This window comes from Williamsia herbipolensis, from assembly GCF_000964005.1.
Taxonomy (GTDB): Bacteria; Actinomycetota; Actinomycetes; order Mycobacteriales; family Mycobacteriaceae; genus Williamsia_A; species Williamsia_A herbipolensis.
Window position 1 is genome coordinate 1 of sequence record NZ_JXYP01000021.1, and the last position, 57,671, is coordinate 57,671.

Annotated in this window: 50 protein-coding genes, 1 tRNA gene, 1 rRNA gene and 1 pseudogene (1 of these 53 running past the window's edge); 18 read left to right on the forward strand and 35 right to left on the reverse strand. The window is 68.2% G+C overall.

What is annotated here, in order from left to right; translation table 11 throughout:
* Positions 1–109, reverse strand: a 16S ribosomal RNA gene (locus TU34_RS11285); the annotation flags it as partial.
* Between TU34_RS11285 and TU34_RS23570 the strand changes: the two genes are divergently transcribed.
* Complete coding sequence (locus TU34_RS23570) at positions 105–335, forward strand: hypothetical protein (protein ID WP_150116497.1); 231 nt, start codon at positions 105–107, stop codon at positions 333–335. The two genes, TU34_RS11285 and TU34_RS23570, sit on opposite strands and share 5 nt — an antisense overlap.
* Before the next feature lie 198 nt (positions 336–533).
* Here TU34_RS23570 and tyrS read toward each other — a convergent pair whose 3' ends face one another.
* The 18 genes from tyrS to infC form a co-directional block, all read right to left on the reverse strand.
* Complete coding sequence (gene tyrS / locus TU34_RS11290; RefSeq protein WP_420835178.1) at positions 534–1,805, reverse strand: tyrosine--tRNA ligase; 1,272 nt, start codon at positions 1,803–1,805, stop codon at positions 534–536.
* Positions 1,802–2,500 carry a DNA-3-methyladenine glycosylase gene (locus tag TU34_RS11295; RefSeq protein WP_238981254.1) on the reverse strand — a complete coding sequence of 233 codons (699 nt, stop codon included), beginning with the start codon at positions 2,498–2,500 and terminating at the stop codon, positions 1,802–1,804. Before TU34_RS11295 ends, tyrS begins: the two co-directional genes overlap by 4 nt.
* A 9-nt stretch (positions 2,501–2,509) precedes the next feature.
* Positions 2,510–2,731, reverse strand: coding sequence for a Trm112 family protein (locus TU34_RS11300; RefSeq protein WP_045823247.1), 222 nt, complete (start codon positions 2,729–2,731; stop codon positions 2,510–2,512).
* A 102-nt stretch (positions 2,732–2,833) separates the two neighbouring features.
* Complete coding sequence (locus tag TU34_RS11305) at positions 2,834–5,827, reverse strand: AMP-binding protein (protein WP_082080166.1); 2,994 nt, start codon at positions 5,825–5,827, stop codon at positions 2,834–2,836.
* Between the two features lie 42 nt (positions 5,828–5,869).
* A complete protein-coding gene (argH, locus tag TU34_RS11310) occupies positions 5,870–7,318 on the reverse strand; it encodes an argininosuccinate lyase (RefSeq protein WP_045823249.1) in 1,449 nt (482 codons plus the stop codon).
* A gap of 8 nt (positions 7,319–7,326) precedes the next feature.
* The gene (locus TU34_RS11315; protein ID WP_045822997.1) at positions 7,327–8,544 is read right to left on the reverse strand and encodes an argininosuccinate synthase; all 1,218 of its coding nucleotides are present in this window, start codon (positions 8,542–8,544) and stop codon (positions 7,327–7,329) included.
* Between the two features lie 70 nt (positions 8,545–8,614).
* A complete protein-coding gene (locus tag TU34_RS11320; protein ID WP_082080168.1) occupies positions 8,615–9,112 on the reverse strand; it encodes an arginine repressor in 498 nt (165 codons plus the stop codon).
* Positions 9,109–10,032, reverse strand: coding sequence for an ornithine carbamoyltransferase (gene argF, locus TU34_RS11325; protein WP_045822998.1), 924 nt, complete (start codon positions 10,030–10,032; stop codon positions 9,109–9,111). Before argF ends, TU34_RS11320 begins: the two co-directional genes overlap by 4 nt.
* Entirely contained in the window at positions 10,032–11,234 is a 1,203-nt protein-coding gene (locus TU34_RS11330; RefSeq protein WP_045822999.1) for an acetylornithine transaminase, read from the reverse strand. The genes argF and TU34_RS11330 overlap by 1 nt, the downstream gene beginning before the upstream one ends.
* Positions 11,231–12,178: an acetylglutamate kinase gene (gene argB, locus TU34_RS11335; RefSeq protein WP_045823000.1), complete on the reverse strand. Its 948-nt coding sequence runs from the start codon at positions 12,176–12,178 to the stop codon at positions 11,231–11,233. The genes TU34_RS11330 and argB overlap by 4 nt, the downstream gene beginning before the upstream one ends.
* Positions 12,175–13,383: a bifunctional glutamate N-acetyltransferase/amino-acid acetyltransferase ArgJ gene (argJ, locus tag TU34_RS11340; protein WP_045823251.1), complete on the reverse strand. Its 1,209-nt coding sequence runs from the start codon at positions 13,381–13,383 to the stop codon at positions 12,175–12,177. The genes argB and argJ overlap by 4 nt, the downstream gene beginning before the upstream one ends.
* A 47-nt stretch (positions 13,384–13,430) precedes the next feature.
* A complete protein-coding gene (argC, locus tag TU34_RS11345; protein WP_045823001.1) occupies positions 13,431–14,468 on the reverse strand; it encodes an N-acetyl-gamma-glutamyl-phosphate reductase in 1,038 nt (345 codons plus the stop codon).
* Between the two features lie 73 nt (positions 14,469–14,541).
* Entirely contained in the window at positions 14,542–17,040 is a 2,499-nt protein-coding gene (gene pheT, locus TU34_RS11350; RefSeq protein ID WP_045823002.1) for a phenylalanine--tRNA ligase subunit beta, read from the reverse strand.
* A gap of 52 nt (positions 17,041–17,092) precedes the next feature.
* On the reverse strand, positions 17,093–18,136 hold the full coding sequence (gene pheS / locus TU34_RS11355; RefSeq protein ID WP_045823003.1) for a phenylalanine--tRNA ligase subunit alpha: 1,044 nt from the start codon (positions 18,134–18,136) through the stop codon (positions 17,093–17,095).
* A gap of 141 nt (positions 18,137–18,277) precedes the next feature.
* Entirely contained in the window at positions 18,278–19,084 is an 807-nt protein-coding gene (locus TU34_RS11360; RefSeq protein ID WP_082080171.1) for a TrmH family RNA methyltransferase, read from the reverse strand.
* A 50-nt stretch (positions 19,085–19,134) separates the two neighbouring features.
* Positions 19,135–19,515, reverse strand: coding sequence for a 50S ribosomal protein L20 (rplT, locus tag TU34_RS11365; protein WP_045823004.1), 381 nt, complete (start codon positions 19,513–19,515; stop codon positions 19,135–19,137).
* Between the two features lie 68 nt (positions 19,516–19,583).
* Positions 19,584–19,778: a 50S ribosomal protein L35 gene (gene rpmI, locus TU34_RS11370; RefSeq protein WP_045823005.1), complete on the reverse strand. Its 195-nt coding sequence runs from the start codon at positions 19,776–19,778 to the stop codon at positions 19,584–19,586.
* A gap of 54 nt (positions 19,779–19,832) precedes the next feature.
* Positions 19,833–20,477: a translation initiation factor IF-3 gene (infC, locus tag TU34_RS11375; RefSeq protein WP_045823253.1), complete on the reverse strand. Its 645-nt coding sequence runs from the start codon at positions 20,475–20,477 to the stop codon at positions 19,833–19,835.
* Positions 20,478–20,758: 281 nt separating this feature from the next.
* Here infC and TU34_RS11380 point away from each other — a divergent pair, with 281 nt between their 5' ends.
* Entirely contained in the window at positions 20,759–21,142 is a 384-nt protein-coding gene (locus TU34_RS11380) for a DUF1844 domain-containing protein (RefSeq protein ID WP_045823006.1), read from the forward strand.
* Between the two features lie 15 nt (positions 21,143–21,157).
* On the opposite strand, the gene uvrA is transcribed toward TU34_RS11380, so the two are convergent.
* Positions 21,158–24,151, reverse strand: coding sequence for an excinuclease ABC subunit UvrA (gene uvrA / locus TU34_RS11385; RefSeq protein WP_045823007.1), 2,994 nt, complete (start codon positions 24,149–24,151; stop codon positions 21,158–21,160).
* Positions 24,152–24,362: 211 nt separating this feature from the next.
* Here uvrA and TU34_RS11390 point away from each other — a divergent pair, with 211 nt between their 5' ends.
* From TU34_RS11390 to TU34_RS11400, 3 genes are all read left to right on the forward strand, one after another.
* Complete coding sequence (locus TU34_RS11390; protein WP_045823008.1) at positions 24,363–25,046, forward strand: MBL fold metallo-hydrolase; 684 nt, start codon at positions 24,363–24,365, stop codon at positions 25,044–25,046.
* Positions 25,047–25,188: 142 nt separating this feature from the next.
* The gene (locus TU34_RS11395; RefSeq protein WP_052688873.1) at positions 25,189–26,337 is read left to right on the forward strand and encodes a DoxX family protein; all 1,149 of its coding nucleotides are present in this window, start codon (positions 25,189–25,191) and stop codon (positions 26,335–26,337) included.
* Positions 26,338–26,592: 255 nt separating this feature from the next.
* Complete coding sequence (locus TU34_RS11400) at positions 26,593–28,773, forward strand: HelD family protein (RefSeq protein WP_238981286.1); 2,181 nt, start codon at positions 26,593–26,595, stop codon at positions 28,771–28,773.
* 32 nt (positions 28,774–28,805) lie between these two features.
* Here the strand turns inward: TU34_RS11400 and TU34_RS11405 are convergent, their stop codons facing one another.
* Together TU34_RS11405 and uvrB are read right to left on the reverse strand one after the other, a co-directional pair.
* Positions 28,806–29,258 (reverse strand): universal stress protein, encoded by a 453-nt coding sequence (locus tag TU34_RS11405; RefSeq protein ID WP_045823010.1) that lies wholly within the window; start codon positions 29,256–29,258, stop codon positions 28,806–28,808.
* A gap of 220 nt (positions 29,259–29,478) precedes the next feature.
* Positions 29,479–31,632 carry an excinuclease ABC subunit UvrB gene (gene uvrB / locus TU34_RS11410; RefSeq protein ID WP_045823011.1) on the reverse strand — a complete coding sequence of 718 codons (2,154 nt, stop codon included), beginning with the start codon at positions 31,630–31,632 and terminating at the stop codon, positions 29,479–29,481.
* 69 nt (positions 31,633–31,701) lie between these two features.
* Between uvrB and TU34_RS11415 the strand changes: the two genes are divergently transcribed.
* A complete protein-coding gene (locus TU34_RS11415; RefSeq protein ID WP_045823012.1) occupies positions 31,702–32,280 on the forward strand; it encodes a ribonuclease FAU-1 family protein in 579 nt (192 codons plus the stop codon).
* Here the strand turns inward: TU34_RS11415 and coaE are convergent.
* The 3 genes from coaE to rpsA all read right to left on the reverse strand — a co-directional run bounded on the left by coaE (position 32,241) and on the right by rpsA (position 36,512).
* Positions 32,241–33,419 carry a dephospho-CoA kinase gene (gene coaE, locus TU34_RS11420; protein WP_045823013.1) on the reverse strand — a complete coding sequence of 393 codons (1,179 nt, stop codon included), beginning with the start codon at positions 33,417–33,419 and terminating at the stop codon, positions 32,241–32,243. The genes TU34_RS11415 and coaE overlap by 40 nt on opposite strands.
* A 49-nt stretch (positions 33,420–33,468) precedes the next feature.
* Positions 33,469–34,710, reverse strand: a complete 1,242-nt coding sequence (locus tag TU34_RS11425) for an MCE family protein (RefSeq protein WP_045823255.1) — start codon at positions 34,708–34,710, stop codon at positions 33,469–33,471.
* A gap of 320 nt (positions 34,711–35,030) precedes the next feature.
* Complete coding sequence (gene rpsA / locus TU34_RS11430; RefSeq protein WP_045823014.1) at positions 35,031–36,512, reverse strand: 30S ribosomal protein S1; 1,482 nt, start codon at positions 36,510–36,512, stop codon at positions 35,031–35,033.
* A 199-nt stretch (positions 36,513–36,711) separates the two neighbouring features.
* On the opposite strand from rpsA, the gene TU34_RS11435 reads away from it, so the two are divergent.
* Complete coding sequence (locus TU34_RS11435; RefSeq protein ID WP_082080173.1) at positions 36,712–37,515, forward strand: class I SAM-dependent methyltransferase; 804 nt, start codon at positions 36,712–36,714, stop codon at positions 37,513–37,515.
* Between the two features lie 7 nt (positions 37,516–37,522).
* On the opposite strand, the gene TU34_RS11440 is transcribed toward TU34_RS11435, so the two are convergent.
* Positions 37,523–38,317 (reverse strand): helix-turn-helix domain-containing protein, encoded by a 795-nt coding sequence (locus TU34_RS11440; protein WP_045823016.1) that lies wholly within the window; start codon positions 38,315–38,317, stop codon positions 37,523–37,525.
* A 118-nt stretch (positions 38,318–38,435) separates the two neighbouring features.
* Between TU34_RS11440 and TU34_RS11445 the strand changes: the two genes are divergently transcribed.
* Positions 38,436–38,819, forward strand: coding sequence for a nuclear transport factor 2 family protein (locus tag TU34_RS11445; RefSeq protein WP_045823017.1), 384 nt, complete (start codon positions 38,436–38,438; stop codon positions 38,817–38,819).
* Positions 38,820–38,824: 5 nt separating this feature from the next.
* Here TU34_RS11445 and TU34_RS11450 read toward each other — a convergent pair whose 3' ends face one another.
* The 3 genes from TU34_RS11450 to TU34_RS11460 are packed head-to-tail and all read right to left on the reverse strand — an operon-like array spanning position 38,825 to position 41,443.
* Entirely contained in the window at positions 38,825–39,586 is a 762-nt protein-coding gene (locus tag TU34_RS11450) for an amino acid ABC transporter ATP-binding protein (protein WP_082080175.1), read from the reverse strand.
* Positions 39,583–40,515 (reverse strand): amino acid ABC transporter permease, encoded by a 933-nt coding sequence (locus TU34_RS11455; protein ID WP_045823019.1) that lies wholly within the window; start codon positions 40,513–40,515, stop codon positions 39,583–39,585. Before TU34_RS11455 ends, TU34_RS11450 begins: the two co-directional genes overlap by 4 nt.
* A gap of 25 nt (positions 40,516–40,540) precedes the next feature.
* Entirely contained in the window at positions 40,541–41,443 is a 903-nt protein-coding gene (locus TU34_RS11460; protein ID WP_238981256.1) for an ABC transporter substrate-binding protein, read from the reverse strand.
* Positions 41,444–41,558: 115 nt separating this feature from the next.
* Here TU34_RS11460 and TU34_RS11465 point away from each other — a divergent pair, with 115 nt between their 5' ends.
* Entirely contained in the window at positions 41,559–42,062 is a 504-nt protein-coding gene (locus TU34_RS11465) for a 2'-5' RNA ligase family protein (RefSeq protein ID WP_150116498.1), read from the forward strand.
* Between the two features lie 20 nt (positions 42,063–42,082).
* Here the strand turns inward: TU34_RS11465 and TU34_RS11470 are convergent, their stop codons facing one another.
* Entirely contained in the window at positions 42,083–42,439 is a 357-nt protein-coding gene (locus tag TU34_RS11470; protein ID WP_045823020.1) for a hypothetical protein, read from the reverse strand.
* Positions 42,440–42,533: 94 nt separating this feature from the next.
* Positions 42,534–45,209 (reverse strand): DNA polymerase I, encoded by a 2,676-nt coding sequence (gene polA / locus TU34_RS11475; RefSeq protein WP_238981287.1) that lies wholly within the window; start codon positions 45,207–45,209, stop codon positions 42,534–42,536.
* Between the two features lie 338 nt (positions 45,210–45,547).
* On the opposite strand from polA, the gene TU34_RS11480 reads away from it, so the two are divergent.
* Genes TU34_RS11480 through TU34_RS11495 form a run of 4 tightly spaced genes read left to right on the forward strand, consistent with a single transcriptional unit; the run spans position 45,548 to position 49,667 of the window.
* A complete protein-coding gene (locus TU34_RS11480) occupies positions 45,548–46,780 on the forward strand; it encodes a branched-chain amino acid ABC transporter permease (protein WP_238981288.1) in 1,233 nt (410 codons plus the stop codon).
* 4 nt (positions 46,781–46,784) lie between these two features.
* Positions 46,785–47,777, forward strand: a complete 993-nt coding sequence (locus TU34_RS11485; RefSeq protein WP_045823021.1) for a branched-chain amino acid ABC transporter permease — start codon at positions 46,785–46,787, stop codon at positions 47,775–47,777.
* Positions 47,767–48,843, forward strand: coding sequence for an ABC transporter ATP-binding protein (locus tag TU34_RS11490; protein ID WP_045823022.1), 1,077 nt, complete (start codon positions 47,767–47,769; stop codon positions 48,841–48,843). Before TU34_RS11485 ends, TU34_RS11490 begins: the two co-directional genes overlap by 11 nt.
* Positions 48,840–49,667: an ABC transporter ATP-binding protein gene (locus TU34_RS11495; protein ID WP_045823023.1), complete on the forward strand. Its 828-nt coding sequence runs from the start codon at positions 48,840–48,842 to the stop codon at positions 49,665–49,667. The genes TU34_RS11490 and TU34_RS11495 overlap by 4 nt, the downstream gene beginning before the upstream one ends.
* Before the next feature lie 99 nt (positions 49,668–49,766).
* Here TU34_RS11495 and TU34_RS11500 read toward each other — a convergent pair whose 3' ends face one another.
* Positions 49,767–51,137: an ABC transporter substrate-binding protein gene (locus TU34_RS11500; protein WP_045823024.1), complete on the reverse strand. Its 1,371-nt coding sequence runs from the start codon at positions 51,135–51,137 to the stop codon at positions 49,767–49,769.
* A gap of 124 nt (positions 51,138–51,261) precedes the next feature.
* Complete coding sequence (locus TU34_RS11505) at positions 51,262–51,834, reverse strand: ANTAR domain-containing response regulator (RefSeq protein ID WP_045823259.1); 573 nt, start codon at positions 51,832–51,834, stop codon at positions 51,262–51,264.
* A gap of 241 nt (positions 51,835–52,075) precedes the next feature.
* Here TU34_RS11505 and TU34_RS11510 point away from each other — a divergent pair.
* Positions 52,076–52,149, forward strand: a tRNA-Leu gene (locus tag TU34_RS11510).
* Positions 52,150–52,205: 56 nt separating this feature from the next.
* On the opposite strand, the pseudogene zwf reads toward TU34_RS11510, so the two are convergent.
* Both zwf and TU34_RS22355 read right to left on the reverse strand, forming a co-directional pair.
* A pseudogene (gene zwf / locus TU34_RS11515) lies at positions 52,206–53,602 on the reverse strand (glucose-6-phosphate dehydrogenase).
* Positions 53,603–53,770: 168 nt separating this feature from the next.
* Complete coding sequence (locus TU34_RS22355) at positions 53,771–54,352, reverse strand: TetR/AcrR family transcriptional regulator (RefSeq protein ID WP_052688875.1); 582 nt, start codon at positions 54,350–54,352, stop codon at positions 53,771–53,773.
* 290 nt (positions 54,353–54,642) lie between these two features.
* Here TU34_RS22355 and TU34_RS11525 point away from each other — a divergent pair, with 290 nt between their 5' ends.
* The 4 genes from TU34_RS11525 to TU34_RS11540 all read left to right on the forward strand — a co-directional run.
* Entirely contained in the window at positions 54,643–55,314 is a 672-nt protein-coding gene (locus TU34_RS11525) for an HAD family hydrolase (RefSeq protein ID WP_045823025.1), read from the forward strand.
* A gap of 91 nt (positions 55,315–55,405) precedes the next feature.
* The gene (locus TU34_RS11530) at positions 55,406–56,617 is read left to right on the forward strand and encodes a sedoheptulose 7-phosphate cyclase (protein WP_045823026.1); all 1,212 of its coding nucleotides are present in this window, start codon (positions 55,406–55,408) and stop codon (positions 56,615–56,617) included.
* Positions 56,610–57,485: an O-methyltransferase gene (locus tag TU34_RS11535; RefSeq protein WP_082080240.1), complete on the forward strand. Its 876-nt coding sequence runs from the start codon at positions 56,610–56,612 to the stop codon at positions 57,483–57,485. The genes TU34_RS11530 and TU34_RS11535 overlap by 8 nt, the downstream gene beginning before the upstream one ends.
* Positions 57,482–57,671: the beginning of an ATP-grasp domain-containing protein gene (locus TU34_RS11540; protein WP_238981257.1), read on the forward strand. 1,133 nt of this gene lie beyond the right edge of the window; 190 of the gene's 1,323 nt are visible here — the first part of the coding sequence; it begins with the start codon at positions 57,482–57,484; its stop codon lies beyond the right edge, outside the window. The genes TU34_RS11535 and TU34_RS11540 overlap by 4 nt, the downstream gene beginning before the upstream one ends.

Consider the following 57,671-nt stretch of genomic DNA (forward strand, 5'->3'; position numbering starts at 1 on the left):
TACTCACCCGTTCGCCACTCGAGTACCCCGAAGGGCCTTTCCGTTCGACTTGCATGTGTTAAGCACGCCGCCAGCGTTCGTCCTGAGCCAGGATCAAACTCTCCATGAAAAACCAGAGAAAAACAGCCACCAACCCAAAAGCCGGCAACCAGAATTTCAACACAATCTTCCCAGCAGAGAAAAAATCCCAACCAAAAAAACAACTGACAACCACCCCAAAAGGGCGGCATCAACAAAAAAACAGTGCCGGACTCAAAACCGACACCACAAAAAATGGCATAAACAATCCATCAACACACTATCGAGTTCTCAAAGAACACACACCCACGGACTGATCCTGTGACGAACCAGGCTCCGTGAGCCCCGTCAGAGCGCGTTGTTTCCCAACGATCTCTGACATGGGATTTGCACCCCAAGCGCGGAAGTTCCTCCGGAAACTCTCTCCGGTTTGTTTCCCCCGCTCTGCGGTGCGATATGAAAGTTACACAGGCGCGAACGCAGCGTCAAATCGCCTGGTCAGAGGCTCGCAAACGTTAACGGAAGCGCGCACCGGCGACGTTTCGCTTGCCGCGGCGCACCACGAGCCATCCGCCGGCCAGCAGATCCGCCGACGTCGCCACCCAGTCCGGGTCGACCACCTTCGCGTTGTTCACGTAGGCCCCACCCTCGGCGATCGTGCGACGAGCTGCCTTGTTGCCGTCACTGAGACCGGTCGCGACCAGCAACTCGACGATCGTGGGTTCGTCGGCGGACGCGTAGTCGGCGACCACGGTCTCCGAGAGTGCTGCGCCGAGCGTCGCCCCGTCGAGGTCGTCGAGGTCGGCACGGCCGAAGAGGGCCTGGCTCGCGGTCTGCACCGCACGGGTGGCCTCGTCGCCGTGGACCAACGTCGTCATCTCAGCGGCCAGTGTCTTCTGCGCCGAGCGCAGGTGCGGCGTCTCGGTGGTGGCGGTCTCGAGGGCGTCGATCTCGTCCCTGCTCAGGAAGGTGAACCACCGCAGGTATCGGATGACGTCGGCGTCGGCGGTGTTCACGAAGTACTGGTACCAGGCGTAGGGACTGGTCATCTCCGGGTCGAGCCACAGGCTCCCTCCCCCGGTGGACTTACCGAACTTCGTGCCGTCGGCCGCCGTGACCAGCGGGACCGTGATCGCGTGGAGGGCTGCCCCGTCGACGCGGCGCCCGAGGTCGACTCCACCGACGATGTTGCCCCACTGGTCGGAGCCGCCGATCTGCAACGAGCAGCCGTACCGACGGTGCAGTTGGACGAAGTCGTTGGCCTGCAGCAGCAGGTAGCTGAACTCGGTGTAGCTGATCCCGTCGCCGTCGAGGCGCCGCTTGATGGTGTCGCGCGCCAGCATGACGTTCACCGAGAAGTGCTTGCCGATGTCACGCAGGAAGTCGACGGCCGACAGCTCACCGGTCCAGTCCAGGTTGTTGGCGACGATCGCGCCGGTCTCGGTGTCGTCGATCGTGACGAACCTCTGCAGCTGTGCGTCGATGCGCTGGGCCCAGTCACGCACTGTGTCGGTGGTCTGCATCGTCCGCTCGCCGACATCTCGCGGGTCGCCGATCATGCCGGTCGCTCCCCCGGCCATCACGATGGGCCGGTGACCGGCGAGTTGGAAACGACGCAGCGTCAGCAGCGGCACGAGGTGCCCGGCGTGCAGGCTCGGCCCGGTGGGGTCGAACCCCGCGTACAGGGTCAGCACCCCGGCCGACACCGCCGCGCGCAGCTGGTCGATGTCGGTGGACTGCGCGATCAGGCCGCGCCACTGCAGCTCGTCGATGATGTCGGTGCTCACCAGTCCGATCCTTCCGCATCGATCGAGCCCGCGGCCAACCGACGTCGCCGGACCGCCGCCGATCCCGACCGGAAGGCCGAGACCGCCGGTGACCCGGCGATCCAGAACCGCCACGGTCGGCCGGTCGCGATGGTGATCCCCACCCTCGGCCCGCACACGACCGCGTCGTCGTCGAGAGGGGCGCCGCGGTGCAGACGTAGCGGGCTCGTCGGGGAACACAGATCGAGACCGTTGTCGGCGAGGTCGGCCGCGACAGCCGCGCCCAGATTCCCCGGCCCCATGGCGAGGCGATGCGCCGCAATCCCCGACGAGCGTGTCCGTGACCTGCGACGTACGACCGAGTCCTCTCCCTCGAGCACCTCGGCGGCGCGGAGAAGCACTGCGGCACCCTCGCCGTCTGCCTCGGCCGAGACGTTGAGGCAGAGATGGATGCCGTAGGAGCGGTAGACGTAGAGCCGGCCGGCCCGACCGAACATCACACGGTTGCGTGACGTCGGTCCACCGAAGCCGTGTGCCGCCGGATCGGGGTGACGCCCCGTCGCCGGACCGCCATAGGCCTCCACCTCGACGATCCGGAGTCGCACCGGACCCGCGCCGGGTTCGCCGGGCGCGACGAGGTCACATCCGAGGATCCGGCGGGCGACGGTGACCGGGTCGACGGACAGTTCGTCGACGGTCAACAGCGCATCGGACACCGCGGGTGATCAGCCGCCGGATCGGGCGATCAGTGCGTCGTGCTCGGCATCGTCGACCGACCGGGCCTCGGGGATGAGCAACACGGGGATGCCGTCGTCGATGCGGTAGACCTGCCGCAGGCGAGGGTTGTAGAGCACCTCGTCGGAGCCGCCGTTCCCCTCGATGTAGAGCAGTTCACCGTGGTCCTGCGGGCAGACAAGTCTCTCGCGCAGGAAGGCATCGAGCGGCATGTCTGCTCCTCGGATCGGTGTCGGCACCTCGGCGCCGACGGATCCCACCAGTCTACGAACGCGGTCGTGTTCGCGGTGCGACCGGCTCGCGTCGGGATCGGCTCAGGACGTACGAGCCGCGTTCGGTGCAGCGGCGTCGGCCGACGACATCTCCCATTCCTTCTCCGCGAGAACCGTGCGGGTGAGGCGGCGATAGCGGCCGGTGTCGTCGCGGTACCAGACCCGCGCACTCGGTTTCGGCAGCCCCTGGGCGCGGAACGACCCCGGCAGCGGCCGGTAGGAGTGGCTCACCGGGATGTCGTCGACCGCCCAGACGATGTGCGGACGCTCGGCGGCGGACAGGCCGGCCAGGGCCACACGCAGCGACGACACCGTCAGCGCGTGGGTCGTGCGGCGGGGTGAGACCACCGCCACCGCCAGCTGCGACCCCGGGGTGCCCACCGGGTACACGACGACCTGGTCGACATCGGGGTGGCGGGACAGCGCGGAGATGATCGGTTGCGGGTACACCGGTCCCTCCGAGGACTTGATCACGCTGTGGACGCCGGCCACCAACCAATGGTCGCCGTCGACGTCGCGGCGGACGAGCTGACCGGAGGTCTCCCACCGATCGTGACGACCGAAGACATCGCGCAGCACCGTGGCCCCGGTCTCGTTGCGCTGCCGCGTCTGCGCCAACAACAGACCGACCTCGTCGACGTGGGCCTCGCGCACGAAACCGCGCGGGTCGAGGAGGAACCGTTCCTCCACCACGTCCCAGGCCGCGACGCGAACCCGATTGGTCTCCGGCAGGGGCCGCCCGACGGATCCGACCTTGCCGCCGGAGATGTTGGCGAGGATCGCCGCACCGTCGGCGGTCGCATAGAACTCGATGACACCGGCGTCGGGGAATCGTTCGACGACGTCGTCCCACAACCCCGCGGGCATGCCCGAACCGATGAACAACCGGATCGGGTTGTGGTCGGTGATCGCCAGGTCGGTGTCACGGACGATGTCGCGCATCATCGTCCAGGTGTACGAGACGACGGTGATGCCGTACCGGTAGACCTCGCGCGCGAAACTCTCCGGTCCGATCCCCGACGACAGCGCGATGCGTGAACCGCCGACGACGGTCGCGCCGAGCGTGGTCAGCAGTCCCGATGCGTGATGCAGCGGGGTGAGGCAGTAGACGGTGTCGTTGTCGGTGAGCGAGGCCGCCGACGCAGCGCCGAACGCCGACATCGCCCAGCGGTGGTTGCTGATCGGCCACTTCTGCAGCGCTCCGTCGGCCCCGGTGAACAGGATGAACGCGAGGTCGCTCGCGAGTCCGGGGTCGCTGCGGTACCACGAGGGCACCTCGACCCGGTCGGGGTCGATCTGCTCCATGTCGATGACCTTGTCGCCGTCGGCCTGCGGGATGGAGCGGGCGTCCCCACCACCGAGGACGAGGACGCGTTCGGCGTGCGGCACGCACTCGTCGAGGCTCACCGGGTCGGCGACGACCACGAGCACGTCGGCGAGACGCAGCATCGTCGCCAGATCCGACGACGGGGGCAACGGGACGACCACGGCACCGAGTCGCGACAGTGCGGCGATCGCCACCAGCGCACTGGGACGGGTCTCCATCATGACGCCGACGTGCTCGCCGGGCCGAACCCCGCACTGGATGAGTCCGCGGACGACGTTGTCGATGCGGGTGTTGACCTCGGTGTGGCTCAGGACGCGGTCCTCGAAGAGGAACAGCTCGCGCCGTCCGGCGCGTTCGGCGTTCTCACTCATCAACTTGCCCAACGAGATCCGCGTACCGGGTTGGATCTGGCCGAGTCGCATGAGGCGGGGCAGGGTGCGGACGGACTCGCGCAGGACCGCCTGGGAGGTACGACGGAACGATCCCGCCGCCGCCACCATCTCGCGGCTCACGCCGGCGCCCGCGTCGGCGACGGCGCCGATGCCGTGGGTGACGCGCGAGGCGAGGCTGACCCCCGAACCGGAACTCTGCTGCGGGGTCACCGCCATCGGCGCGATGGCCTCGGGCTTGTCGCCGTTGCCCTCGTGCCACTGGATCCACCGGGCGGTCGTGGGCCAGCTCTGCGCTCCCGACACCGATCCCACGACGAGCCCGAAGTGTCCGACGGGCAGCATCGTCTCGTAGACATCGGCGCGCGGCGCGGCGCGGCGGATGCCCCGGACGGCGGCGGGTTGTCCGATGTCGTCGGCGCCGCCGACGAAAGCCAGTACGGGGCAGGTGATCTCGGCCAGGGTGACGAGGTGGTCGCGGATCACGAACCCGCCCGACACCATCCGGTTGTGCACCACGAACTGGCGCAGCAGTTCGGCGATCGCCGGACCCGACCAGGCGACCCACCCGTCGGCCTCGAGGAAGCGGCGCTGGTCCTCACGCGGCAACAATGCGTCGCGATCGTGGAGCTGGCGGAGGAAGTCGATACGGCTGCGCGCGGCCTTGACCGGATCGAGCAGCTGGAAGCCGGTGCGCGCCAACCACCCCGGGATGTTGAGCCGGTTGAAGACGTTGTCGGCGAAAACCTCGGCCAGCGGGGCCATGATGTTGGCGGGCAGCCCCAACGGGAGCGCGGCGAGCACGTCGACAGGGCTGCCGAAGGTGGTGAGGCTGGCGATCTGCTGCGACCGTCGGTAGGCGGCGGCCTGGTAGGCGAACATCCCGCCCTGGCTGTATCCCACGAGGTGGACATCACGCCCGGTCTCCTCGTGCATGAGGTCGATGATCTGGTCGATCGCCACGATGTGGTCGGCCAGGGTGCGTTCCATGCCCCCGGCCTCCTGGTCGGGGGAACCGAAGTCCACGACCCACGGGTCGATGCCCTGACCGTGCAGGATCGACACCGCACCGTTGTGCGGGGTGACGTCGTACACGTTGGCCGACACCATCATCGGCGGGATCAGCAGGACGGGGGGCCCACCGTTGAGGTCGTCGGGGAAGTAGCGCCGCAGGCGGTACATCGGCGCGGTCTCCTCGACCCGGAACGGGGTGGGCCGGGTGCCGGTGTCGAGCCCGCCCATGCGGATGACCTCGAGACCGTTCTGGGCGGTCGCGACGACCCGGTCCAGCGCGCGTCCGACGTTCGGGATGCCGACCACCCTGGCTACCTCCTGGTCGATGAATCCGTGATCGGTGTCACTCTACTCGCGATCCTGCGACGCCTGATCCCACCCGCGCAGAGCCGCGATCCGGTCGGCGACACGCGCGCGCTGTTCGGCGACGCGGACGCCCGCGGTACCGCCACGCGCCGATCGCGATCCGATGGATCCCTCCACCGTGAGAACCGATCGCACGGCGGGGGTCAGGTCACCCGAGATCGCGGCGAAGTCGGCGTCGTCGAGTTCGTCGAGGCCTATCCCCCGCGATTCCGCGGCGCGTACACAGGCGCCCGCCACCTCGTGGGCGACGCGGAACGGTACGCCCTGGCGCACCATCCACTCGGCGATGTCGGTGGCGAGGGTGAACCCGGCCGGCGCGAGGTCGGCCATGCGTTGGGGATGGAACTCGAGGGTGGCCACCATCCCGGCCATCGCGGGCAGCAGCAGGTCGAGCTGGGCGACCGAGTCGAAGACGGGCTCCTTGTCCTCCTGCAGGTCACGGTTGTAGGCCAGGGGTTGCGCCTTGAGCGTCGCGAGGAGTCCGGTGAGGTTGCCGATGAGGCGTCCGCTCTTGCCGCGCGCGAGTTCGGCGACGTCGGGGTTCTTCTTCTGCGGCATGATCGAGCTGCCGGTCGACCACGCGTCGGACAACGTCGCGTAGCCGAATTCCGATGTGGTCCACAGGATCACATCCTCGGCGAGGCGCGAGAGGTCGACGCCGATCATGGCCAGGACGAAGGCCCCCTCGGCCGCGAAGTCCCGCGACGCGGTGGCGTCGATCGAGTTCTCTGCGGCGCTGTCGAACCCGAGATCGGCGGCGATGGCGTCGGGGTCGAGGCCCAGCGACGACCCCGCCAGCGCGCCGGAGCCGTACGGAGACACCGCGGCGCGACGGTCGAGGTCGACGAGTCGGTCGACATCGCGCAGCAGCGGATGCGCGTGTGCGAGCAGGTGATGGGCGAGCAGGACCGGTTGCGCGGCCTGCAGATGCGTCTTGCCCGGCACCGCGACGTCGGGGTACCGCTGGGCCTGTTCGACGAGCGCGGCGGCGACATCGAGCACACCCTCGGCGACGCGTCGGATGGCATCACGCAGCCACATGCGGAAGAGCGTGGCGACCTGGTCGTTGCGTGAGCGTCCCGCCCGGAGGCGGCCACCCACCTCGGGTCCGACCCGCTCGATGAGCCCTCGCTCGAGGGCGCCGTGGACGTCCTCGTCGGACTCGTCCGGCGTGAACGCACCGCTCGCGACGTCCTCCCCCAGTCGGTGGAGCCCGTCGAGCATCGTCGCCAGGTCCGCCTCGGACAGCAGCCCGGCACCGTGGAGCACGCGGGCGTGCGCCGCCGACGCCTTCACGTCGTAGGGCGCCAAGGCCCAGTCGAAGTGGGTCGACTTGCTCAGGGCGGCCATCGCGTCGGCCGGTCCCGAGGCGAAACGACCGCCCCACAGCGCGCCGGTGTTGGTCCCGTGCCGGTCGGCTCCCGAGGTCATCGGCGCCGTCACTGCCCCTGCGGTGCGACGTCGCCGCGGTCACGGCGGGCGGCGATCTTCGACGACAGGCCGTGCAGCTGCACGAACCCCTTGGCCGAGGACTGGTCGAAGGTGTCACCCGCGTCGTAGGTGGCGAGGTTGAAGTCGTACAGCGACTCCGGGCTGCGCCGTCCGTTGATCACCACGGTGCCCGCGTGCAGCACCAAGCGGATGTCGCCGGTGACGTGCTCCTGGGTCTGGGCGACGAAGGCGTCGAGTGCGCTCTTGAGCGGCGAGTACCAGAGGCCGTCGTAGACCAGCTCGGCCCACTTCTGGTCGGTGCGACGCTTGTAGCGTCCGAGCTCGCGCTCGAGGGTGACGTGTTCGAGTTCCTCGTGGGCGCGGATGAGGACCATCGCGCCCGGCGCCTCGTAGACCTCTCGGCTCTTGATGCCCACGAGCCGGTCCTCCACGACGTCGAGGCGCCCGACGCCCTGCTTGCCCGCGCGGGTGTTGAGCTCCTGGATCGCCTCGAGCACCGACACCGGGCGACCGTCGATCGCGATCGGGCGGCCCTTGTCGAAGCTGATGACGAGCTCGTCGGGTGCGGAGAAGTTGACCGTGGGGTCGTCGGTGTAGTCGTAGACGTCCTTGGTGGGGGCGTTCCACAGGTCCTCGAGGAAGCCGGTCTCGACGGCGCGTCCCCACACGTTCTGGTCGATGGAGAAGGGCGACTTCTTCGTGACGTTGATCGGGATCGCGTTCTCCTCGGCGAAGGCGATCGCCTTCTCGCGGGTCCACGCGTAGTCGCGCACGGGTGCGAGCACCTCGAGTTCGGGTGCGAGGGTGTTGAACCCGACCTCGAAGCGGACCTGGTCGTTGCCCTTGCCGGTGCACCCGTGGGCGACCACCGTGCCGCCGTGCGAGCGCGCGTTCTCCACGAGGTGCTTGACGATGAGCGGGCGGCTGATGGCCGACAGCAGCGGGTAGCGGTCCATGTAGAGCGCGTTGTTCTGCACGGTGGGCAGGCAGTACTCCTCGGCGAACTCGTCGCGTGCGTCGACGACGACGGCCTCGACGGCGCCGCAGTCGATGGCGCGCTGCCGGATGGCCTCCATGTCCTCGCCGCCCTGTCCGAGATCGATCGCGACCGCGACCACCTCCTTGCCGGTCTCGCGACCGATCCAGCTGATGGCGACTGAGGTGTCCAGTCCTCCGGAGTAGGCGAGAATGACGCGTTCGGTCATGAGTTCTGGGGCTCCCTGGTTGTCGTGTGTCGGGCGAGGTCGGTTCCGGCCGGGCCGGGTTCGGGTGTGGTCACGCGAGGCCCTCGATCATGCGGGCGAGGTCGGCGCCGCTGGTGCCGTCGCGGGCGACCACGAAGATGGTGTCATCACCGGCGACGGTGCCCACCACCTGAGTCAGGCTGGCGCGGTCGATCGCGCTGGCGAGATAATGCGCGGCTCCCGGGGGTGTCCGCAGGACGGCCATGTTGCCGGCGTGGTCGGTGGAGACCAGCAGGTCGGCCAGCAGACGCGACAGTCGGTCGGTGCCACCGGACACCCCGCGGACCGGGGACCCGTCCTCGGGCACCACGTAGACGCCGGCGCCACCGTCGGCGGCACGCAGTTTGACCGCGCCGAGCTCGTCGAGATCGCGCGACAGCGTCGCCTGGGTGGCGTCTATCCCGGCCTGCGCGAGCAGCGTCTGCAACTCGACCTGGCTGCGAACCGGCGTGGCGGAGAGGATGTGGACGATCTCGGCCAGCCGTCCCGCGCGGGTCGGCGACGGCCGCCCCAGCGGCGCGGCGCTCACGAGTGCTCCAACAGCCAGATCAGCAGCGCCTTCTGCGCGTGCAGACGATTCTCGGCCTCGTCGAAGACCACGCTGCGCGGTCCGTCGATGACGTCGGCGGTGATCTCCTCGCCCCGGTGAGCGGGCAGGCAGTGCATGACCATGACGTCGTCGGCGGCACCGGCGAGCAGGGCGTCGTTCACCTGGTAGGGCCGGAACGGCGCGACGCGGTCGAGTCCGTCGCCCTCGTCGCCCATCGACGTCCAGGTGTCGGTGACGACGATGTCGGCACCGGCGACCGCGGCGTGCGGGTCGCCCTCGATGCGGGCGGTCGCGCCGGTCTGTGCGGCGCGTGCGGTGACGGCGTCGAGAACCCATGGGGCGGGACGGAACTGCTCGGGCGAGGAGACCGTCACGTTCATGCCCGCCGTCACCCCGCCGAGCAGCAGCGAGTGCGCCATGTTGTTCGCGCCGTCGCCGAGGTAGGTCATCGACAAGCCCGCCGTGGTGCCCTTGTGCTCGATGATCGTCTGCAGGTCGGCGAGCACCTGACACGGGTGGAACTCGGTCGACAGGGCGTTGACGACGGGGACCGTCGCCGTCGAGGCCATCGCCTCGAGACGCTCCTGTCCGAAGGTGCGCCACACGATCGCGCGCACGAAGCGCGACAGGACCCGGCCGGTGTCCTCGAGGGTCTCGTCGCGGCCCATCTGGCTGGACTTGCCGTCGACGATCACGGCGTGACCGCCGAGTTGGGCGATCCCGACCTCGAAGGAGAACCGGGTGCGGGTGGAGTTCTTGTCGAAGATCACCCCGACGCCGTGCGGTCCCTCGAGTGGTCGGTGCGCGAACGGGTCGCGCTTGACCTCGGCCGCGAGGGCGAGCACCTCGGCCTGCTCGGCCGGGGTGAGGTCGTCGTCGCGCAGGAAGTGTCGGACCATCAGGCCGCTCCGGGGTTCGTGTGGGCCGCGGCGTCGCGGGCGGCGTCGAGGATGTCGGGCAGGGCGGCGACGAAGCCGGTCGCCTGGTCGTCGGTGAGGATGAGCGGCGGCGCCAGTCGCAGCACGTCCGCGGCCGGGGCGTTGATGAGGAAGCCGGCCGCGCGTGCCGCCCGTTCGACATGCGCCGCAACGGATGCGGTGAGCACGACACCCAGCAGGAGGCCGGCGCCCCGCACATGCGACACCAGCGGATGGTCGAGGTCCTCGATGCCCGTGGCGAGCGTCTTGCCGACGGCCGCGACGTGGTCGAGGAGCCCTGCGGCGTCGATCTCGCCGATCACCGCCAGCGCGGCCGCCGCGCACACCGGGTTGCCGCCGAACGTCGTGCCGTGTTGGCCGGGTGAGAGCAGGTCGGCCGCGGCACCGGTGGCGAGGCAGGCGCCGATGGGCAGGCCACCGCCCAGCCCCTTGGCCAGGGTGATGACGTCGGGGACGATGCCGACGGCCTGGTGGGCGTAGAACGTGCCGGTGCGCCCGATGCCGGTCTGCACCTCGTCGAGGACGAGCAGCGCGCCCCGCTCGGCGGTGATCCGGCGGGCCGCGGCCAGATAGTCGGCCGGTGGGACCACCACGCCGGCCTCGCCCTGGATCGGTTCGAGGAACACCGCGGCCGTGTTCTCGTCGACGGCGGCGTCGAGGGCGTCGATGTCGCCGTACGGGACGTGGGACACCCCCGCAGGCATCGGTTCGAACGGCGCACGCTTGGCCGGTTGTCCGGTGAGCGCGAGGGCACCCATCGTGCGGCCGTGGAAGCCGTTCTCCGCGGCCACGATGTGCGGCCGGCCGGTGCGGCGGGCGATCTTGAACGCCGCCTCGTTCGCCTCGGCCCCGGAGTTGCAGAAGAACGCGCGGCCGGGGGTCCCCAGCCGGGCGAGCAACGTCTCGGCGAGTGCGACGACCGGTTCGCTGACGTAGAGGTTGGAGACGTGTCCGAGCGTGCTGAGTTGCCGTGTGACGGCTTCGATCACGGCCGGATGCGCGTGCCCGAGCGCGTTGACCGCGATCCCGCCGAGCAGGTCGAGGTACTCGGAGCCGTCGACGTCGGTGACGACCGCGCCGCGTCCGCTGCGCAGTGCCACCGCGGGGGTGCCGTAATTGTCCATCAGCGCGTGGGACCAGCGCTGTTGCATCGGTGCGGTCATGAGTTCACCTCGTTCGTGTGGGTTGTGGCGCCGCCGGTGGGGGTCGCGGCCGTCGGGACGACCATGGTCCCGATGCCCTCTCCGGTGAACAGTTCCAGGAGCATCGAGTGCGCCACGCGGCCGTCGATCACGTGGGCGCGCGGGACGCCGCCCGTGACCGCGCGCAGGCAGGCCTCCATCTTCGGGATCATCCCCGAGTCCAGTTGCGGCAGAAGCGCTTCGAGGGTGTCGACGTCGATGCTCGAGGTGAGCGATCCGCGGTCGGGCCAGTTGGTGTAGAGCCCCTCGACGTCGGTCAACATCACCAGCTTCTCGGCGCCGAGGGCCTCCGCGAGTGCGGCGGCCGCGGTGTCGGCGTTGATGTTGTGGACCACGCCGTCGGCATCGGGTGCGATGGTCGACACCACCGGGATCCGACCGGCCGCGATGAGGTCGGTGACGGCGCGGGGGTCGACGGTGGTCACGTCGCCGACGAGACCGATGTCGGTGGCCACGCCGTCGACGAGCGCGGTACGACGGGTGGCGGTGAAAAGATGGGCGTCCTCACCGGTGATGCCGACCGCGTAGGGACCGTGCGCGTTGATGAGTCCGACGAGCTCCCGACCGACCTGACCGAACAGCACCATGCGCACGACGTCCATCACCTCGGGGGTGGTGACGCGGTAGCCGCCCCGGAACTCGCCGGTGAGACCGAGCCGGGTGAGCATCGCCGAGATCTGCGGTCCGCCGCCGTGCACGACGACGGGGTGGATCCCGCACGTGCGCAGGAAGACCATGTCCTGGGCGAACGCGGCCTTGAGGTCGTCGTCGACCATCGCGTTGCCGCCGTACTTGACCACGATGACCTTGCCGGCGAAACGCTGCAGCCACGGCAACGCCTCGGTGAGGACGTGCGCCTTGGCCAGCGGACTGAGGTCGCCCGCGACGGATCCGACGGTGGTCATGAGGAGTACGCCGAGTTCTCTTCGACGTAGCCGTGGGAGAGGTCGGTGGTGCGGATCGTGGCCCGACCCGACCCCACCGCGAGGTCGACGGTCACCACGATGTCGGTCCCGGAGAGGTCGACCTCGCGCGCACCGGCGACACCACATCCGTTGCGGGACACGACATGACCGTTGAAGTCGATGGTGATCGTGTCGGGGTCGAGCTCGACCGGCGCCATCCCGACCGCGGCCAGGACGCGTCCCCAGTTCGGGTCGGATCCGAACAACGCCGTCTTCACCAGACTGTCGCGGGCGACCGTCCTCGCGACGGTGACCGCGTCGTCGTCGCTGTGTGCTCCGGTCACGGTGACCAGGATCCGTTTGGTGGCGCCCTCGGCGTCGGCCATGAGCTGCTCGGCGAGATCGTCGCATGCGGCGAACACCGCGGCGGCGAACGCGTCGGCGTCGGGCTCGATGTCGCTCGCACCCGAACTCAGCAGCAGCACGGTGTCGTTCGTGGAGCACGAACCGTCGACGTCGAGGCGGTCGAACGTCCGGGCGGTGGCGGCACGGAGCGCCGAATCCAGTGCTGCGGCATCGACCTTCGCATCGGTGGTGATGACCACGAGCATCGTCGCCAACGACGGCGCGAGCATGCCCGCCCCCTTGGCCATCCCGCCGACGTTCCAACCGGCGGTGTGGTGCACGGCCACCTGCTTGGGCACGGTGTCGGTGGTCATGATCGCGTGGGCGGCGTCGGTGCCGCCCGACAGTCCGCCGGCCATGTCACACACGATCGCGGTGACGCCGGGCAGCAGCTTGTCCATCGGCAGGCGATCGCCGATCAGGCCGGTCGAGCAGACCGCGACCTCGATCGCCCCGGTCTCGGTGCCCCAGTTGCTCAGCGCCGAGGCGACGGCCTCGGCGGTGGCGTGGGTGTCACCGAATCCGTCGGGGCCGGTGCAGGCGTTGGCGCCACCGGAGTTGAGCACCACGGCACGCAGCCGCCCGGTGGTCAGCACCTGCTGCGACCACTGCACGGGCGCCGCCTTGACCTTGTTGCGGGTGAAGACGCCGGCGGCCGTGTAGTCGGGGCCCTCGTTGAACACGAGCGCGAGATCGGGTCGGCCCGACGCCTTGATCCCGGCCGCCATGCCCGCCGCGCGGAAGCCCAGCGGTGCGGTGACGCCCTGATCGCGGACCACCGAGCCGTCGAGAGTGTCGATCGCGTTCTGTGCAGAGACCCTGTCGCTCACGGCGTCCAACCCATCACTCACGGGGCCACCCCCACCGTCGAAAGTCCTTCGTTCTCGGCGAAACCCATGGCCAGGTTCATCGACTGCACCGCCGCTCCCCCGGTTCCCTTGGTCAGGTTGTCGATCGCGCCGACCACGACGAGCGTCTGCGCCCGTTCGTCGACCGACACCGACAGCGCCGCCGAGTTCGATCCGATCACCGAACCGGTGGTGGGCAGACGATCGTCGGGCAGCAGGTGCACGAAAGGCTCGTCGACGTACGCCTTCTCGTAGATCGCGCGGACCTCATCGGCGGTGGCCGAGGTCCGTGCGGTGCAGGTGGCGAGGATGCCACGCGCCATCGGGACGAGCACCGGTGTGAACGACACCGACACGGGCTCGCCCGCCGCGGCCGAGAGCGCCTGCGCGATCTCGGGATTGTGCCGGTGTGCGCCGGCGACGCCGTAGGCCCGAGCCGATCCGATGACCTCCGAGGCGAGGAGGTCGATGCGCGTCGAGCGGCCGGCGCCGGAGGTCCCGCTCACCGCGACGACCGTCACGGCCGACTCGACGACGCGCGCGGTCACGGCGGGCAGCAGCGACAGGATGGACACGGTCGGGTAGCACCCGGGCACGGCGATCCGCGTGGCGCCGGACAGCACGTCACGGTTCCCGGGGATCTCGGGGAGGCCGTACGGCCATGTGCCGGCGTGGGGGGTCCCGTAGAACCGGGTCCATTCCTGGGCATCGGAGAGCCGGAAGTCGGCGCCGCAGTCGATCACGAGGGTCGACGGTGGCAGCGCGTCGGCGATGGGTCCCGACGTGCCGTGCGGCAGCGCGAGGAAGACGACGTCGTGGCCGGCGAGCACCTCGGCGGTGGTGTCGGCGAGCACGCGGTCGGCGAGGGGGAACAGGTGGGGCTGATGCGCACCGAGCAGTGTTCCCGCGTTCCCTCCCGCGGTCAGCGCACCGATGGTGACCTCACCGGACGCCACACGGGGGTGCCCGAGCAGCAGGCGCAGGATCTCGCCTCCGGCGTACCCACTCGCACCCGCCACGGCAATCGACATCGACATGTGACTCATTATGCAGAACTTTGCAAGTTAATTCATCACCGGGGGTCGGGCGTCGACGATCACCGCGACGACGTCACCGCAGACGGGCGCCGACCACCTCACCCGCGTGCGCGACCGCGGCGTCGCGGGCGCCCGAGGCGTCGTCCTCGGTCAGCGTCCGGTCGGCGGCGCGGAAACGCAGGGCGAACGTCAACGATTTCGAGCCCTCCCCGACCTGCGATCCCGTGAACACGTCGTAGAGCCGGATGTCCTCGAGCAGTGCACCCGCACCCGCCACCAGGGCGCGTTCGACATCGGCGGCGGCGACCCCGGCGTCGACCACCACCGCGACGTCCTGCAACACCGCGGGGAACAGCGACAGCTGCGGCGCGGGCAGCGCCGAGGACAGCGGGAGGAGATCCAGTTCGAGCTCGACGGCACAGGTTCGGGGCGGCAGACCGGCCCGGTCGATGACAGCGGGGTGCAGCTCACCGGCCCACCCGACGTCGATCGATCCGCCCGCACCGTCGTCGGCGACCACCCGGGCGCACCGCCCGGGGTGCCACGGCACGTGCTCGGCGGCGACCATGCGCAGCTCCACCCCCGAGGCCCGACCGATCACGCGCGCGGCGTCGAAGGCATCCGACGCCTCGACCGGGCGTCCCGGACCCCACGGTCCCGCGGGCTCACGCGCGCCGGTGAGGACGACCGCGGCGCGCAGGGGCTGACGCGGCAACGACCCCATCAGCTCGGCGATCTCGTCCGACGTCGGGCGGCGGGTCACGTCGACGGTGGCGACGGGGTGGACGTTCTCGTCGGCGATCATCACCTGCCCGATCGTGTAGAGCGCGACGTCGCGCTGCCCGCGGGCGAGGTTGCGGACGGCCATCTCGACGAGGCCGGGCAGCAGCGTCGTGTTCAACTCGCTGCGCGCGGACTCCAGCGGGTTGAGCACCCGCACCGTCGCGCGCCGCGGGTCGTCGGCGTCGACGCCCCAGAGGTCGAGGACGCCGGCGGGCATGAACGGGAACGGCAGCACCTCGACGAATCCCGACATGGCCAGCGCGCGACCGACACTGCGGCGGCGGATCTGCTCCCGGGTCAGGCCGGTCCCCGCCGGGGCGCTGGGCGGTACCGCGGGGATGTTCTCCAACCCCTCCAGTCGCAGCACCTCCTCGACCAGGTCGGCCGACTGCCGCAGATCCGAGCGCCACGACGGCGGCGACACCTGCAGGGTGCCGTCGGCGCTCTCGCTCACGACGCAACCGACCTGCTCGAGGCGGCGCACGGTGGTTCCCGGTGCGTAGGTGATCCCCGCGACGCGGTCGGGGAGGTCCGGGGCGATGGTCACCGTTGCCGGGGTCGTCTCGATCGCGACGTCGGTGTGACCGGGATCGGGTCGGCCGCCGGCGATCTCCACGATGAGTGCGGTGGCACGGGCCAACGCGATCGCGGTGATCTGCGGGTCCACCGTGCGTTCGAATCGCTTGCCGGCCTCGCTGGAGAGCCGGTGACGTCGTCCGGTCCGGAACGCCGACACCGGGTCGAAGTTCGCCGCCTCGAGGATGACATCGACGGTGTCGGTGGAGATCTCGCTCTCGGCGCCACCCATCACGCCGGCCAGGGCGATCGGTCCGCGGTCGTCGGCGATGACGACGTCATCGGGGTCGAGGGTGCGCTCCACGCCGTCGAGGGTGGTGAGCGTCTCCCCCGCGCTCGCGCGACGCACCACGATCGTGCCGGCCACGTGCGCGGCATCGAACGCGTGCAACGGTTGCCCGAGTTCGAGCATCACGTAGTTCGTCACGTCGACCGCGGCCGAGATCGGCCGCACGCCCGCGACCAGCAGTCGCTTCTGGATCCACCACGGCGACACCGCCGTCGGGTCGACGCCGCGGATGACCTGCGCGCAGTAGCGGGTGGCGGACGAGGCCGGATCGATGCGGACCGGCCACGCATCGACCGATGACCCGTCGCCGTCGCTCGGCGCCTCGGCACCCGCGGGATCGACGTAGGGCAGATCGAAGCTCGCCGCGAGTTCTCGCGCCAGCCCACGTACCGAGAACGCGTAGCCACGGTCGGGTGTGACGTTCACGTCGATCGCGGTGTCGTCGAGGCCGAGGGCGGTGAGCGCGTCGGTTCCGGGCTCCGCGGTACCCGGGGCGAGCACCAGGATCCCGGAATGGTCGGTGCCGATGCCCAGCTCCGACACCGAGCAGATCATGCCGTCGGAGGTGTGACCGTAGGTCTTGCGTGCGGCGATGGCGAAGTCGCCGGGCAGGACGCTGCCGGGAAGGGCGGCCACGATCAAGTCGCCCTCGGCGAAGTTACGTGCGCCGCAGACGATTCCGCGGGGGGCATCCTCGCCGACGTCTACCTGACAGAACCGGATCGGCTTCTTGAACTCGGTGAGCTCGGTGATCTGCTCGACCCGCCCGATCACCAGTGGCCCGGTGATGGTCGGGAAGTCCTCGACATCCTCGATCTCGAAGCCGACGCGTACGAAGCCGGCATCGATCTCGGCGGTCGACGCCGCGAAGTCGGCGGCTCCGCGCTGCAGTGATTCGGTCAACCAGGACTGGGGAACGCGCACTGTGGCTCAACTACTTTCGAGATCGAGGTCGGGAACGGCGGTGGGGCCGAGGTCAGATCGCGGGGCCGAACGGCAGCGTGAAGCGGACGTCGCCCTCGACCATGTCGCGCATGTCGGGGAGGTCGTTGCGGAACTGCAGGGTGCGCTCGAGGCCCATGCCGAACGCATATCCCGAGTAGATCTCCGGGTCGATCCCGGCCGCGCGCAGCACATTCGGGTTGACCATGCCGCAGCCGCCCCACTCCACCCATCCGGGCCCGCCCTTCTTGGCCGGGAACCACACGTCGACCTCCGCCGACGGTTCGGTGAAGGGGAAGAAGTTCGGCCGCATCCGGGTCGTGGTGTCGGGACCGAAGATCGCCTTCGCGAGGATCTCGAGCGTGCCGCGCAGGTTGGCCATGGTGAGGCCTCTGTCGACGGCGAGCCCCTCCACCTGGTGGAACACCGGGGTGTGGGTGGAGTCGAGCTCGTCGGTGCGGAACGTCCGTCCCGGACAGGCGACGTAGATGGGCACCTCGCGCGTCAGCATCGACCGCACCTGGACCGGCGAGGTGTGGGTACGCAACACCTGCCGCGAACCCTCGGGCGCGATGTAGAAGGTGTCCTGCATGGAACGCGCGGGGTGGTCGGGCAGGAAGTTGAGCGCATCGAAGTTGAACTGTTCGGTCTCCACCTCCGGTCCCTCGGCGATCTCCCACCCCATCGCGACGAAGACGTCGGCGACCTGTTCGGCGATGACCGTGATGGGGTGTCGCGCGCCGACCGGACGCCGCGCGCTCGGCAGCGTCACGTCGATGGCCTCCTCGGCCAGGACCGCCGCGTCGCGCTCGGCGGTCAGCACGACGACACGCTCGTCGTAGGCCTGCTGCGCCCGACCGCGGACCACGTTCACACGCTTGCCCGCCTCGGCCCGCTCGGTCTTCGGCAGATCACCGAGAGCACGCCGCGCGAGGGCGATCGCCGACCGGTCACCGAGGTGGTCGGTCTTCGCCTGGGCGAGCTGGGTCAGATCGCCCGCGGCCGCGAACGCGGCGACGGCCGCATCGGCTGCCGCGTCCAACGACTCCTCGGTGGCTCCTGACGTTTCGCTGCTCACGACGAACCCAGCTCCTCTCCGTGTCGATGGTGGTCGATTCGACCTCGTGCCCGTGTCGCCGTCGAGCGTATCGGATCCCTCCGGTCGCCCCACGCAGCGGTTACCGACCAAAGCCGCAGGTCACGCCCGCCGCCGGACGATTCAACGACGGGTGGCGCGCGCGCTCGACCACAGACAGACGGCGGCGGCCGCCGCGATGTTCAGGCTCTCGGCCCGACCGCGGATAGGTATGGACACCCGATGGTCGGCCGCGGCGAGCACCTCGGGCGGCAGTCCGTGCGCCTCGTTGCCGAACAGCCACGCCACCCCGGTGGCCAGCACGGCGTCGGCGTCGTCGAGGGACAGCTCGCCGTCGGCCGCGGTGGCCAGCACGGCGATCCCCGCTGCGCGGAGGGCGTCGACGATCGCCTGCGGGTCCTGCGCCCGCGCGACCGGTATGTGGAACACACTGCCGGCGCTTGCCCGCACGGCCTTGCCGTTGTGCGGGTCGACCGAGGACGCGCCCACGAGGAGCACGCCCGCGCACCCCATGGCGTCGGCGGTGCGGATGAGTGTGCCGGCGTTGCCCGGATCGGAGATGTCCACGCCGACGGCGACCGTCGCGGTCGGGCCGGCGCGGTCGATGATGTCGGCCGGCGAGGCGTCGAGCAGATCGCAGATCGCGAACAGGCCGGGGGTCGTGGAGGTCTCGGCGAGCTTGTCGGCGGCCCGCGCGGTGACCACGAGGATCTCGATCCCCGCCGTGCGCGCCATGTCGAGGACGTCGGCGTGGCGGAACTCCTCGTCGACGCGCACGAGGACGGTGCGCACGACACCGACGTCGAGAGCCGACCGCACCGCGTTCGTCCCCTCGATCAGGAACTCACCACGGTCGCGCCGCTCACTCGCGCGATGCAGCTTGGCAAACGAGACGACCCGCGTGGAGCGCTCGGTGAGTGCTGCGTCCACTGCGGGTCGTGTCGTCAGGGGTCGAGATGCGTCAGGCGACGGATCGTCGATCAGGCTGCCGGGGCGTTGACGTCGTCGGGCAGCGCCTTCTTGGCGATGGCCACCAGACCGGCGAACGCCTCGGGGTCGCTGACGGCGATCTCGGCGAGGATCTTGCGATCCACCTCGAGCTCCGCGATCTTCAGACCCTGGATGAAGCGGTTGTAGGTGATGTCGTTCGCGCGGGCCGCGGCGTTGATCCGCGAGATCCACAGCTTGCGGAACTCACCCTTGCGCGCACGGCGGTCGCGGTAGGCGTAGGTGAGGGAGTGCAGCTGCTGCTCTTTGGCCTTGCGGTAGAGCCGCGAACGCTGGCCGCGGTAACCCTTGGATGCCTCCAGGGTTGTCCGACGCTTCTTCTGGGCGTTGACCGCCCTTTTCACGCGTGCCACGTGGAATACCTCTTACTGTGTCGAGACCGCGCTCGGCGATCGATGAAACGGATGTGTGAGCGCGTCGCTCAGATGTTCAGGAGCCGCTTGATGCGGGGCGCGTCGCTGTCGGCGACCACGGCGGTGCCATCCAGGCGACGGGTGCGCTTGGTGGGCTTGTGCTCCATCAGGTGGCGACGGTTCGCCCGCTGACGCGTGATCTTGCCGCTGCCGGTCACCTTGAATCGCTTCGCGGTTCCCTTGTGCGTCTTTGCCTTCGGCATGTTCTTCCTCGTCTGTGTAGATGTGTGCGCCGGTCGTCGGCGCGCCCGGCGGGTCTATGCGCCGGATGCGTCGGTGTCCGACGGTCCTGTCTCGCGGACCTGGGTCACCTTGGCGCGGGTCTTGGCTCCCTTGTGCGGGGCCAGGACCATGGTCATGTTGCGGCCGTCCTGCTTGGCCGACGTCTCCACGAAACCGAAGTCGCTGACATCGGCGCCGAGACGCTGCAGCAGGCGGTAGCCGAGTTCGGGTCGCGACTGCTCGCGCCCGCGGAACATGATGGTCACCTTGACCTTCGAACCGGCCTCGAGGAAGCGGACCACATGGCCCTTCTTCGTCTCGTAGTCGTGATCGTCGATCTTCGGCCGGAGCTTCTGCTCCTTGATGACCGTCATCTGCTGGTTACGGCGGGACTCGCGCTGCTTCTGCGCGGCCTCGTACTTGAACTTGCCGTAATCCATGATCTTGCACACCGGCGGACGGGCGTTGGGCGCCACCTCCACCAGGTCCAGATCGGCCTCGAGGGCCAGTCGCAAGGCGTCTTCAACACGCACGATGCCCACCTGCTCCGAATTCGGCCCGACGAGTCGGACCTCCGGTACGCGGATGCGCTCGTTGATGCGGGTCTCTGTGCTGATGGGGCCTCCTCGGTGAAAACAATGGGTGCCGCGGACGGGCCGCGGGTCGTGCGCCGGATGCAGGCGGAACACCCTTGACTCAACGAAAAGGCCCCGCCGATGACGACATCGGTGGGGCCCGCAGTTGACCGGTCCGCACCTGCGGATGAACGTTGCCGCTCACGCACGTGCCACCTCCAACAGGAGGTATCCGACTCCTATTCCCGATGCGAGCACCGGGAGCGGTGTGCGGATGACCGGACCGGGCAACGGTCCGTGGAGACGGACGTCGATCGGTGGGAGCGGGACTCCACTTGCAAACCCCAGCTCACGCCGGGGTGGTCTGACATGGAAGTCTAACAGTCATGCCGGAAAACTCACATTCCGCCGACCTCGGGGCCGACGGGTCCCCCGAGCCCGGTGACCTGCCCGTGCGTGATCTGGCCGATGTGCCCGCGGTGGAGGTCATCACCAAATCGATCGTGATGCTGATGAGCGCGGCCGCCGAGAAACTCGGACTGGCCGACGACCCGTCGGCACAGGCGTCGGTGGATCTCGACGAGGCCCGCAAGCTCATCACCGCGCTGGCCGGCCTGGTCACCGCATCGATATCCGACCTCGGTCTGCACGCCGCACCGATCCGCGACGGACTCAAGAGCCTGCAGTTGGCGTTCCGTGAGGCCAGCAGCATTCCCGACGAACCGGGCGCAGGTCCCGGCGAGAAGCTGACCGGTCCCGTCCGCGGCTGAGCCACCCGCCCCGCGTCAGCCGACCGAGGCGCGGGCCCGCGATCCGTTCGCGGCCTTCTTCTTCGCCGGCTTCGGCTTCGTGGCGGCCGCCGTGGCCTTCGCCGCAGGAGCCTTCTTGCGCGCCGGCGCCCGCGTCCCGGACGGCGCGGCCTGGGCCTCGACGATCTCCCGCAGGAACCCGCCGGTGTGACTCTCGGGTACCGCGGCGATGTGTTCGGGGGTGCCCTCGGCCACCACGACGCCGCCGCCCGAGCCGCCCTCGGGCCCCATGTCGATGACCCAGTCGGCCGTCTTGATGACGTCGAGGTTGTGTTCGATGACGATCACCGAGTTGCCCTTGTCGACCAGACCGTTGATGACGGCGAGGAGCTTGCGGATGTCCTCGAAGTGCAGACCGGTGGTCGGCTCGTCGAGCACGTAGACGGTGCGCCCGGTCGAGCGCTTCTGCAGCTCCGCCGAGAGCTTCACGCGCTGCGCCTCGCCACCGGAGAGGGTCGGTGCCGGCTGCCCGAGTCGGACGTAGCCCAATCCGACCTCGACGAGGGTCTTCAGGAACCGGTGGATGGAGGTGACGGGCTCGAAGAACTCGGCCGCCTCCTCGATCGGCATGTCGAGCACCTCCGAGATCGTCTTGCCCTTGTAGTGCACCTCGAGGGTCTCGCGGTTGTACCGCGCACCGTGGCAGACCTCGCATGGCACATACACGTCGGGCAGGAAGTTCATCTCGATCTTGATCGTGCCCTCGCCGGTGCACGCCTCACACCGACCGCCCTTGACGTTGAAGCTGAAACGACCCGGCTGGTATCCGCGGACCTTCGCCTCGGTGGTCGCGGCGAACAGCGTGCGGATCTTGTCGAAGACACCGGTGTACGTGGCGGGGTTCGACCGCGGGGTGCGACCGATCGGCGACTGGTCGACCTGCACCAGCTTGTCGAGTTGGTCGAGACCGGTGATGCGGGTGTGGCGACCGGGCACCTGACGAGCGCCGTTGAGCTTGTTGGCCATCGTGGTGGCGAGGATGTCGTTGACCAGGGTCGACTTGCCCGAGCCCGAGACGCCGGTGACCGCGGTCAACACGCCGAGCGGGAAGCTGACGTCGATGCCTCGCAGGTTGTGTTCCCGCGCGCCGACCACGGTCAGCTGGCGCTTGCGGTCGACCGGCCGCCGGATGTCCGGGATGTCGATGTGTTCACGACCCGACAGGTATGCACCCGTGAGGGATTCGGGATTCGCGAGCAGACCCTCGTAGCTCCCGCTGTGGACCACGTTGCCGCCGTGTTCGCCGGCCCGCGGGCCGATGTCGACGATCCAGTCCGCCATCCGGATCGTGTCCTCGTCGTGCTCGACCACGATCAGGGTGTTGCCGAGGTCACGCAGACGGGTGAGGGTCTCGATGAGCCTGCGGTTGTCGCGCTGGTGCAGTCCGATCGACGGTTCGTCGAGCACGTACAGGACACCGGCCAGGCCGGACCCGATCTGCGTCGCGAGCCGGATGCGTTGCGCCTCACCACCGGACAGCGATCCGGCCGCGCGTGACAGCGACAGGTACTCGAGGCCGACGTCGAGGAGGAACGTGATGCGCGCCTGCACCTCCTTGAGAACCCGGCCGGCGATGGCCTGCTCCCGGGCACCGAGGGTGAGGTCGGAGAGGTAGTCGGCGCAGTCGCCCACCGACAGTGCGCACACGTCGGCGATCGACTTCTCGCCGAACCGTGGGTGGTCGAGCGTGACCGCGAGGATCTCCGGGCGTAGACGGGCACCGGAGCACACCGGACACGGGATGTCGCGCATGTAGCCCTCGTACCGGTCCTTCATCTGCTCGGACTCGGTCTGCTCCATCCTGCGGTGCAGGAACTTCATCACACCCTCGAACTCGGTGTAGTACGAGCGGGTGCGGCCGTAGCGGTTGCGGAACTTCACGTGGACCTGATGGTCGCTGCCGTTGAGGATCGCGCGACGAGCTTTGACGGGCAGACGATTCCACGGCGTGTGGATGTCGAAGCCCATCTCGTCGGCGAGTCCGGAGAGCAGCCGCAGGAAGTAGTCGGCGTTGTGTCCGGTCGACCACGGTGCGATCGCGCCGTCGGCGAGGGTGGTCTCCGGGTCGGGGACGACGAGTTCCTCGTCGACCTCCTTGCGGATACCGAGGCCGTCACAGTCCGGACACGCGCCGTAGGGCGAGTTGAAGGAGAACGAGCGCGGCTCGAGGTCGTCGATGGCGATGGGGTGCCCGTTGGGGCAGGCCATCCGCTCGGAGAAGCGGCGTTCGCGGTCGGGATCGTCCTCCTCGAGATCGACGAAGTCGAGCACGATCACGCCGTCGGCGAGACGCAACGCGGTCTCGACGGAGTCGGTGAGCCGCTGTTTCGCCGACGACTTCACCGCGAGACGGTCGACGACCACCTCGATGTCGTGCTTCTCCTGCTTCTTGAGGGTGGGCGGGCTCGTGAGGGGGTGCACGACGCCGTCGATGCGCGCGCGGGAGAAGCCCTGCGTCTGCAGCGAGGCGAACAGGTCGACGAACTCGCCCTTGCGGGTACGCACCACCGGGGCGAGCACCTGGAACCGGATGCCCTCCTCCATCGCGAGGACCTGGTCGACGATCTGCTGCGGCGTCTGCTTGGCGATCGCGGCGCCGCACTCGGGGCAGTGCGCCTTGCCGGCGCGCGCGTAGAGCAGTCGGAGGTAGTCGTAGACCTCGGTGATGGTGCCCACCGTGGACCGCGGGTTGCGGTTGGTGGACTTCTGGTCGATCGAGACCGCGGGCGAGAGGCCCTCGATGAAGTCGACGTCGGGCTTGTCCATCTGTCCCAGGAACTGGCGGGCATAGGCCGACAGCGACTCGACGTAGCGTCGCTGCCCCTCGGCGAAGATGGTGTCGAAGGCGAGGCTCGACTTCCCCGACCCCGACAGGCCGGTGAAGACGATCAGGCTCTCCCGCGGCAGGTCGACGTCGATTCCTCGCAGGTTGTGTTCCCGGGCTCCTCGAACGATCAGACGATCTGCCACAGCTGTCCTCTACTCTGCGTCGGATCCGACGCTCGTCGCGTGCACATTGGTCGCCCGGTCGGTCGACACCATCGGTCGACACCGTCGGTTCGGGCCGATCCCGGCCAGACCGAGCACACCTCCATCGTAGGGGCGCGCACCGACACGACCGATCCGGGAGACCGTCGGCAGGCGCCTCCGTGGCCCGGGTCACCGGTTGTAGCGTGAGTCCATGACCGCTCCCGACATGACCGTGTCCGACGACTACACCGGCGATCTGTCCGAGACCTCCGGGGCACAGCGCCGCACGACACCGACCGCGACGATCACCAAACTGTCGGTCGGTCCGATGGACAACAACGCCTACGTCGTCACCTGCCGCGAGACCGGCGACCGCCTCCTGATCGACGCGGCCAACGACCCCGATCGCATCCTCGCGTTGCTCGAGACGCTGCCCGGCACGCTCACCGCGATCCTCACGACCCACCAGCACTTCGACCACTGGCAGGGCCTCGCGAGGGTGCGGGAGTCGACCGGTGCGCCCACGCTCGCCGGACGCATCGACGCCCCCGAGATCCCCGTCGACACCGAGCGCTTGATCGACGACGGCGACGTGATCGAGGTCGGGAACCTGCGTCTGACGGCCATCCACCTCGTCGGCCACACACCGGGATCGATCGCGCTGGCCCTCGACGCCGGAGACCGCACACACCTGTTCACCGGCGACAGCCTCTTCCCCGGCGGCGTGGGAAAGACCTGGCAGGAGGGCGATTTCGAGATCCTGCTCGGTGAGGTGACGACCAAACTGTTCGACCGTTACGACGACGAGACCTCCGTCTACCCCGGTCACGGTCTGGACACGACCTTGGGCACAGAACGGCCCCACCTGGGCGAATGGCGCGAGCGGGGATGGTGAGCACGCCCGGGCGCCTCCCGCCGGTCCTCGGCGCCCGGTAACCTCGACACGGCCCTGTGCCGCAGGTGACATGGATCCGTCACCTCTCAGAGCCCGCGTCCCGAGGAGGCCATCAGTGTTGATCCGCCGAATTGCCCGACCGATGCTCGCCAGCGTGTTCGTCGCCTCAGGCGTCACCGCGCTCCGGCATCCCGAACAGTTCGCCGAAACCGCGCGACCGTTCGTCAAGAAGTCCCAGCAGAACCTTCCCGACGACATCACCGATCCGCTGCCGTCGGACACCGAGACCCTGGTGCGCATCAACGCGGCCATCCAGGTCGGTGGCGGCGTCATGCTGGCCACGGGCAAGTTCCCGCGTATCGCGGCGCTCGGCCTGGCCGGCTCACTGGTCCCCACCACCCTGGCGGGCCACGACTTCTGGAACGAGTCGGACCCCGAGGCGCGCAATGCCGCCCTCGTCGACTTCCTCAAGAACGTCTCGCTTCTCGGTGGTCTCCTGATCACCGCGGTCGACACCGAGGGCAAGCCCTCGCTGGCGTGGCGGGGCAAGAAGGCCGCCGAGCACGCCGCGGACGCGGTGACCTCGTCGCTGCCGTTCACCGGCGACTCCGGCGGTGACACCCTCGAGCATCTCCGTTCGGTCGCCGCCGATCGTGCGTCGCACGTCGCCGAGATCGCCAAGGACCGCGGACCCGTGGTGCTCGACGCCGCACGCGAGCGGGCGACCCCGTTGGCCGAGGCCGCGGTCGACCGTGGATCGAAGCTGGCCGAGATCGCCAAGGAGAAGGCCACCCCCCTGGCCGAGGCCGCCGCCGAGCGTGGGAGCGAGTTGGGTGAGAAGGCGGCGAAGGTCGCGCGCAAGCGCGCCGAGAAGGCCGCCAAGGTCGCCCGCAAGGAAGGTGACAAGGCGGCGAAGAAGGCGCGCAAGCGCGGTTCGAAGCTCGCCGACGCCGCACTCGACCGGGGTTCGGACCTCGCCGACACCGCCCGTCAGCGCGCACTCGATCTCGCCGACCAGGCTCGCGACCGCGGGTCCGATCTCGCCGACCAGGCACGTGATCGTGGTGCCGAGCTGGCCGATCAGGCCCGCGACCGTCGTGCGGAGCTCGCCGAGCAGGCGCGCGCCCGCAGCACCGAGCTGGCCGAGCAGACGCGTGCCCGCAGCGCCGAGCTGGCCGACCATGCCCGCGACCGTGCGGCCGATCTGGCCTCGACGGCCAACGACGAGGGTGCCAAGCTCTCGCGTCGTGCGCGCAAGCGTGCCGAGAAGGCGGCGAAGAACCTTCGCTGAGAACACCGTTCGATCGACGACGGGGTGTGCCGGTGACCGACCATGCCGACACACCCCGTCGTCGTGACCGGGCCGGGACACGATGTACCCGCCCGGTCCGCATCACGAAAGGCACCCGACACATCCATGACCTGGATCCGGGAGAAGGACGCGACGAGTCCCGTCTCCGCCGCTGACGCGGCCGACGACGTATCGGGCTCCCCCGTCGCGTCCGAGCAGTCACACCTCGACGTGGTCTACGCCCGCCTCGACCGCATGCGCCAGTCGACCGGCCGACGTCTGCGCACCGCCCTCGTCGAATCCGACGGCACCCCGCAGTCGCAGTCCGAGCGTGAGTCCTACGAGCGCATGTACTCCGATGACCTCACCAAATACGATGCGGCCGAACACAATCTGTACTTCGGCCGTCTCGATCTCGACGACGGCGAGACACGCCGCATCGGCCGTATCGGGATCCTCGACGACGACGAGCAGGACACCACGCTGCTGCTCGACTGGCGGGCGCCGCTGGCCCGACCGTTCTATGTGGCCACACCCGCCGCACCGGACTCCGTGGCCCTGCGACGGCATGTCCGCACCCGCAACCGGCGGGTGGTGGCGGTCAACGACGAACGTCTCGACTCCGGCGACCTCGACGCGACGAGTCGCGGCGATGTGGTGAACGAGGCCGCGTTGATCGGTGCGCTCAACGCCGCACGCACCGGTGAGATGACCGACATCGTCGAGACCATCCAGCGCGAGCAGGACATCATCATCCGGTCGTCGCACCGCGGGGTGACCGTCGTGCAGGGTGGCCCGGGTACCGGCAAGACCGCTGTCGCACTGCACCGCGCCGCCTATCTGCTCTACACTCACCGCGAGATCCTCGGCCGCAGCGGTGTTCTCATCATCGGCCCGAACGACGACTTCCTCCGTTACATCAGTCAGGTGCTGCCCTCGCTCGGTGAGACCGGCGTGCTGCTGTCGACCGTCGGGGATCTCTATCCCGGGGTGAGCGCAGACCGACCCGACGACCGCCACGCGGCCGCGGTGAAGGGTGATCTCGCGATGGTGGAGGTGTTGCGCACCGCCGTGCGCGAGGCGCAGAACCTGCCGACCGAACCGGTCACCGTCCGCTTCGACGGGTACCCCCTGGTCATCGACCGAGCCCTCGTCAAGCGCGCCCGCGGTCGGGCGCGCTCGAGCCGGCGACCCCACAACCAGGCCCGCCCGATCTTCCTGCGGTCGGCGCTCGACGCACTCGCCGAGCAGCACGCCACGCGTATCGGGTCGAGCACGATCGACGGTTCCCAGCTGATGAGTGCGGGCGACGTCGCCGACATCCGCGACGAGATGGAGCAGGACCCGTCCATCCTGCGGGCGTTGGCACGGTTCTGGCCACAGCTGACCCCCGACGGTCTGCTCCGCGAGGTGTTGAGCGATCCCGACCGGATCCGCGTCGCGACACCCGGCTGGGGCGCCGACGAGCGGGACGCGCTGTGGCGGGATCCGCGGGCGGGCACCGGGTTCACCGTCGGCGACGTACCGCTGCTCGACGAACTCGCCGAGATCATCGGGTTCGACGCGGGCGACGACGAGCGCGAGCAGCAGGCGCAGTGGCGCCGCCAACTCACCGAGGCGCAGGACGCGCTCGACATCCTCACCGGCTCGGCCCCGCAGGATCTCGAGGACGAACTCGACCCCGAGATCCTCATGGCCTACGACCTCATCGACGCCGAGCAGCTCGCGTCACGTCAGACCCGTCGACAGACGCTCACCACCGCCGAACGCGCCCACGCCGACCGCACCTGGGCGTTCGGACACGTCATCGTCGACGAGGCGCAGGAGATCTCGGCGATGGGGTGGCGGATGATCATGCGCCGCATACCGAATCGGTGGATGACGATCATCGGCGACACGGCCCAGACCGGCGACCCCGCGGGGACCAGCGACTGGGGTTCGGTGCTCGAACCGTATGTCGCGGCCCGCTGGCGGCAACACGACCTGACCGTGAACTACCGCACGCCCGCCGAGATCATGACCGTCGCGGCCGGTGTGCTGGCCGCGATCGACCCGACCCGCACTCCCCCGACCTCGATCCGACGGGCGGGGGTCGCGCCGACGGTGCTGCGCGTCTCGTCAGACGGGATCATCGACGCCGCGATCACCGCGGACATCGCCGGGCACGACGCCGACGCGGCGGGGGTGAGCGCGATCATCGCACCGGACGCGATCGTCGACGAGATCGCCGAGGCGGCCGGCGCCGACGTACGGGTGCTGGCCGTGACGGCCTGCAAGGGTCTGGAATTCGATCGCACGGTGGTCGTCGAACCGGCCGCGATCATCGCGCAGTCGCCTCGCGGCCTCAACGACCTCTATGTGGCTCTCACCCGCGCGACCCAGCGGTTGACACTGGTCCACGCCGCCGACCTGCCCGACTGCCTCACGCTCGACTGAGCGAGAAGGCGGTCGGGCGTTCGACGAACGGTTCAGACGGTGTGGACGATGAGGACGTCGCACGCCGACTTGCGCGCGACGTCGGCGGGCACCGAGCCGAGCAGTCGACCGGCGATCGAGTTGAGCCCCTTGTTGCCGACCACGAGGAGATCGGCCTTGGTGTCGCCGACGAGCTGCAGCAGCGCATCGACGGGCGCACCCTTCACCGGGCGGGTGGAGATGTTCGCGGTGGCCGCACCGGCCTTCACGGCACGCTCGCGTGCGGTGCGCAGGATCTCCTCGGTCGGCGAGCTGCCGTGCACCTGGTAGGCCTCGTCCTTGAGGACGTCGGACATCGTGTTGACGTCCTTGTTCTCGTGCGGGAAGAAAGCGCACGCGATGACGAGCTTGGCCCGATCTCCAGCGATGCCGCCCGCACGCTCGACCGCCTTCATCGACGACTCCGACCCGTCCGTTCCGACGACAACTGTCTGGTACGCGCTCATCCATTCCTCCGTCTGTTTCACATCGGTGACCCTGCACCGAGGCGGCTCACGCCGACGCTCTCCGGCGCCGCCGACCACCGGCTTCGATATCCGGACAATAGTTGCACGACAGAGCCTCTGTCGGGCATTCGTGTGTATCCCCACATCGTGTCGCCGGGCGTTGTCGCCATCACCCGTGACCGGCACGGACCGGGGTCGATCTGGTCCCCGTCCACCGGGATCAGCGGATGCCGGCCGCGTCCATGCCGCGCAGCTCCTTCTTGAGGTCGGAGATCTCGTCACGGAGCCGACCGGCGAGCTCGAACTGCAGATCCCGGGCGGCGTTCATCATCTGCGCGGTGAGGGAGGCGATGAGATCGGCGAGCTCGGCCCGCGGCATGGCCGACACATCGCGCTTCTCGATGACCCCGGCGCTGATCGACTTGCTGACCTCACCCTGCGCGCGTCGACCGCGGCTGGCGTTGCGGCCCGAGCCACCGATCTCCACCGCGTCCTCCGCCTCGCGGTAGACCTGGTCGAGGATGTCGGCGATCTTCTTGCGCAGCGGCTGCGGATCGACGCCCGCGGCCTTGTTGTAGGCGACCTGCTTCTCGCGACGCCGATCGGTCTCGTCGATCGCGTTGCGCATCGAGTCGGTGATCTTGTCGGCGTACATGTGCACCTCGCCCGAGACGTTGCGGGCCGCGCGACCGATCGTCTGGATCAGGCTGGTGGTGCTGCGGAGGAAGCCCTCCTTGTCGGCGTCGAGGATCGCGACCAACGACACCTCCGGCAGGTCGAGGCCCTCGCGGAGGAGGTTGATGCCGACGAGGACGTCGTAGTCGCCACCGCGGAGTTGTCGCAGCAGCTCGACCCGGCGCAACGTGTCGACCTCGGAGTGCAGATACCGGACGCGGATCCCCATCTCGAGCAGGTAGTCGGTGAGGTCCTCGGCCATCTTCTTGGTCAGCGTGGTCACCAGCACGCGTTCGTCGCGTTCGGTGCGCAGGTTGATCTCGTGGACGAGGTCGTCGATCTGGCCCTTGGTGGGCTTGACCACGACCTGGGGATCGACCAGACCGGTCGGACGGATGACCTGCTCGACGAACTCGCCGTTGGACTGACCCAGCTCGTATGGCCCGGGGGTGGCCGACAGGTACACGGTCTGTCCGATGCGGTCGACGAACTCGTCCCAGGTCAGCGGACGGTTGTCGACCGCCGAGGGCAACCGGAACCCGAAGTCGACCAGGTTGCGCTTGCGCGACATGTCGCCCTCGTACATGCCGCCGATCTGCGGGACCGTGACGTGTGACTCGTCGATGACCAGCAGGAAATCGTCGGGGAAGTAGTCGATGAGCGTGGCCGGCGCGGTGCCCGGTCCGCGACCGTCGATGTGGCGCGAGTAGTTCTCGATACCCGAACAGAAGCCGACCTGACGCATCATCTCCAGGTCGTAGGTGGTGCGCATGCGCAGGCGCTGCGCCTCGAGCAGCTTGCCCTTGCCCTCGAGGTCGGCCAGGCGCTCGGCGAGTTCGTCCTCGATGCTCGCCATGGCGCGCTCCATGCGCTCGGGCCCCGCCACGTAGTGGGTGGCGGGGAAGATGCGCAGCGTGTCGACCTGGCGGACCACGTCACCGGTGAGCGGGTGCAGGTAGTAGAGCGCCTCCACCTCGTCGCCGAAGAACTCGATGCGGACGGCGAGCTCCTCGTAGGACGGGATGATCTCCACGGTGTCGCCGCGCACACGGAAGCTGCCGCGGGTGAAACTCATGTCGTTGCGGCTGTACTGGACGTCGACGAGCAGACGCAGCAGGGCGTCGCGGTCGACCTCCTGGCCGACGTCGAGGTGGATCGAGCGGTCCATGTACGACTGCGGGGTACCGAGACCGTAGATGCACGAGACCGACGCCACCACGACGACATCGCGGCGCGACAGCAGACTCGAGGTCGCCGAGTGGCGCAACCGCTCGACGTCGTCGTTGATCGACGAGTCCTTCTCGATGTAGGTGTCGGTCTGGGCGATATAGGCCTCGGGTTGGTAGTAGTCGTAGTACGAGACGAAATACTCGACGGCGTTGTTGGGCAACATGTCCCGCAGCTCGTTGGCCAGCTGCGCGGCGAGAGTCTTGTTCGGCGCCATCACCAGGGTGGGGCGCTGCACCTTCTCGATGAGCCACGCCGTGGTCGCGGATTTACCGGTACCGGTGGCACCGAGCAGGACGATGTCCTTCTCCCCCGCGTTGATGCGCTGTTCGAGCGCGGCGATCGCCGCCGGTTGGTCACCGGCGGGCGAGTGTTCGCTGACCACCTCGAAGGCGGCCTCGGACCGTTCGATGTCGCCGACGGGTCGATGCTCGGAGTGGGCGACGATGGGGTGTTCTGCCGCGAAAGCCATGTGCTCCAGAGTAGGCGCGGGGTCCGACAATCGCGCCGATCGTCCCGGGCTCCGATACCCTCCCGTCCCATGGACGGCTCGGGGTCGGCGGGTGTGCACCCACCCAAACGCGAGGTGTTCGACGTGCCCGCCATGACCAACACCGACAACAAGGGCGTGGTGCGCCCGGTGCGGACGTACACCGAGACGTCGTTCGGTCTGTACATGTCACGGACCGCCGACAACCCGCGTTTCCACCACCTCGAGTCGTGGCTGCTGCCCGCCCTGGGGTTGCGGGCCAGCATCTTCCACTTCGTGGAGGGCCACCGGACCGGACAGCGCCTCTACCTCGACGTCGGCCGCTTCGCCGGTCCCGACGCCGACGGACGCTGGCACGCCGAGGACTGGTATCTCGACCTCGTGGACGTGCCCGGTACCCCTCTCGAACTCATCGACGTCGACGAACTCGTCGAGGCCCACGCCGCCGGCCTGATGTCGACGACCGAGACGGTGCGCGCGGTGGAGATCGCGACAGCCGCGCTGCTGGGCTGCGCCGAACGCGACCACGACATCGACCGATGGTTGGCCGACGTCGGTGCGCCGCTGCGCTGGCTCGACGAACGCGCAGGTCAGTCGGGGGCCCCGGCGTCCGACATCACGCGCGGATAGACCTCGTCGAACCAGGGTTCCTTGGCCTCGACATACGCGGTCGCGTCGCCCCGCGCCGACGCCTCCGCGGACCGTTTGACCGAGAGATACTCCGCCCGCAGGTCCGCATCGGCGATCAGCCGATCGCGGAACGCGACGGCGAACCGCGCGTTGGCCGAACCCTCCACACGGACGTGGACGTTCGCGTGCCGGCCGGGATCGGCGGCGACGTGCAGCGCCTTCACCCAGTCCTGCGGGTCGTCGGCGCCGGGTTTCGGCCGGTCGGCGCCGATGCCCTCGACGCGGGGGAAACCGCCGTCGGCGAGCAGGTCCGCGAGGGCCGCGATGCCCTCGGCGTCGGCGACGGTCACCTGCAGGTCGATGACGTCCTTCGCATCGAGATCGGGGACCGCCGTCGAACCGATGTGCTCGACCCGGATCGCCTTGTCGCCGCACACTGCCTGCAGGCGATTTACCAACCTGCGTCCCTGACGTGCCCAGGTGGGGTCCGCCGACATCAGCGCCACGGATCCGCGTGCCGCACGCGTGCGCGACCGCACGTTGGCCTCGTACGGCACCAGACGCTCGTCCCAGAGTCGCGCGGCCGCGCCGGCCAGGGCCGCGGCGGTGCTGCTGTTGTCGAGCCAGACGTCGGCGACCTCCCGTCGCTGGTCGACCGAGGCCTGGGAACGGATGCGCGCGCGGGCGTCGTCGGCATCCATTCCGCGCAGCTCGGTGAGACGCTGCACCCGCAGGTCCTCGTCGGCGTGGACGATGACGACGAGGTGGAAGAACGGGGCCATCGAACCCTCGACGAGCAGCGGGACGTCCTGCACCACCACGGCGTCATCGGGTGCGGCCTGCAGCATCTCCCAGGTCCGTGCACCCACGAGCGGGTGCACGATCGCGTTGAGGCGCTTGCGTTGGTCCTCGTCGACGAAGGCCTTCGCCGCGAGCGCCGGCCGATCCAGATCGCCGTCGGCGGTCAGGATGTCGCCGCCGAATGCCTCGACAAGAGCCGCGAGACCGTCGCTGCCCTTCGCGACGACCTCACGGGCGATGACGTCGGCGTCGATGAGATAGGCGCCGCGTTCGGTGAACGTGCGTGCGACGGTCGATTTGCCGGCGCCGATGCCGCCGGTGAGGCCCACTCTGATCACGGCGACCAGTCTGTCAGAACCGGCGAGAGGCCCGGCAGCGTACGGCGGGCTACCGGGGCGTGACGCCGAGAAGGTAGGACAGCTGCGTGGCGAGCGGGTTCAGGTTGAGCTTGTCGGGATCCTTCTTGGGCGTCCGATCCCAGGGCTGGGCGACGCCGGGATCGGCGAATCGCGCGTTCTGGGCGCCGCGGACGTCGGTCGGATTCCCCTGCGCCACAGCACATCGTGCGTCGCGGTTGAACGCGAAATCGTCGTAGTCGATGTCGAAGTTCGGGTTCTTGCGTTTCTCGGCGGCGATGATCGCCTGCGTTCCCTCGTAGCCCACGGTGCAGTCGGGTGGGTTGTTGGTCTCCAACACGGCCCCGAAACGAATCGTCCCGTCGCCCGGGGCGGTGGAGTAGCTGCCACTCGACAGGGAGGAGAGCATGTTGATCGCGGGCCCCACGAGCGGGAAGGTGCCGCGGATGTTGCGGACGTCGGTGGCGAGATCGCGCAGCACCGAGGTCAGATCGCCGCCGCTGCGTTCGATGAGGGCCGCGATCTGGGTTGCGCTGGTCTGACCCGTGGTCAGCAGGCGCCGCAGATCGGGATCGCTCGTCGCGAGCTGCGCGGTCACCAGACCCAGGTTCTTCGACCAGTCGAGAATCGCGTCGGACTGATCGGCCTGCGTCGACAACACCGTGTCGCTGTTGCGGATCAGCGAGATCGTCGCGGGGAGATTGTCGTTGCCCGACTTCGACAGGTTCGCCAACGAGTCCACCAGCACCCGCAGGTTCTCGCCGTTGCCGTTGAACGCCTTCCCGAGCTCGGTGATCACCGTGTTCAGGTCGCCCAGCGGCACCGATTCGGTGAAGTCGACCGCCGAGGCCACGACGTCCTGCACAGGGGTCGGGATCGAGGTGTCGGAGATGACCGACCCGTCCTCGAGGTAGGGGCCACCCACGCTCGAGGGACGCAGATCGACGTACTGCTCACCGATCGCCGACCGGTTGGCCACCACGGCCTGCGCGGTCGCCGGCACCTTCGGACCACCCGAATCGAGGTTCAACGCGACTCGGACACCGTCGGGACGCAGCGTGAGCGCGCCCACGCGCCCGACCGGGACACCCTGGTAGGTGACCTCGGCGTTGGTGAAGATGCCGCCGGAGTCGGTGAAGGCAGCGTTCACGGTGTAGATCCCGACTCCGACGAGGTTGTCGATGCGGGCGTATTTCACCGCCAGCACGACGCCGAAAAGGGTCGCCACGACCACCAGGACGATGATCTGCCGTACCTGGAACCGGCTCACCATGTTCACAGCGTCGCCACCTCATCCTCTCGACGGTCGCCTGCCGAGGGTCGTGGTGTCACCACGTCACGCGTGCGCCGGGAAGAACACTGTCACAGAGGATCTGACGTTTTCAACGATCGATGGCACGGTTGGCCACGTCCGAGTAGTCGCGTTCGACACCCCGACGGCATCGGTGTGACACGGGTCACCACAACGGGGGGATCGGTCGAATCAGCGGCGATCGACATTGCCCATCGCAGATGTGATCGCACCGCACAGACGACCGTGGGCCCCTCCTCGTGATGAGGAAGGGCCCACGGCCGAACGACGTGCGGGAGGTGTCAGGCGTTGCCGGACAGCTTCTCGCGCAGTGCTGCGAGCTGCTCGTCGCTGGCGAGCGAACCACCCCGTGCCGGCGCGGCTGCACCGGTCGAGGAGGAGCCACCCTCCGACGGGCCGGCCGAGGCCGACTCCGACGAGTAGTCGGTCGGGGCGTTGGCCGCCTCTTCCGCTGCCTTGGCGAACTTCTCGATCTGGGCGGTGTGCATCTTGTGACGACGCTCGGCCTCGGCGTACCGCTGCTCCCAGGCCTCACGCTGCTTCTCGAAGCCCTCGAGCCACTCGTTGGTGTCGGGGTCGAAGCCCTCGGGGAAGATGTAGTTCCCCTGCTCGTCGTAGCTGTCGGCCATGCCGTACTTCGAGGGGTCGAACTCCTCGGTGTAGTCCTCGTTGGCCTGCTTGAGGCTCAGCGAGATACGACGACGCTCGAGGTCGATGTCGATGACCTTGACCATCGCGTCGTCGTTGACCGCGACGACCTGATCGGGCACCTCGACGTGGCGCTCGGCCAGCTCCGAGATGTGCACGAGGCCCTCGATGCCCTCTTCCACGCGGACGAACGCACCGAACGGGACCAGCTTGGTGACCTTGCCGGGCACGATCTGACCGATCGCGTGGGTCCGGGCGAACTGACGCCACGGATCTTCCTGGGTCGCCTTGAGCGACAGCGACACACGCTCGCGGTCGAGATCGACGTCGAGCACCTCGACGGTGACCTCGTCACCGACGGCGACGACCTCGGACGGGTGGTCGATGTGCTTCCACGACAGCTCGGAGACGTGCACCAGACCGTCGACGCCGCCGAGATCGACGAACGCACCGAAGTTGACGATCGACGACACGACGCCCTTGCGGACCTGACCCTTGGCCAGCTGGTGCAGGAACTCGCTGCGGACCTCGGACTGGGTCTGCTCGAGCCATGCACGACGCGACAGGACCACGTTGTTGCGGTTCTTGTCGAGCTCGATGATCTTGGCCTCGATCTCCTTGCCGATGTACGGCTGCAGATCGCGCACGCGACGCATCTCCACCAGCGACGCCGGGAGGAAGCCACGCAGACCGATGTCGAGGATGAGACCACCCTTGACGACCTCGATGACGGTGCCCTTGACGGCCTCGTCCTTCTCCTTGAGCTCCTCGATCGTTCCCCAGGCACGCTCGTACTGCGCGCGCTTCTTGGAGAGGATCAGCCGACCTTCCTTGTCCTCCTTGGTGAGGACGAGGGCTTCGACAGCATCGCCGACGTTGACGACCTCGTTGGGGTCGACGTCGTGCTTGATGGACAGCTCACGCGAGGGGATGACGCCCTCGGTCTTGTACCCGATGTCTAGCAGGACCTCGTCGCGGTCGACCTTGACGATGGTTCCCTCGACGATGTCGCCATCGTTGAAGTACTTGATCGTGGCGTCGATTGCGGCGAGGAAATCCTCGGCAGTGCCAATGTCGTTGATGGCAACTTGCGGCGAGATGATGGTGGACGGCATATGTTGGGTTGCTCCGGACAGTGTCGTAGTAGGGGTGATCGTGCGGGTTGTGGTCCGATGAGGACATGACTTCCCACGCGGGCGTGGGCACGCGCGTGACTCAGGCTACGCCAGGCGCTGTGTCCTGGGCAAATGGCCTCGATCGCCCTCCGAGACGCCCCCTGCCGGCATCGCCACGACGCAGTGTCCGGGAGCGCAGGTGAACAGACCGACCACACGTCTTCGGCCCGACTCGGCCGCCAGTGAGGACGCCAACCGACGGTGGTGGGACTCCGACGCCGCGAGCTACCACGCCGAGCACGGCCGCTTTCTCGGTGCCGACTCCCCCGAGGGCGAGTTCGTGTGGTGTCCCGAAGGCCTGCACGAAGGTGACGCCGCACTGCTCGGCGAGGTCTCCGGACGCGACGTCCTCGAGGTCGGGTGCGGGTCGGCCCCGTGTGCGCGATGGCTTGTCGGTCGGGGCGCTCGGGTCATCGGGCTCGACGTGTCGGCGGCGATGCTGCGCAGCGGCACCGTCACCGCGGGATCGGACGGTCCGTCGCTGGTGCAGGCGGGTGCAGAGAACCTCCCCTTCGCCGACGCCTCCTTCGACATCGCCTGCTCGGCGTTCGGCGCGGTGCCCTTCGTGGCCGATTCGGCACGGGTGATGGCGGAGGTCGCCCGGGTCCTGCGGCCCGGCGGACGGTGGGTCTTCGCCGTCAACCACCCGGTGCGCTGGATCTTCCCCGACGACCCCGGGCCGGTCGGCCTCACCGTCGCCATCCCCTACTTCGACCGGTCGCCGTACGTCGAGGTCGACGACGACGGGACGGTGACCTACGTCGAACACCATCGGACCATCGGTGACCGCGTCCGCGAGATCCGGGCGGCGGGGTTGGTCCCCGACGACATCGTCGAACCGGAGTGGCCGGAGTGGCTCGAGCAGGAGTGGGGGCAGTGGAGCCCGCTCCGCGGTCAGTACTTCCCCGGCACCGCGATCTTCTGCTGCACCAGACCCGCCTGAGCGCCCATCACAGTGACGCCATCAGGGTGCGCGTGGCGTCGTCGGCCGGGTGGAACAACTCGAGGGTCAGTTCGTCGACGGTCACGTCGAGCGCGGTCTGCACCGATGCGGCCATGGACAGGAACGTCAGGTCTCCCACCCGGTGGCGGAGCCGCAGCTCCACCGCGACGCCCGCAGGGCCCGCGTCGACCGAGCTGGGCTGCGGATAACCGCGGACCTCGTCGAGCAGTTCGGTCAGCCGGGGGTCGCCGGTTCGGTTCGCCCGGCGGGTCAGCTGAGACAGCAGGTGTTCGCGCCACGGGCCGAGGTCGATGATCCGCGGGGCCAGACCATCCGGGTGGAGACCGAGACGGATGACGTTGATCGGCGGGGTGAGCAGTTCGAGCGAACACCCTTCGGCGATCGCGGCGACGGCCGCGTTCGCCTCCACCACGTCGAAGTGCCGGTCGAGAACCACCGCGGGGAACGGCATGTGTGCGGCGAGCACGCGACGAAGGGCGTCGCGGACGGTGGCCAGCGCGGGGGCATCGAGATCGCGTTCGCCGTAGGCCGGCGCGTATCCCCCGGCCAGCAGCAGCTGATTGCGTTCGCGCAGAGGCACATCGAGACTGTCGGCGATCCGCAGGATCATTTCGGCCGTCGGCCGCGATCGACCGGTCTCGATGAAACTGACGTGCCTGCTGGAGATCCCCGCCTCGATCGCGAGGTCGAGCTGGCTGCGTCGTCGGCTGTTGCGCCACTGTCGCAGCAACTCCCCGACCGCGGGGCCGTCGAGGGCGCGCGACGCACTGTGGAACACCATGCGCCGACACTAGGCGATCCGACGTCGCCGCGACCATTACCTCCCGGGTAATCGACTGGGGCGCAACACCGCGCCGACACTGACCGAACCGGATCGTCCGACAACGAAGGGACCCACCATGAACGGCCACACCGACACCGTCGACCTCGACGGCCTCGTCGATCGGTACCTCGACATCTGGAACGACACCGACCCGGCCGCGCGGCGCGAGAAGATCGACACCCTGTTCGCCGGCGACGGACGCTACGTCGACCCGCTGGCCACCGCGCGTGGCCGCGGCGAGTTCGACGAGCTCGTCGCGGGCGCGCAACGTCAGTTCGCGGGTCTCACCTTCCGGCGGGGACACGTGTTCGACGCCCACCACGACCTCGCGCGGTTCACGTGGGAACTGGCCACCGACCGCGACGCCGAGCCGATCGCCGTCGGATTCGACGTGGTCGAGGTCGACGGCGCCGGCAGGATCCATCGGGTGAGCGGCTTCCTCGACGTGATGCCCGCCTGAGGCGGTCAGAGAATCCGGGACAGGAACGCTTGTGTGCGCTCCTGTTTCGGGTTCGACAGCACCTCGTTGGGCACGCCGCTCTCGACGATGCGGCCACCGTCCATGAAGACCAGCTTGTCGGCGACCTCACGGGCGAAACCCATCTCGTGGGTGACGACGATCATCGTCATCCCCTCGCCGGCGAGTGTGCGCATCACGGTGAGCACCTCGCCCACCAACTCCGGGTCGAGGGCCGAGGTGGGCTCGTCGAAGAGCATGAGCTTCGGGTCCATCGCGAGGGCTCGGGCGATCGCGAGACGCTGCTGCTGCCCACCCGACAACTGGGCCGGGTAGGCGGTGGCCTTGTCGGACAGTCCGACCTGTCCGAGCAGATCCTCGGCGCGGGCGACGGCGGCCTTCTTCGACACGCCCTTCACGCGGATCGGCGCCTCGATGATGTTGTTCAGAGCGGTGCGGTGTCCGAAGAGATTGAAGTGCTGGAACACCATCCCGATGTCGCGGCGTTGATGCGCGGCCTGTTTGGGGCTCAGTTCGTAGAGCTTGCCGTTGGCCTCGCGATACCCGATGAGCTCGCCGTCGACGTAGAGCCGACCGGCGTTCACCGACTCGAGATGGTTCACGCAGCGCAGGAAGGTCGACTTGCCGGAGCCGGACGGGCCGACGATGCACATGACCTCGCCCGGGTCGACGTCGAGCGAGATCCCCTTGAGGACCTCGAGGGCGCCGAAGTTCTTGCAGACCTGTTCGGCCCGCACCATCGGGGTCATTGGCCGCGTCCTCCCAAGGACTGTGCGCTGGCGAGCGCCTCCAGTTGCTTGCCGGTGAGCACACGGCTCGAGCCGCGTGAGTAGTACCGCTCGACGTAGAACTGGCCGACCATCAGCACACTGGTCACCGCGAGGTACCAGGTGGAGGCGACCAGCAGCAGCGGGATGGGCTGGAAGTTGACGCCCGCGATGTCGTTGGCGCGACCGTAGAGTTCGGCGCTGTAGGGGACGGCCGTGACCAGCGTCGTCGTCTTGAGCATGCTGATCACCTCGTTCCCGGTCGGCGGGATGATCACCCGCATCGCCTGCGGCAACACCGTGCGCCACATGGTCTGTCCCCAACTCATGCCGAGCGCCTTCGACGCCTCGGTCTGCCCCTCACCGACCGACAGGATGCCGGCGCGCACGATCTCCGCCATGTACGCCGACTCGTTGAGCGCCAGGCCGATCATCGCGAAGGTGAACGCCGCGTTGAGATCCTGGATGTCGAAGTGCGCGAACTGGACGGTGAACGGGATGCCGAGGTCGATGGTCTTGTAGATCGACGGGAACAGCCCCCAGAACACCAGCTGCACGTAGACCGGCGTCCCGCGGAAGATCCACAGGTACACCCATCCCACCGACCGCAACACCCGGTTCGGCGACAGTCGCATCACCGCGAGCAGCGCGCCGAGTACGACGCCGATGATCATGGCGAGCACGGTGAGGGCCAGCGTGTAACCGACCCCGGACAGGATCCGGGTGTCGAACAGGTACTTGCCGTAGGTCGACCAGCCGTAGGCGGGATTGGTCGCGGCGCCGTAGACGAACAGCACCACCAGGACCACGACGACGACCGCCGCGATGATCTGTCCGGGCTTGCGGACCGGGATGGCCTTGATCGGGACCGGGTCGGCGGCAGAGGTCGCCACGGGTTCGGTGGAAGACATCGAGATCGTCAGACAGACGGCGCGGTCAGTTGATCGCGCCGTTGATCACCGCGGTCGGGATCGCCCCGGCCTGAACACCCCACGACTTCGTGATCTCCAGGTAGGCACCGCTGTCGATCAGACTCTGCACGGCCTTCTGGAGCACCGGCCCCAGCGCGGAACCCTTGGCCACCGGGTAGCCGTACGGGGCGGAGTCGAAGACAGCACCGGCGGTGGCGAGCTTCCCGCCCGACTGCTTGATGGCGTAGGCGGTGACCGGTGAGTCGGCCGACATCGCATCGACCTTGCCCAGCACGACGGCGTTGGTGGCGTCGGCCTGGCTGTCGAACTTCACCTTGTCGATGGCGGGCTTGCCCGCGTCGGTGCACGCCTTGCTCTTCGCCGGGACCTCGTCGGTGTCCTCGGTGGTGTCGGACTGCACCGCCACCCGCAGGCCGCACGCATTGTTCGGATCGACCGATTTGCCCGCCGGCGCCGCCCACTGGACACCCGCGCTGTAGTAGGTGACGAAATCCACCTGCTGCTCACGCTCTTTCGAGTCGGTGAACGACGACATGCCCTTGTCGTAGGTGCCCTGCTGGACGGCGGGGATGATCTTGGCGAAGTCCGATTCCTTGTACTCGGCCGTCACGCCGAGGGTTTTCGCGATCGCGTTCACGAGATCGACGTCGAAGCCGACGATCTTGCCGCTGGGATCCTTGAACTCGTTGGGCGAGTATGGAACATTGACACCGACCACCAGTCGACCCGAGGACTTGACCTTGTCCGGGAGCTGCGCGGCCAGCGCGTCGTTCTTCGACACGGCGATGCTCGAGGCGCCGGCGGACGGTGCCGTCCCGGACGTGCCCTCGCTGTTGGTGCAGCCGGCGGCCGTGAGCGCCACCAGGGCGGTCGCGGCGATGGTGGTGATCAGATGTGGTCGTCGCACAGGTCGTTCCCCTCGAGATCCATGGCGACGTGAAGTCGGATCGTCGCCTCTCGTGACAAAAGACGACCCCGACCGTCGGCGAGTGGTGAGTGGCCACAGCGCGGACACTGGACCGATGGCGCATTCCATCGAACTGCTGCTCGATCCCGACTCCGACGCCGCCGTGCGGCGGATGTGGGCGGCCCTGCTCTCCGACGATCTACCGAGTCAGGGCGCGCACCGGTCGAATTCGAACCGACCGCACATCACGCTGATCGCCGCCGCGCGCATCGACGCCGGTGTCGACGCCGTCGTCGGCGAGCTCGCGGACCGGTTCCCCCTGACGGTGGACGTCGGTGCGACAGTGGTCTTCCGGGGGCGTCGGGCGACGGTCGCCCGGCTCGTCGTGGCGAATCGGGAACTGCTCGCACTCCACCGCGACCTCCACCACCTCGCGGCGCCGTTCGTCGACGGGGATGTCGTCGACCACTGCACCCGGATCACTGGACACCGCATCTCACGGTGGCACGGCGGGTTCCCGACGACCAGCTCGGCCGATGCATCGCGGTCGCCGACGACGCGGGTCAGGGCGCGGCGGTGGGACGGTGACCATCACCGGGTTGCGGCGGTGGGACGGTGACGCCCGTGAAGACGTCGAACTCATCGGCGTCCGACGGGATCGCGGGAGGTGATCGCGCCACCGATACCGCGTGACGCGGTGGGACGTGTGAGCACCGACTCCCAGTAGGAGTCCGGCATCTCGTCGCCCGCCCGCAGGACCAGCCCCAGCCCGACGGCCATGAGGATCCCCAGGATCCCCAGCCAGAGACCCGCGGTGGCGATGAGCGTCCAGGCGACGATCACCAGCGGACGCCACGGATCGAACGCGATCAGCAGCGGCGCGAACGTGAACGCAGCACCCACGTAGAACGCCGACAGGTTCTTGTCACCGAGGATGACCACACGTAACCAACGGGGTGCGCTGGTGGGCAGTGATGCATGCGCCGGGGCTGTCACGGGATCGCCTCGCCTTCGGTGTCGATGTCGATGGGTTCATCATCGCGACATCGACACCGGTGAGTCGATTACCTCGGAGGTAACGCGACAGCGCTCAGTGCGCCGCCTCGTCCCACGACGTGCCGAAACCGACCGAGACATCGAGCGGCACCGACAGTTCGATCGCCGACCCCATCTTCGCGCGCACCATCTCCTCGAGCTGATCGTGCTCGCCGTCGGCGACCTCGAAGACCAGTTCGTCGTGCACCTGCAGCAGCATCCGCGAATCCATCTCCGCGGCACGTAAGGCGTTCTGCACGTTGATCATCGCGACCTTGATGATGTCGGCGGCCGTGCCCTGGATCGGCGCGTTGAGCGCGGCACGCTCGGCCACGTCGCGACGCTGCCGGTTGTCACTGTTGAGATCGGGGAGATAGCGACGGCGACCGAACAGCGTGGAGGTGTACTCGTTGCGGCGCGCCTCCTCGACGGTCTCGTGCAGGTAGTCGCGCACGCCGCCGAACCGGGAGAAGTACGCCTCCATCTGCTCCTTCGCCTCCGTGGTGCTGATCTTCAGCTGCGCCGACAGCCCGAAAGCACTGAGCCCGTACGCGAGTCCGTACGACATCGCCTTCACCCGACGACGCATGTCCGCGGTCACCTCGTCGATCGGGACACCGAACGCCCGCGACCCGACGAAACTGTGCAGGTCCTCTCCGGTGTTGAACGCCTCGATGAGTCCGGCATCGGCGGACAGGTGCGCCATGATGCGCATCTCGATCTGGCTGTAGTCGGCCGTCATCAGCGACTCGAACCGCCGGCCGGGCGCCTCCCCCACCACGAATCCCTTGCGGATGTCGCGGCCGGCGTCGGTCCGTACCGGGATGTTCTGCAGGTTCGGTTCGGTCGACGACAACCGACCGGTCGCGGCGATCGTCTGATTGAAGGTCGTGTGGATCCGGCCGTCGTCGGAGACCGACTTCAACAGCCCGTCGACGGTGACCTTGAGCCTGGTCGCGTCGCGATGTTCGAGGAGATGGGCGAGGAACGGGTGCTCGGTCTTGTCGAACAACGACTGCAACGCGTCGGCGTCGGTGGTGTACCCGGTCTTGGTGCGCTTGGTCTTGGGCATCTCGAGCTTGTCGAACAGCACGGCCTGCAGCTGTTTCGGCGAGCCGAGGTTGATCTGTTCGCCGATCACCTCGTAGGCCTGGTCGGCGGCCGACCGGATCCGGTCGGCGAACCGCGACTCGAGGTCACCGAGATGACCGGAGTCGACCGCGATGCCCGCGGCCTCGATGTCGGCGAGCACCACCAGCAGCGGCAGCTCCATCTCCGTGAGCAGGGCGAGGGAATCGATGTCGGTGAGCTCGCCGTCGAGCGTGGCCGCCAACTCGTGCACCGCCTGGGCGGCGATCATCTCCTGTTCGGCACGACGGGTGTCGTCGGCCCCCTCGTCGTCGAGCAGCGACATCTGGCCCTCGTCGGCGACATCGTCCGCGCGTAGTTCCCGCCGCAGATAGCGCAGGGCGAGATCGTCGAGGTTGAAGGAGCGCTGCCCGGGACGGACCAGGTAGGCCGCCAGCGAGGTGTCGCTGGTGATCCCGGCGATCGCCCACCCGCGCCCACGCAGCGCGTGGATGGCCCACTTCGCCTCGTGGATCGCCTTGGCGCACGTCGGGTCGGCCAACCATTCCGCCAGCGCCGCCTCGTCGTCGGCGTCGGCGATCGCCGTGTCGAGCCAGGCCGCCTCTCCGTCCTCGGCGGCGAACGCGATCCCCTCGGTGTCGGATCCGTGCACGCGTGCGGGCCCCACCACCGACAGCGCCGTGCGACCGGTACGGGCGTGGGCGTCGAGCCAGTCCCGCACCGTCCCGGAGGCCAGCACCTGCCCGCGGACCTCGAAGCCGGCCTCGGCCTCGGGCTCCACCGAGCTCAGCGTGGTGAAGATGCGGTCGCGGAGGACGCGGAACTCGAGGTCGTCGAACAGCTGGTGGATCCGCTCGCGGTCCCAGGGCTGCAGCGCGAGATCCTCGGGGGCGGTCGGCAGGTCAATGTCGCGGACCAGTTCGGTCAGGCGCCGGTTCATGAGAACCGAGGCCAAGTGCTCGCGGAGGGCGTCACCGACCTTGCCCTTCACCGCGTCGACGTTGTGCACGAGCGCCTCGAGCGATCCGTACTCCCGGATCCATTTCGCCGCGGTCTTCTCCCCGACCCCGGGTATGCCCGGGAGGTTGTCGCTCGGATCACCGCGCAGCGCAGCATAATCCGGGTATTGGGAGGGGGTGAGGCCGTATTTCTTGTCGACCTCCTCGGGGGTGAACCGGGTCAGCTCCGACACCCCGCGCTTGGGGTAGAGCACGGTGGTGTGATCGTCGACGAGCTGCAGCGAATCGCGGTCGCCGGTGACGACGAGCACGCGGAAGTCCTGCGCGCGGGCCTGCGTGGTGAGGGTCGCGATGATGTCGTCGGCCTCGTAGCCCTCGATGGCCATCACCGGGATACCCATCGCCGCGAGGACGTCCTTGGTCAGATCGACCTGGCCGTTGAACTCGTCGGGCGACTTGCTGCGCTGCGCCTTGTACTCGGGGTACATCTCCGCCCGGAACGTCTGGCGGGACACGTCGAACGCGGCGGCGATGTGCGAGGGCTGCTCGTCGCGCAACAGGTTGATGAGCATCGAGGTGAACCCGTAGACGGCGTTGGTGGTCTGACCCGACGCGGTCTTGAAGTTCTCCGCAGGCAGGGCGAAGAACGCCCGATAGGCCAGGGAATGACCGTCGAGGAGCATGAGGGTCGGCGACCCGGCGATGCCGGTCTTGGCTGCGGTGGTTCCGGTAGGGCTCACACCGAACCACTCTAGAGAGCCGGTCGGACACGCTGCGCCGACCTGCGACATGTCGGTCGGGAATGCGCTTCGCCCGGCCGGGTGTCCGTTCGGGCACTAGAGTCCCAACTCACGGTGAACAACGCCGCGCCCGGGTCGCGTTGCGCCGGAGAAGAACATCTGTGGAGGTGGACGGCCCGATGCACGGCATTGTTTCGCGGGAACCCGCGAGGCCGCGACATCCACGGGGAACCGCGGTGATCCGATGGTGCGCAACGATCCTGGTGACCGCATTCGCGTCGATGATCCTGGCCTCGACGCTGGCGTCGACGGCATCGGCCGCCCCTGGTGACGTCCGCATCTTCGGCAACCTGCGCAACGGGACCGAGCGTGTGGCCGACGTGACGGTCACCGCGAAGGACACCGGCGGGGCCACGGTGGGCACGGCGAAGTCCAGCGCCACCGGCGCCTGGTCGATCAGCCTGCCCCCGGGCAACTATGTGGTCTCCATCGACGAGTCGACACTGCCCAAGGGCATCTCCGTCCAGGAGAAGACGCGGTCGATCCCCGTGGTGTTGACCGCGGGCACCGACCGGCCGGTCATCTTCTCCTTCGGCGCCGAACGGACCTCCACCGAGGTCTCGGCGGTGTCGAAGCTGACGCGACTGGCCATCGACGGTCTGCGGTTCGGTCTCATCATCGCGATCACCGGCGTCGGGTTGAGCCTGATCTTCGGGACGACCGGTCTGACCAACTTCGCCCACGGTGAGCTCGTGACCCTCGGTGCGGTCATCGCCTGGGCCATCAACGTGAAACTGGGCCTCAACCTCATCCTGGCCACCGTCATCGCGGTGGTGATCGGCGCGGGCATCGGTGTCGCCAACGAGCTGGGCATCTGGCGTCTGCTGCGGCGCCGACGATCGGGGTTGGTCGCACAGCTCGTCGTGTCGATCGGGTTGTCGCTGGTCGCGCGCTACCTGATCCTGATCTTCTTCTCCGATCGGTCGGAGCCCTTCGCCGACTACCAGGTCCAGACCCAGATCGGTTCGGGCGCCTTCGCCATCACCCCGGTCAACCTCTTCTGCATCATCGTCAGCCTGGTGGTGCTCGTGGCCGTGGCCACCATGTTGCAACGCACCCGGATCGGCAAGGCGATGCGCGCCGTCGCCGACAACCGGGACCTCGCGGCCTCGTCGGGCATCGACGTCGACCGCGTCATCCTGTTCGTCTGGGCGCTCGCCGGCGCGCTGGCCACCCTCGGCGGTGTCCTGTTCGCCCTGTCGGAACTCTCGGGCCGGGTCCAGTGGGAGATGGGGTTCAAGCTGTTGCTGCTCATGTTCGCCGGCATCACCCTCGGCGGTCTGGGTACCGCCTACGGCGCGCTCCTCGGCTGCGTGATCGTCGGTCTCCTCGTCCAGCTCTCGACGTACTGGGTCAACCCCGACCTGAAGTACATCGGCGGTCTGGTCGTCCTGATCGTCATCCTCGCCATACGACCCCAGGGCATCCTCGGATCCCGCGCACGGATCGGCTGACGACATGGATCTCATCGCAGCTCTGCAGACGTCGCTCGCCCAGCTCGTGGGGCCCTCGGCGATCTTCTACGCACTCCTGGCCATCGGGCTGAACCTGCACTTCGGCTACACCGGCCTGCTGAACTTCGGGCAGATCGGTTTCGCCCTCCTCGGTGGCTACGGCGTCGGCATCATGTCGGTGAAGTACGACCTGCCGTTGTGGGCCGGGGCGATCATCGGCGTCGTCGCCGCGGGCGTACTCGCCCTCGTGCTCGGCCTCCCCACCCTGCGCCTGCGCGCGGACTACCTCGCCATCGTCACCATCGCGGCCTCGGAGATCCTGCGGCTGATATTCCGATCGACCTCCACCGACAGCGTGACGGGGTCGACGAACGGCCTCTTCGGCTACGCCGACGGTTTCTATTCGCTGAGCCCGTTCGACAACGGCAAGCAGTACTCGTTCATCGGCATCAAGTTCCAGGGCAGCGACCTGTGGTCGATGGTGATCGGCTGGATCCTGGTGGCGCTGCTGTGCCTGTTCGTCTTCCTTCTGGTCCGCAGTCCCTGGGGACGCGTGCTCAAGGCGGTGCGCGAGGACGAGGACGCCGCGCGGTCGGTCGGCAAGAACGCCTACTTCTACAAGATGCAGGCGCTCGTGCTCGGCGGGTGCATCGGCGGCCTCGCCGGGGTGTTCAACGCCCTGCAGACACAGTCGATCAACCCCGACTTCTACTCCACCGCCCAGACCTTCTTCGCCTACGGCGCACTGATCCTCGGTGGCGCGGCCACCGTGTTCGGTCCGGTCCTCGGCGCGATGCTGTTCTGGTTCCTGCTCTCGATCCCCGATGTGCTGCTGCGCCAGGCCACCTCGGGCGACAACCCCATCCTCGACCTCAGCCAGCAACAGGTCGGTGCCATCCGGTACGTCCTGCTCGGTGTCGCCATCGCCCTGATGATGGTGTTCCGCCCGCAGGGCATCCTGGGCAACAAGCGGGAGGTGCAACTCGATGCCAAGTGACACGCCCCAGACCTCGACGTCGCTGACGTCGACCATCGCGACCCCACGGCTCACGGCGCTCTCGGCCGAGGAACGTGCACAGATCTTCTCGACCGTCGACCCCCTGCCGGGGAGCGCGAAACCCGACGCGATCATCACCGTCGACGGCATCACCCGGAAGTTCGGCGGGCTCACCGCCGTCGACGTCGCCCACCTGGAGATCCAGCGGGGCGCCATCACCGGACTGATCGGGCCCAACGGTGCGGGCAAGACGACGTTCTTCAACCTCATCACCGGATTCGACAAACCGAACACCGGGACGTGGTCACTCAACGGCGACCCGCTGGGGAAGCTCGTCCCGCACCAGGTCTCGCGCCGCGGCATGGTGCGCACGTTCCAGCTGACCCGCGCGCTGGCGAAGTTGTCAGTGCTCGACAACGTGCGTCTCGGTGGTCGCCACCAGCGCGGGGAGCACTTCCTCGCCGCGTTGGCCCCGTGGACCTGGAGCAAGCAGGAAGCCGAGATCACCGAGCGGGCCCACGCCCTGCTGCGACGATTTCGTCTCGAGGAGAAGGCGAACGACTACGCCGGGTCGCTGTCCGGCGGCCAGCGCAAGCTCCTGGAGATGGCCCGGGCACTCATGTGCGACCCCGAGGTGGTGATGCTCGACGAGCCGATGGCCGGCGTGAATCCCGCACTCACACAGAGTCTTCTGGAGCACATCAAGTCGTTGCGCGAGGACGGCATGACCGTCGTCTTCGTAGAACACGACATGGACGTCATCCGCGACATCAGCGACTGGGTGGTGGTGATGGCGCAGGGCACGGTCATCGCCGAGTCCCTCCCCGACCGACTCGGTGACAACGAGGCGGTGGTCGACGCGTACCTCGGCGGACATCACGACCAGGCACTCGAGTTCGATGCCGACGGCAACCCGGTCGGCGAGACCGCGGTGCTCGCCCACGAGGTGGACGAGGCGATCGAGGAGACCCTGCAGGCGGGCGGCGACCTCTCTGCCCCTCCGCCCACGGTGACCTCGCCCCGACACGATCCGACACCCCACGACGACGCCGAGGAGAAGCCATGAGCGAGTCCGACGGCCTCCAGAAGGGTGGCGGGAAGGTCGATCTGACACCGGCCCAGCTGGCCGCGACACCCGCTGAGCACCAGCGACGTGCCGGCAACGCCCTGATCCGCGCCGACGACATCACCGCCGGCTACCTACCGGGCATCGACATCCTCTCGGAGTGCAATTTCTACCTCGACGACGGTGAGATCGTCGGCATCATCGGACCCAACGGCGCGGGCAAGTCGACGCTGCTGAAGGCGTTGTTCGGATTGATCCCGATCCGCAACGGCTCGGTTCGCCTGCGCGACACCGACATCACCTCGGCCAAGGCACACACCCTCGTCCAGGCCGGTGTGGGGTACGTCCCGCAGACGCAGAACGTGTTCCCCGCGTTGACGATCGAGGAGAACCTCGAGATGGGGATCTACCTGCGACCCAAGAAGTTCGCCGAGCGTTTCGACGTGGTCGCCGACCTGTTCCCCCTCCTGTCCGAACGCCGCAAGGTGAAGGCGGGGTCGTTGTCGGGCGGTGAGCGCCAGATGGTGGCCATGGGCCGTGCTCTCATGATGGAACCGTCGGTACTGCTGCTCGACGAGCCGTCGGCGGGTCTGTCGCCGATGTTCCAGGATCAGGTCTTCATCCGGTGCAAGGCCATCAACGCCACGGGTGTGTCGATCATCCTGGTGGAGCAGAACGCGCGCCGGTGTCTGCAGATCTGCGACCGCGGGTACGTCCTCGACCAGGGACGCAACGCGTACACCGACACCGGGGAGCGGCTGCGCAACGACCCGAAGATCATCGAGCTCTATCTGGGAACGTTGGCCGGTAGCTCCGAGAAGTAGAGAAGGACACCACTTCTCGGCTCGCGGCCTCGCCCGGCCGCTGAGACGACACGACCCCGCACCCCCTCTCGGGGATGCGGGGTCGTGTCTGTTCGTGGGTTACTTGCCGGCGACCGAGACGTACTTGCGGACGGGGCTGAGCAACTTGTTCGATCCGTCGAACTCCAGGATCCCGTAGGAACCGATCGACGGCTCACCCGCCTCGTTGAAGTCGAGGGTTCCGGTGACACCGTCGTAGTCGATGTCGCGGCCCTGGTTCACGAGGTCGAGGCACGCCTTGTACGAGGTGCACTTCTCGCCACCGGAGGTGACCGAGTTGATCTGGGCGGCGATCGACCGTCCGTTCGTCGACTTCGCCTGTGCCGCAGCCAGAGCCGAGATGACGGTCGCGTCGTAGCTCTCACCGCCGTAGTTGAAGTCGATCAGCGACGGGTCGACGGACTTGAGTCGCTGCTCGAACTCGGCACCGGTGTTGGTGAGCGGCGTCGTGCCCTTCATTCCCTTGAGCACACCTGCACCGACGGCCTTGCCGAGGGCGTTGCCCATGTTGCCGTCGACGCCGTAGACCGACTTGCCGTCCGTCGGTCCGATGCCCACCTCGTGCATGCGGGTGATGATCTTCGCGCTCTCGTCGAAGCCGATGACCGCGATGCCGTCGGGGTTGAAGTTCTTCACCTGGTCGACCTCGGCGTTGAACGACTGCGCGTTGGGGTCGTAGATGATCTTCTGGATCTGATCGGCCGGGATGCCCGCGGCCTCGAGGTTGGTGATCGCCTCGGTCGCGAGCCCTGTGCCGTAGGGATCGTTGAGCGCCAGCACCGACACGCGTTGCACGCCGTCGGCCGCCATGGTCTGCGCGAGCGCCTGGCCCTGCAGGGTGTCGGCGGGGGCGGTACGGAAGTACTGCCCCTTGTCGCGGTAACAGGTGAACTGGTCGGAGGTGTTGGCCGGGGAGAACATGACGACGCCCGCGGTCGCGACCTTGTCGATCACCTTCAGCGACACCGACGACGACGCGGCACCGATGATGACCTGCGTACCGGCCCCGATCTCGCGGTCGACGGTGGCGTTCGCGGTGTCGGTGGTGGTGTCACCGGAGTCGCCGGTGACCTCTTCCACCGGCTTGCCCAGCACGCCGCCGTTGTCGTTGATGTCCTTCACGGCGAGCTTCACGCCGGCGAACTCCGGCGGGCCGAGGAAGGCGAGGCTGCCGGTGGCGGGCAGGAGGGTGCCGACCTTGAGTGCCGCGGTGCTGACCGGCCCCGGCGTTGCCTTCTCGACCGTGGGGCAGTTCAGTTTCTGCGCGAGGCCGAGGCCGGCGGGTGCCGGAGTCGACTCGATGCTCACACTCTCCGACGGTGCGCCCGAGGACTCCCCGGAACTCCCGCTGTCACTGCTGCTGCACGCAGCCAGTGTCATGACCGACACCGCTGCGACCACTGCACCACTCATGAGATGGCGACCCGACATCAAAATGTTCTCCTTGCGACAAGACGGCCGAGGAGGCATGCATCAGCATCCGAACCTTCCCTCGGTCCGGTAAAGCTAGCGCGGTCGTGTTGCCCGTGAGTAACATTCGCCGAAAACCGGCGCTCTACCCCTGTGCGGCGGTGTCGAGGGTCTCGATGACGACCACCGCGACGGCCTTCATGGTCGTCCTCCGATCCATCGCGGCGCGCTGGATCCACGTGAACGCCTCGGGCTCCGTTAATGATTGACTGCTCATCAACAATCCTTTGGCGCGCTCGACGAGCTTGCGCGTCTCCAAACGCTCGGTCATGTCGGCGATCTCGCCCTCGAGCGTCGTGAGTTCGGTGTAGCGACTGACCGCCACCTCGATCGCGGGGACGAGATCGGCCTTGCTGAACGGCTTCACCAGATATGCGAGAGCTCCGGCGTCGCGGGCCTTCTCGACGAAATCGCGTTGCGAGAACGCGGTCAGCATGACGACCGGCGCGAGGCGCTTCTGCGCGATCTCGGCCGCGGCGTCGATCCCGTCCCGCACGGGCATCTTGATGTCCATGATCACGAGGTCGGGGCGGAGCGACTCGGTGAGATCGACCGCCACCTGTCCGTTCGGCGCCTCACCGACGACGTCGTATCCCTCCTCACGGAGCATCTCCATGAGGTCCATCCGGATGAGCGAGTCGTCCTCGGCCACCAGCACCCGGTGCGCGGGGCGGCTACGCGCCGCACGCTGCTCGGGCGCGGTGGGTCGGGCGGGTTCGGCGGGCGACGCTGATGTCACAGGAGGACCTCCATGGTGTTCTGCCCGGTCGACGCCGGGGCGGACCCGATCACCAGGGGTCCGATTCCCCTGGACAGTACCGGTTGGCACGTGCGGTCGCCGATCCACTACCGTGGTCCCTCGTGCCACCGGCCGCCCCGCGCGGCCACGGCATCGACGCGCCCCCGTAGCCCAATTGGCAGAGGCAACGGATTCAAAACCCGTCCAGTGTCAGTTCGAGTCTGACCGGGGGCACCCAGGCCGGCGGGCCGCGCGGACCGCATCCGGACTCCCATCGCCTCCGAGGCGGATCACTCCCTGTCCTTGCTCCGCCAGCTCCGTTCGAAGGGCAGACGCCACGCGTGCGGCGCGATGAGCTGGTGGATCGCATTCGGACCCCACGACCACGGGCTGTAGCTGCGCACCGGTGGCGGATCGGCCAGCAGCGGCGCCGACACCTCCCACAGTCGCTCGATGCCCTCGGCCGTCGTGTACAGGGTCCGGTCGCCCTTCATGGCGTCGAGGATCAGCCGTTCGTAGGCCTCGAGGACCAGGCCGGCATGCTCGTGCTCGCCCATCCCGAACTGCAGGGCTGAGCTTGTCGAGCTTCATCCCCGGACCGGGCCGCTTGCCGTAGAACGACAGCGACACCTTGAACACGTCGGCGAGGTCGAAGGTCAGGTGGTCCGGACCGTGTTGTCCCACACCGGATCCCTGGGGGAACATGCTCTTGGGCGGTTCACGGAACCCGATCGAGATGATGCGTTGGCCCTCGGCCAGGCATTTCCCGGTGCGCAGGTAGAACGGGACGCCGGCCCATCGCCAGTTGTCGATACCGCACTCCAGTGCGATGAACGTCTCGGTCTCCGATTCGGGCGCGACGCCCGGCTCATCGCGGTAGCCGATGTACTGCCCGCGCACCACGTCGTGCGGGTTCAACGGTTTCATCGACCGGAAGACCTTGTTCTTCTCCTCGCTGATCGGGCCGGGCGCCAACTCGGTGGGTGGTTCCATCGCCACGAACGCGAGGATCTGGAACAGGTGCGTGACGACCATGTCGCGGAAGGCGCCGGTCGATTCGTAGTACCCGGCACGACCCTCCAGCGACAGCTTCTCCGGGACGTCGATCTGGATGTAATTGATGAAATTGCGGTTCCAGATCGGTTCGAAGAGACCGTTCGCGAACCGGAACGCGAGGATGTTCTGGGCCGACTCCTTGCCCAGGAAGTGGTCGATCCGGAAGATCTGCTCCTCGGCGAACCAGCGGTGGATCGACGCGTTGAGTTTCTTCGCACTCGCCAGGTCGGTCCCGAACGGCTTCTCCATGATCACCCGCGAGCGCTCCACGAGACCGGCCTCGTTCAGCATCTCGAGAACAGCCATCGCCGCCTTCGGCGGAACGCTGAGATAGTGCAGTACCCGCGCCGAGCCGCCGATGGTGTCCGAGGCGCGCTCGACCGCTTCGGCAAGGGCGGCCGGTCCGTCACCCTGCGAGACGTAGGTCAGCGAGTCGAGGAACTCGTCGACAACCTCCGAGGTCAGACTTCGGCTGGAGAACTCGAGACACGCCTTCCTGGCCGCGGCCCGGGAAGTCGTCGGTGGTGATATCGTCCAAACTCACGCCGACGACCCGGATCGCCGGCGTGAGTTTGGACATCGACAGGTGGAACAGCCCGGGGAGCAGTTTGCGTTTGGCGAGATCGCCCATCGCGCCGAACAACACGACCACGTGCGGATCGCCGTCATCGGAGTGCTCGGGACGTTCCGCGGTGTCGATCACTCGTCGATCGTCCCACCAGGGCGCTCACACGGCACGATGAGCGAGTCGGCCACTCGCCACCACCGATGACAGCGGTCCCGCCGATGTCGTCCGAGCTCACGATGACGAGTTCGAACGCCCCTGCGCCGCCTCGATACCTCCGAGGATGATGTCGACCGAGGTTTCGATGACCTTGTCGTCGGGTACCTGACCGTGCATCAGCGCCGGACAGACCACCACACCCGAGAGCAGATGGATCGCCGATTCGGCGACCACGTCGTCTGCGATGCGCGCGAACATCGCGCGCGCGACACCCTCGCCGTCGGCGATCAGCCGCGTCCTGAACTCGGCGATCTCCTCCACCGAGGTGCCCCACTGCGCGAGCACGATGAGGATCCGGTCGAGCTTGATGTCGACCACGGCCGAGCGGAACGCCCGGAGTTCGTTGATGAGATCGGTACGGATGTCGCCGGTGGGCACCGAGTGCGGCATGTCGCCCAGGGCGTCGAGCGCGAGACCCACGAGGTCGATCTTCGACGGCCAGTGGGTGTACAGCGTCGTCTTCGAATACCCCGCGACGCGTGCGATGTGGGCGTGGGAGACCGCATCCCACCTCTGCTTGGTCAGGACCTCCAGAGCGGCGCGCGACACGTCACCCCGGGTGCGCGCCACTCGCGCGTCCTCAGATGTGTCGGTCATGTCCTCAGCTCTGTCGGTCGATGGTTCCCCTCCACTGTCTCACCCGCGTGGAGTGACGCCCTTCCACCGTCGCACGTTTTTCCGATGCAAACCTATTGAACTGACAGACCGTTACTGTACTGTTGGATCAGAAGCAACGGGTCTGGCGTGGAAACCCAACGGCGCCAACACCTTTGGTTTTCCCTATTGGATACGACCATTGCCATCGTCCCACGCGCCGGCCGCCGGGACCCTCTCTTTCGGGTCCGTACCGCCGCCCACTGCTCTCCCACACCCTTCGAAAGGCCGTCATGCCCGCAATCCTGTTCGGCTCCATCAGCACCCTCGCCGACACCTCTGAACTGCAGCGTCAGGCCTTCAACCAGGCCTTCGCCGAGCACGACCTGGACTGGACCTGGACCCGGGACGACTACATCGGCATGCTCGGATCCAACGGCGGGGCCGACCGCATCGCCGAGTACGCCTCGGCACACGGTGACGATGTCGACGCCGCCGCCGTCCACGCGACCAAGTCGAGGATCTTCCAGACGCTGATCGGCGACGCCGGTCTGCAGCCCCGCCAGGGGGTCGTCGAGACGGTGCAGGCCGCGAAGTCCGACGGTGTGAAGCTCGGGTTCGTCACGACGACGTCGCGCGAGAACATCACCGCGCTGCTCGACGCCCTCGCCCCGGCCATCAGCGCCGACACCTTCGACATCATCGTCGACTCCGACAGCGTCGAGACCCCCAAGCCCGACGCCGCGGCCTACCGCTTCGCCCTCGCCGAGCTCGGTGAGCAGGCGGGCCACGCCGTCGCCATCGAGGACAACGAGGGTGGTGTCGCCTCTGCGGGTGCCGCCGACGTCCGCTGCATCGCGTTCCCGAACGAGAACACCGCCGACGGCGACTTCGGCTCCGCCGTCGAGGTCGTCGAGGTCCTGGACTCCGCCCGCGTGCGCGAGCTCGCCGCCGGCACCGCCTGACCTCCACCTCTCCCGCCACACCCTTTTCGCCACACCTTTTCCCTGCCGAACCGCCGCCGACCTCGCGCGGCACACATCCTGGAGCACCACAGTGAGCAATCTGCAAGCACAGGTCACCTCGACCGACCGCGCCTTCCACGTCGAGGGTTACGAGAAGATCGAATACGACCTGATCTACGTCGACGGCGTGTTCGCCGTCGACAACACCGAACTGGCCGACAGCTACCGCCCGTACGGTCGGGCGCTGATGGTCATCGACGAGACCGTCCTGTCGCTCTACGGCGACGCCATCCGCACCTACTTCGACCACCACGGGCTCGATCTCACGGTGGTGCCGGTGCAGATCCGCGAGACCGCGAAGTCGTTGGAGACCTTCGAGACCATCGTCGGCGAATTCGACGCGTTCGGTCTCGTCCGCACCGAGCCGGTCCTCGTCGTCGGTGGTGGCCTGACCACCGACGTCGCCGGGTACGCCTGCGCGAGCTACCGGCGCAACACGCCCTACATCCGCATCCCCACCACGCTGATCGGTCTCATCGACGCCAGCGTGTCGATCAAGGTCGCGGTCAACTACGGCAAGCACAAGAACCGTCTCGGCGCGTACCACGCGTCGCAGAAGGTGCTGCTCGACTTCTCCTTCCTCGCAACGCTTCCCGAGGATCAGGTCCGCAACGGCATGGCCGAGCTGATCAAGATCTCGGTGGTCGGGAACTCCGAGATCTTCGACATGCTCGACGAGCACGGTCCCGATCTCCTGCGCACCCGTTTCGGTCACCTCGACGGCTCCGCCGAGTTGCGTGCGGTAGGCGATCGACTGACCTACGCCGCGATCGCCACCATGCTCGATCTGGAGGCGCCGAACCTGCACGAGATCGATCTCGATCGTGTGATCGCGTTCGGTCACACCTGGAGCCCGACACTCGAGCTCACTCCCCCGGCGCCGTTCTTCCACGGGCACGCGATCAACATCGACATGGCGCTCTCGACCACCCTGGCCGAGCAGCGCGGACACCTCACGGTGGCCGATCGCGACCGCGTTCTCGGTGTCATGAGTCGACTCGGCCTCGCCCTCGACAGCGAGTTCCTCACCGCCGAGCTCCTCGCCGACGCCACCGGTTCGATCCTCAAGACCCGCGACGGGCTGCTGCGCGCCGCGATCCCCGACCCCATCGGGAGCTGCCGTTTCCTCAACGACGTGACGACCGACGAGTTGGCCGACGCGCTGCAGATGCACAAGAAGCTGGTCGAGGAGTTCGATCGGGCGGGCGACGGTGTCGACATGTTCACCGGTGCGCATGACTGATACCCACCCCGTGGAGATGTCGACACCGGCTGCGCCGCGGCCGGTCACACCGTCGACGATCCTCGCCGAGGTGGTGCGGGACATGCGCGAGCGGCTCGAGGGGATCGACGGTCTCGATCGGTCGATCCTCGTCTCGGCGGCACGCGCCGAGGCGCTTGCCGCCGGACTCGACCCCTATCTGGACCTGTGCACGACCGCGGAATCGGCGGCGCTGGCCGATCTCGCGATGCGCACCGCGCATCGCGACTGGGACGCGAACCCGTCGTCGATCCCCGAGGTGCGACTCGAGCAGGAGATGCTCTCCGGCCATGTCGAGGGTCAGGCGCTGAAGTTCCTGGTGTTCGCGTGCGCCGCGCGGCGCGTGCTCGAGATCGGCATGTTCACCGGTTACTCGGCGCTAGCGATGGCCGAAGAACTCGGCGAGGCCGGCGAGGTGGTGGCGTGTGAGATCGACGCAGACGTCGCGGCATTCGCACGCGAGTGCTTCGACCGTTCGCCGGTGGGGCGCCGGATCACGATCGAGGTGGGACCGGCGGGTGAGACCCTGCGGCGTCTCGACGACCGCTTCCGTGCCGGCGACGTCGCACCGTTCGACTTCGTCTTCATCGACGCCGACAAGCCGGGGTACCTCGGTTACCTCGACCTCCTGCTGGAGGGGTCGCTGCTCGCGCCCCGAGCCCTGATCGCCGTCGACAACACCCTGCTGCAGGGCGAGCCCTACGCCGCCGGTACCACCGCGTCGGTGAACGGGGCGGCGATGGCGACGTTCAACGCCGCGCTCACCTACGACGACCGTGTCGAACAGGTGGTGTTGCCCCTGCGCGACGGGCTCACCCTGATCCGGCGGGTGCCGGATCGCGCGCGGTGACGTCACTGCGTGAGGCCAACGCCGCGCGCACCCTCGCGGTGCTCGCGGCGTTGACGGTGACCCTGCCGATCGATGCGGCCGTCGTGGGCACAGCCTGGGTGGTCGGTCGGCTGCACCCTGCGCGCACGACGGATCCGGGTCCGTCCGTCGACCGGAAGACCGTGCTGGTGACCGGCGGCAAGATGA

Coding starts and splice junctions, on each gene's coding strand:
- TU34_RS23570 (WP_150116497.1), top strand. CDS start 105: ATGAAAAACCAGAGAAAAACAGCCACCAACCCAAAAGCCGGCAACCAG.
- TU34_RS11300 (WP_045823247.1), bottom strand. CDS start 2,731: ATGCCGCTCGATGCCTTCCTGCGCGAGAGACTTGTCTGCCCGCAGGAC.
- argH (WP_045823249.1), bottom strand. CDS start 7,318: ATGACCTCGGGAGCCGACCGGCACGGGACCAACACCGGCGCGCTGTGG.
- TU34_RS11315 (WP_045822997.1), bottom strand. CDS start 8,544: ATGACCGAACGCGTCATTCTCGCCTACTCCGGAGGACTGGACACCTCA.
- argF (WP_045822998.1), bottom strand. CDS start 10,032: ATGGTCCGACACTTCCTGCGCGACGACGACCTCACCCCGGCCGAGCAG.
- TU34_RS11330 (WP_045822999.1), bottom strand. CDS start 11,234: ATGACCGCACCGATGCAACAGCGCTGGTCCCACGCGCTGATGGACAAT.
- argB (WP_045823000.1), bottom strand. CDS start 12,178: ATGACCACCGTCGGATCCGTCGCGGGCGACCTCAGTCCGCTGGCCAAG.
- argC (WP_045823001.1), bottom strand. CDS start 14,468: ATGTCGATGTCGATTGCCGTGGCGGGTGCGAGTGGGTACGCCGGAGGC.
- rpmI (WP_045823005.1), bottom strand. CDS start 19,778: ATGCCGAAGGCAAAGACGCACAAGGGAACCGCGAAGCGATTCAAGGTG.
- TU34_RS11380 (WP_045823006.1), top strand. CDS start 20,759: ATGCCGGAAAACTCACATTCCGCCGACCTCGGGGCCGACGGGTCCCCC.
- TU34_RS11390 (WP_045823008.1), top strand. CDS start 24,363: ATGACCGCTCCCGACATGACCGTGTCCGACGACTACACCGGCGATCTG.
- TU34_RS11395 (WP_052688873.1), top strand. CDS start 25,189: ATGCTCGCCAGCGTGTTCGTCGCCTCAGGCGTCACCGCGCTCCGGCAT.
- TU34_RS11400 (WP_238981286.1), top strand. CDS start 26,593: ATGCGCCAGTCGACCGGCCGACGTCTGCGCACCGCCCTCGTCGAATCC.
- TU34_RS11405 (WP_045823010.1), bottom strand. CDS start 29,258: ATGAGCGCGTACCAGACAGTTGTCGTCGGAACGGACGGGTCGGAGTCG.
- uvrB (WP_045823011.1), bottom strand. CDS start 31,632: ATGGCTTTCGCGGCAGAACACCCCATCGTCGCCCACTCCGAGCATCGA.
- TU34_RS11415 (WP_045823012.1), top strand. CDS start 31,702: ATGGACGGCTCGGGGTCGGCGGGTGTGCACCCACCCAAACGCGAGGTG.
- TU34_RS11425 (WP_045823255.1), bottom strand. CDS start 34,710: ATGGTGAGCCGGTTCCAGGTACGGCAGATCATCGTCCTGGTGGTCGTG.
- rpsA (WP_045823014.1), bottom strand. CDS start 36,512: ATGCCGTCCACCATCATCTCGCCGCAAGTTGCCATCAACGACATTGGC.
- TU34_RS11440 (WP_045823016.1), bottom strand. CDS start 38,317: ATGGTGTTCCACAGTGCGTCGCGCGCCCTCGACGGCCCCGCGGTCGGG.
- TU34_RS11445 (WP_045823017.1), top strand. CDS start 38,436: ATGAACGGCCACACCGACACCGTCGACCTCGACGGCCTCGTCGATCGG.
- TU34_RS11450 (WP_082080175.1), bottom strand. CDS start 39,586: ATGACCCCGATGGTGCGGGCCGAACAGGTCTGCAAGAACTTCGGCGCC.
- TU34_RS11455 (WP_045823019.1), bottom strand. CDS start 40,515: ATGTCTTCCACCGAACCCGTGGCGACCTCTGCCGCCGACCCGGTCCCG.
- TU34_RS11465 (WP_150116498.1), top strand. CDS start 41,559: ATGGCGCATTCCATCGAACTGCTGCTCGATCCCGACTCCGACGCCGCC.
- polA (WP_238981287.1), bottom strand. CDS start 45,209: ATGCTCCTCGACGGTCATTCCCTGGCCTATCGGGCGTTCTTCGCCCTG.
- TU34_RS11480 (WP_238981288.1), top strand. CDS start 45,548: ATGATCCTGGCCTCGACGCTGGCGTCGACGGCATCGGCCGCCCCTGGT.
- TU34_RS11485 (WP_045823021.1), top strand. CDS start 46,785: ATGGATCTCATCGCAGCTCTGCAGACGTCGCTCGCCCAGCTCGTGGGG.
- TU34_RS11490 (WP_045823022.1), top strand. CDS start 47,767: ATGCCAAGTGACACGCCCCAGACCTCGACGTCGCTGACGTCGACCATC.
- TU34_RS11495 (WP_045823023.1), top strand. CDS start 48,840: ATGAGCGAGTCCGACGGCCTCCAGAAGGGTGGCGGGAAGGTCGATCTG.
- TU34_RS11500 (WP_045823024.1), bottom strand. CDS start 51,137: ATGTCGGGTCGCCATCTCATGAGTGGTGCAGTGGTCGCAGCGGTGTCG.
- TU34_RS22355 (WP_052688875.1), bottom strand. CDS start 54,352: ATGACCGACACATCTGAGGACGCGCGAGTGGCGCGCACCCGGGGTGAC.
- TU34_RS11525 (WP_045823025.1), top strand. CDS start 54,643: ATGCCCGCAATCCTGTTCGGCTCCATCAGCACCCTCGCCGACACCTCT.
- TU34_RS11535 (WP_082080240.1), top strand. CDS start 56,610: ATGACTGATACCCACCCCGTGGAGATGTCGACACCGGCTGCGCCGCGG.